Source organism: Nocardia abscessus (genome assembly GCF_015477775.1).
In the GTDB taxonomy this organism is placed as follows: domain Bacteria; phylum Actinomycetota; class Actinomycetes; order Mycobacteriales; family Mycobacteriaceae; genus Nocardia; species Nocardia abscessus_A.
In genome coordinates, this window is the sequence record NZ_JADLQO010000008.1 from 1 (window position 1) to 57,671 (window position 57,671).

Sequence of the window (57,671 nt, forward strand, 5' to 3'; positions counted from 1 at the left end):
GCTCCCCCTCCCCGTACACCCCCTCCAACTGCTTCAACACATCCATCGCCCGCGCCGCCTCCGGCGACATCCCCGCCGCACCATCGCTACCGGCGCCCGCCGCCACCGGCGCCGAACCCCCACCGTTGCCGCCACCACCACCCAACCCCGCCAACGCCGAGGCGATCATCGGCAACATCCCCATCGCCATCATCCCCGCCATCGGCAGCACACCCGCCACCAACGCCGGATCCACCAACGGCTCCGGCTCCTCCTCCTCCTGACCCCCACCCCGCCCTGGCGCCGACTCCACCCGCGGAGCCACCACACCACCCGGCTCACCAGGCACACCCTGACCCGGCACCGGCTGACCCGGCACACCAGATTGGCCAGGCACCGGCTGACCAGGCACACCAGACTGACCAGGCGCCGGTTGACCCGGGACAGGCGGCGAACCCGAAACACCCGGCGGACCAGCCGAGTTCGACTGTCCGGCGCCATTGGATTGACCGGGTGCCGGAGCGCCCGGCTGACCTGGCGCAGGGGAAACGTTCGGTTGTCCCGGTATGGCCGCACCCGGCCGCGGCCGTTGCTGATCCGGCCGGCTCGACCACGGCGTCACCGGCGCGGTCTGCTGTTCTGCCGTCGCTTCCGGATCTTTCGCTTCGACCTCGACGCCCGCGGGCCAGATTTCAGCAGAGGTCATGATCTTCCCCCGGTTGTCGGTGCCTACGGCAGGTGGAGGATGCCCGAGCGGTAGGTTCGAGCAGCGGGTGGCGAAGGTTCATCCAACCCTTCCTCATAGGTTGCTGTGAACTAAATGGCAGCCTGGACAATTCGCGCATGTCAGTGTAGGTGGAACCGGACCCGCTCCCCGGTTCTGCCAGCGCCGTGCTTCCCGACGCTGGGAAGCCTCGACAATGGAGACGTCGAAAGTAGGTCTCCTCATGGTCGATCGTCGCGTACGCCGCTGGGTTCGACGATGAGGAACTCGATCGAGAGGCGGACTTTGCCGTGGTGAGGCACGAGACTCGCGAGCCTCTGACCCAGAAGGTGTCGGCCGCAATGGGCGCAAGTGACGACCAATCGACCGCCGTGCACCGGCGCTCCGCCTAGCATCCGGGAGGTAATCTCATGGCTGACTTCTTGGGCGTGTCTTGGGGGGATGTCGGTAAGTTCGCGTTGACCACCGGTCTCACCGTTGCCGGTGGCGCGCTCGGGTCCGTTGTTCCAGGGGTTGGCACGGCGATCGGCGTAGCGGCCGGCAGTGCTCTGGGCGGTTTTCTGGCGGAGACGACCTGGGATCTAGCCGAAGGCCAGAGTGTGGGGGACGCATTGAGTAATGGCGCTGAAACCGCCTTTTTTTCAGCGCTGGGAGGCGGGGCCGGTGGTGCCGCCCGGGGTGCGTTCGCGACGCTGGGTGGGCGCAATCTGGCGAGGCGGATGCTCGACGGTGCAATCCACCCGGCTGTCCGCAACCCGGCCGCGAATATCGGAGCCGCGTGGACTGCACGAGGAGCGTCCTTGAATGCGGCCCGCGGTTGGTTGACCGGTGCCGGCGTGGGTGCGGGTCTTTCCGGCGTCGGCCGTTCAGAGGGGCCGGGCTCGGCTCCGGGGCAAGGGCAGTCATATCCGGCGACGCTGCCGACCAAGCCACTCAATGCATCGACAACATTCAGCCCTAGCTGAGGGGCAGTTCCATGACGGACAACATGCACCCGATGCTGATGCCCGACCGGAAGAAGATCCAGGAGGGAAATTACCCGGCTGAATGGGTCTTCTCGGTCTTCACCGATTCCTGCTTCAAAACCCTGTATCAAAACTTCGACAAGATCTGGCAGAGTCTCGGAAAAGATTCCAAGGATGATCCCCCCAAAGCGCCCGAGGTGCCACAGGTCCCCCCGGCGTCTGTCGGCAGTTTCACGAACTACGCGGAAGTGGCGGTGAAACTCCAGCGGTCGTATACCGACCTGAACGGCAACGTCACCGAGCTGGTGAACGCGATCCGCGAATCCGGGAAGTGGTCCGAGGCAGGGCAAAAGGCGACCAACAAGGTAATCGATGAAAAAGTCGTGGCGATGGCGCCTACCGCCCCACCTCAAGGCATACAAATCGACAACTACATCTTGACTTGGGTCACCGACGCCAACGATTCCCTTGCCAGCGAGATCGATACCGTCAAGCAGGGGCAGAGCGGCGTGGCCAAGGACATCGATGATCAGACGAAGATGATCAAGGAACTGCAAGATCAGATAAAGAAGCTGGAGGCGGCGGCGAGCAACCCGGCGGGCACTCCGCCTCCCGTCGACACATCGAACTGGCCGACGACCCCCGGTGTCACCGACCCGACGGTCCCCCCGGCCGTGGACAACAGTGGCTTCCCGCCCGGCCTGGACGGTCTCGACGATCCGACCAGCCCCAGCACGACGCTGCCTGATCTGGACACCCCCGGTAGCCCCGGCTCGCCCGGCCAGACGCCCAGCAGCCTCGACCCCAGCGGGACCACGCCGGGCGTGACGACACCCACCACGCCGAGCGTGCCGCAGACCCCCGTCTCGTCGCCGATGGGCTCCGGCATGGATCTGATGAGCTCCATGCTGCCGATGATGATGCAGCAGGCGATGATGCGAAACATGGCCGATCAGGACTTGAACAGCCGCCGGGAGGAACTGGATCCGCGCCGCTACGACGACGAGCTCGATGCGGTGGCCCCGCCGCCGGTCGCGCCGCCGGTCACGGCGCAGCCCGCGACCGTGCAGACCGCCACGACGGCTCCCCCGACACAGCACAGCGGGACGCCCGCAGGCACACCGTCTTCCACGCAGCCCACGGTGGCGCCCGGCCGTACACCGGGGGCGGACGGCAGCGTGATCTACACCTTCCCCGACGGACGTACACAGAAGGTGTCCGCGATGGTCGCCCAAGCGCTCGACGGGGCGTTCGGCAACGCCAGCGGCACCGACGCGCAGAAGGCATACGAGAAGACGCCGGCGAAGTGGTCGGACAAGAAGCAGATCGGCGACCGCGTCGATCCCTACCAGCTGATGACCGGAGACGTCGCCACGTGGGACAAGCGCACCGCGATCCTCGTGGTGTTCGGCTCCGACGAGGGTGGCACGCTGGAGGCCGTCGTCAACGGCGAGCTGAAACCGTTCACTCCGGAGATGTCCGACAGCGCTGGAGAATTCGGTCAGTTCGCCGGATTCGTCCATCCGAAGGGCATCGAGTTGACCGCGCCGGCAGAAGGGGGCGCGCCCCCGGCGACGCCGGGCTCGGCCGATCAGTCCGCGAACGCGGCAATGCCGGTTGTCGCGGCACCCGCGGGCTGATCGCGCGAGCAAGTGCGGCAGCGGCAGATGAGGAGAGGAGGTCGCGATGGCGCTGAAGGTGGATCCGCAAGAACTCGTCGCTGCGGCGTCGAGGCTCGCCGCGATGGCGCGCGACACCGGGGCGGCGCTGCCCGGTGGATGGGTCGTGCCCGCGGGAGCTGACCCGATCTCGGCCGCCGCGGTGCCCCAGCTCAACGCGCAGGCCGCGTCGTTGTTCAACGGAATGGCCGGTGTACTCACCGACATCCAGCGCACCGCCTACAACATCGGCGCGGCCGCCGCCGACTACACCGAGGCCGACGACCGCAACGCTCGCACCGTCAACGGCAGCGGCGGCGATCTCCTCGCCAATCCGGTCGGTGAAGTCCAGGAGATCGGACAGCGCCGCCCGCCCGCGCTCCGGTTCCCCGTCGCGGGCGGCGCGGTCGATCCGCTGACCTTCGCTCAGCAGTTGCACTCGGGCCCCGGCCCAGGCGCGGCGAAGGGATTCGCGGACGCGCTGCGCCGGTTCGCCGGCGGCCCGCATCTGGCGGCCATCGACGGCGTGGACTCCGCGGCGAAGACGATGCAGCACTGGGAGCCGGTCGGGGCCGCGGCGTCGACGGAACTCGGTCAGCGTCGCCAGTGGCTGGACCAACTCGGTACCGGGCTCGGGCTGCTCGCCGATGGAATCGACACCTACAGCAACGCGTTCCGGACGGCGAAGGCGAAACATCCGACGCCGGAGGAGATCATCGCCGCCCGCAAAGAGCTGATCGCGGCGATGCGCTCCAAGAACGAACTCGGCATCCAGGCCGCCTTGGCGAAATTCAATGAACAGAACGCTCGTTCGGCGGAGACGATCACCGGATACACCACCGAGGTGGGTTCGAAGGTCGGTGCGGGCGAGGGCGCAAGTGAGGGCACCGGCAAGGGCAACAGCGGTGACAGCAGCGCGTTGAACCAGATGTTGCCGGCCCTGATGAGCGCGATGGCCTCGGCCGGAATGCCGTTGAGCCAGCTCGCGCAGTCGGATTCGGCGGAGATCGCCGATGACTACGGCCTCGATGAGTACGGCTACGACGACCTGGGGATCCCCAGCGGCCTGGGCACGGGCAGCCCGAGCGGGATGCCCGTCGGCAGCCCCGGGGTGGGTATCCCGGATGTCGACGCCGAAATTGCCCAGGTGAGCGCGTTGCCGGTGGCTGCGACGGCCAGCCTGGGGTCGGGCATGCCGCGCACATCGGTGATCGAACCGCTCGGTGCGTCGTCGGCCGCCAACGCCGCCGCCGCTCGCGGTGGATCGCCGATGATGCCGTACATGCCGATGGCGCCCGGCATGGGCAACGGGGGTGGCAACAACAACGAACGCAATCGGGTTGTGGCGTGGCATCCCGACCGCTTGATGTACGTCGACGACACACCGCACACCGAAGCGGTGATCGGTGAGCGGCCCACCATCGCGCCCACCGTGACCCCGCCGACACCGGCGCCGAGCAACCAGACACCGACCCAACCCGGAGGTAACGCATGAGTGAGCGCAGCGAGGTGGAGTCGTGAGTGCCATCCACCCGGATGTGCAGGCGGCCCTGGATGCCGCGCGCGATCTGCGGCATCGGATCGCCGAGATGCGGGAGAAGATCGACAACATCCGCGCCCGCAGGCCCTCGCCGAGCGGCGCGGTCATCCCGGAGGTCGACGCCATGGGCAGGCTGACCGATCTGTATCTGGCGCCGGGTACCGTCGCCCGGCTCACCTGCCCCGAACTGGTCGCCGAGATCATGTCCGCGATCCGGGAAAGCACCGCCGACGCCGCGCGGCAGTACCAGAGCGTCATGGAGACACCCGTCGAGGAAGCCCAGCAGGCCGCCACCGCTTCGGGGCAGGCCGGATGACCGAGCCCGCCCCGGAGGTCACCGTCGCGGATACGGTGCGGTGGCTGCACGACGAGGGGCTGGTCCGTCTGGCGGGGGTGGCGGACGGCATCTCGGAGACGATCGTCGCGTACACGATCGACGTCGCCACCGGAACCGTGTCCGCGCACCCCGCGACCGGTGGCGGAGTCGGTGCGGACGTGGTGTCCCTGGCCGCGGACGACCTGCCCTACCCGGTGGGCACCGCCAGGCGACTCGTGATCGTCGGTGTCACGACCGCCGATACGGTCCTCGTGATCGACTTGGCCGCGACGCTCACGATCGCGATCAATGCCGACCGTCCCGCGCATGCGGCCCGCTCCTGGGTGCTGCAACTGCTGCTGAATCCCGAGGTCACCATCACCACCAACAGCGCCGACGTCGCGATCGGCACCAGTTCGCGGCTGCGGCAGAGCTTCATTCCGGGCGGCGGCGCGACCCTGGTCAACGTCGACGACACCCGACCGCCGGTCACGGCGGTGACTTTGAACGCGACCACCGAGGGTCCCGATCATCTGGACGTCGCCCCGGACGGGACCGGCGAGATGTATCTCGGCGCTCGGTTCTGGCAGTTGCGCCAAGTCATGCGCATCGAGGACGCCGCCTGGTCCGTGCTGGCAGCGCGCCTGGAATCCGCGGCCGACGAGCTCGACCACCCCTTCAATTCCCCATCCGGCGACCAATTCTCGGAGAGCAGCCGATGACCGACACGCACTCGATCGATGTGGACGACTTCGACGACGAGCAACTCGACACCACCCCGCCGGACTGGCGGAACCTGACCTACGAGGTGTTCAACCCCGATCACACCGTCGGGGTCGGGTGCGACCGGGACGGGGAGATCATCGGTCTGTACATCACCGACGAAGCCCGCGACAACGGCGACGAGTGGCTGGCTTCCCAGATCGTGCGGCTCGCGCGGCTGGCACACGCGAAATCGCGCGTGGGTCTGCGGGCCGAGATGGAGCACAAAGGCACCCGTCCCTACACGATCGACTCGTTCGATCTTCCGACCGAGGCGTCGTATCGCGCCATGGAGGAATCCGAGTTCCGACGAGACACCTGAGTTCGGACCGCCGCACCGGCGAGAGAGGACAGCCACATGACCGACAAGTTCGATACGGACGACCCGCACGAGGTGGTCGCCTCCATCGCCCGGTGGGGAACATCGGCGACCGCGTCCGGTGGACAGACCAAGGGGATCATCGACGGCTTCGAGGCGCCGCGCCGCCCGGAATCAGAGCTGGACCGCCAACTGGTGGCGAAGACGCGGTGGATGAAGACCACTTTCGAGCGCGCCGTACGGAGGAACGGCCGTCGGGTGAACGCGACGACGCAGTTCACGACCCAGGCTTCCTACACCCACGGCGACGCCGATCGCGCCGGCGCCGCCGCGGTGCGGCGTCCCAGCGGATCCGTCTGATTCTCCGATGGAACCGGAGCGCAACAGTCCGTACTGGGACGCGATCGTCGGCGACAACTGGCCGGCGATCTCGCCGGGGGACTGGAGTGCGCTGGAACGTCTCGCACGGGACGGCGCGGCGGCGTTGGACCTGCTCGACATCGAAAGCAGACGCCGCGACTTCGACGAACGGGTGCGCTCCAGCGCCGGCCTGCAACTGGTCAAGGACGACCTGCTGCGCCAGAGCAGGAACCCGCAGGCGTTCGCCGACGCGCTTGAAGCCGCCGCGGACACCTTCCGGGACTTCTCCGATCTGGTGTATCGGACCCGCAACAAGATTCTGGACATCGTCGAAAACACCACCGCGCGGGCCGACGCGGCCAAACGCGCGGCCGCGGCGGAGGACGACGAATCCGACGCGCAGGCCATCCGCAACCGGATCCCCGGTATGGTCGCGGCTGCCAGGGACGAGGTGGAGGATGTCGTCCGGGCCGCGCTGAACTCGATCAGTCCGCAGGGCCTGCCCAGTCTGGGGCTGATCGCCGACGCGCTGGGGCAGCCGGGACCGTGGGGCCCGGGCCACAACGGCGGCCCGGACGACTACCGAGAGCACCGGCCCGCGACAGACCACTCCGGCCATCCGCGTCAGGACGGACCGAAGCAGACCCATCGACCGCAGGACCATTCCCCGCTCCCGTTGCCGCCACAGGTCGGAGCCGACGAGCCCGCCGTCGATCCGATCGGGCCGCTGCTGCCCGGTGAGGATTTCGGTGAGCGACCGGATTCCGTTCCCACGCAGGACACGTCGTCCGGTCCGCCGTCGACGAATCCCGATGGCGACCAGTACACCCCTGGTGGGACGACGAGCCTCCCCATCAGCAATACGCCCGGCGTAGTGCCCCACGACGGACCCGGCATGCCCTCGGTGGGCGGCGCGCCGCGCGGGCCGGTGACCGACAGCGGGCCCGTCGCTCCGGACCGCGGTGTGCAAGCGGACAGCGACGATCATCAGGAAGCGTCCGGTCCGGAGGGAAGGCAACCGGGGGGGAGGGACCCGGAGGAGCGGGACACGGAAGCCTCGGTCGATCGAGCCGAGCCCGTGAGCCGGGATCGTCCGACGACCGCTTCGGCGACGGAATCGAACGAAGCGACCGGGCCCGAACGATATGCCACCTCCGCGGCGCCCGCGGCCGACCAGACCGCCTCGGTACCACCGCCTTTCGTTCTTCCGCCGCCTGTCGTGACGCCTCCTCCCGCTGTCGCGTCGCAGGCGCCGGCCGCATCGGTCAATCCGGCCGGACCGGCGGTCTCCGCCCCTGCGGCACAGGCGGGCTCCGGCCCGCCGCAGGTGCAGGCCAAACAGACGGCTGCCCCGGCCGAATCACGCGGACCCGCCGTCGCGTCCAAGGTCACCGCAGGTAGCTCGGGGCCGCCGCCTGGCTCCGTCGGAGCGGTCAAGGCGCAGGCGCCGGAGCGGAGCGAGCAGCGGACCGACGGGGAGAAGGGAGAGGCCGAGGGCGGCGACGATTCGATCCGCAACGTGGTCGGCGCGGCCATGACTTCGGCCGCCGCCCCGGCGTTCGTCTTGGGTGAGCGGGTCGACGGCGACTTGGTGCTGGCCAGGACACTGCTGAGCGGCGTCCTGGCCGCCGGTGGCGACGCGGTGCTCGGGCTCGGCTGGGCGGTTTCGGTGATGCGCCATCAGAGCGGGATCAGCGCGTTCGTCACCTCGAACGAGGGCCGCGGCTGGATGCCCGCGGGGATGTACCTGCCGCGTGAGATGTCCACGCCCTGGGTCTGGGATGTCTCCGAGGCCACGTGGGAGGGCGTCGCCGACCCCGCGCGGGTGCTGGCGGAGTTCGCCATCGCCTGGGGGCGTAAGTCCGGTGCGCGGCTGACCGCCGTCGTCTCGTCGGAAGAGATCGACGCCGAGTTGCGACGACAGTTGGGCGAGGTACCGACCGAGGGCGCGGTGGGCGCCGCCTCGGCGATGGACTTCAGCGCACCGAGGCCGAGCCTGGTCGATCGCCTGGAACTGATCGGTGCTCCCGCGCTGGTGCGGCGGGCCGTGACCGCACCGGAAGCGGAGATCGGTCCGCGCCGCTGGGAACTGGCCTCGGACGCGCACGTCCGGGTCCATCAGGCCGGTCTCGGCTCTCCTGCCGCACTGGGGGCGCCCGCGGCGCGCGAGCGGATCCTTACGGCCTTGCGACAGCGCCGCGAGGTGCCGCTGGAGTGGTGGGAGGAACTCAGGGACGCCGACGACCTGCTCACCGCGACGATGCTGTCGCGGCGCGCCGATGTGTCCAGGGTCGCGCTGGGCGACTTGCGCGCCGACCAGTCCGACGGCCGGTACGCGTCGGAGATGAACGCGCTGCGTGCCATGGTTTTCGAGCGGCGCTGCGATGAACTCGTGCTGCTGCTGGCCGAGGACGCCACACGCCAGAGCTTGCGCGACGCGATGTATGCGCACGCGCAGATCGTGGGCCACCCCGCCTTCGTCGCACCGGCTCCCGCTCAGGCCGTCGATCCGCCCCGCCGTCCGACCATCACGGCGGGTCCAGGTCGTTGAGCGGAACGGAATCGAGCGTCGCCGAAATCGAAAAATGAAGTGGCGCAACGGCAGTCGAACGACTCGCGCGACCAGGGACGGCAATGCGCTCCCCATTCCTGGGAAGGATCGACAATAGGGGGACGTGTGGTGGGAAAGGATCTGATCGAGCATGCCGAACAGCATGGAAATCGACCCTGCGGTTTTGCGTCAGCTGGCCGACCAACACGACCGGGTCGCGCGCGACACCAGGGAATGGGCCAAACCCCCGGCGGATTGGCTCGCGAACTTCCTGCCCACCTACGGCAAGATCGCCTATCCGGTGTACGAAGCGCTGGAGCGGTACTACGACGCCCGGCAGCGTGCGGGTGAGGCGCTGGCCTACGAACACGAGCGCACCCGGGACTCGTTGCGTGCGTCCGCGGACGCCTACGAGCAGTCCGACGAGGATTTCGCCTCGCACATCCGGCAGGTGGGCGGCGTCACCGATCAACCGTCCCCGACGATGCCCGTCGGAAACTCGACCGATCCGTTCGGCTCGAACGGTCCGACGTCACCGGTCACTGCCGGGCCCGGCGACGCTCCGGTGCCGACCGCTCCTACGTCTGCCGGACCTGCGCCTACCTCGGTCGGCCCCGACAGCACCCAGAACAACCCGCTCGGCGCGTCGCCCGGCGGTCCGAACGGGGCGTCGCCCGCAGGCACCGGCGTGCCCGGCGCCACCGCCGGGCCCACGGACGCGGTGGGCACCAATGGCACCGGCACGCCGAACGCGGCCGGAACGACCACACCGGGTGCGCCGTCGAGCACCGGCGTGACAGCGCCGGCCTCGTCGGCAGGCATGCCGCCCACCGGGGTCGGACCGCTCAACGCGGGCCCGGACGACCGAGGCGCCACGCAGCCGCCCAGCGGCGCGTCCGGCCGGGCGGACCTGCCGCCCATGCCGGTGCCGGTCGCGAGTCCGTTCGCCGCCGCCGTCGCCTCGGCGAAGGACAAGGAGGCCGAACCCGCGTACGTGGTGGGCAACCAGGTGAACGACGACCTGGTCCTGGCCAGGACGCTGCTCGGCAGCGTGCTCGCCGCCGTGGATTCTCCGGTGGGTATGGCCTGGTCGGTGGCGGTGATGCGCGGTCAAGGGGGAACGGGCGTCTTCATCACGTCGAACGAAGGCCGGGGTTGGTTGCCCGCGGGGCTGTTCCTGCCACGTGAGGTTTCCACCCCGTGGAATTGGGACGAGTTGCTCGCCGCAGACGACGGCAGCGGATCGCCGTGGGAGGGAGTCACGGATCCGGCCCGAGTATTGGCGGAATTCGGTCTGGCTTGGGGCGCGAAGGCGAATGCGCAATTGTCGGCCCTCGTGTCGTCCGGACCGATCGACCCCGGTTTGCGGTCCCGATTCGGTGAGGCGGCGATGGAGGGGCTCGTCGGTCCGTCCTACGACGTCGACCTGCGCGAGTTCACCCCGGACACCGCCGACCGACTCGGTCTGACCGGTTCGATCGCGGGCCTGGAACATGTTTCGTCGGTACCCGACGCACAGGTCCTGTCCCGCTGTGTGGAGCTCGCCGCGGACGCCCACGGCCAGGTCGGCCGTTCCGGATCGGTACCCGGCGAAGCCGCCGCCTCGCGCCGGGTCCGGGAACGGATTCTCGCCGAGGTCCAGGCCGGAAAGCCGGTGTCGCGCGAACTGTGGGACGAACTGCGCGACGCCGATGATCTGCTGGCGGCCTCGATGCTCGGGCAGCGGGTCGACGTGGGCCGGGTGGAGATCGGGCAGTTGCGGTTGGACGCCGGAGTCTCCCCGTTGCGCAGCATGGTCTTCGAGCGCCGCTGCAACGAGTTGGTGCTGCTGCTGGCGAACGAGCCGAGCAGGCAGACGCTGCGCGACGCCGTCTACGCGCACGAACAGATCACGCTGCATCCGCAGTTCGTCTCGACACCGGCGCCCGTGTCCGCCGCCGTGCAGCCCGAGCGGGTCGCCCGGCCCGCGACGGCTCCGGCCGTCGCCGCACCGGAGGTCGCCGGAGGGCCGCCGCCCAGTGTCGTGGTCACGCCCTCGACGCCGCCGCCGGTGGCGCCGCCGGAGCGGTCGTGAAAACCTCGCATCCATAAGGTATTCCGGCGATCCGGGCCGCGGTGCGGTGGATTTCTTCCGCCCCGCCGCGTCCCGGATGCTGTGTCTTCATCGGTGTGAATGCTCCACGAGAGTTCGGCTGCGGCCTCCCCAGGTGACGGCAGGGCACGCTTCCTGAGTTGACCGACAAGCGAGTCGACTGGCAAGCGCGGACGGAAGACGGCAGCGGCTGCCCGGCGAGTAGCAACGCGGAACAAGGGATCCGACCATGTACGGCTGCCGCTGGCACCGGCGTCGTGCAAGCAGACCACACCGCTGTGCACATGGTGATAGACACGGCTCGGCAGCGATGGCCGAGCGTGCGATTCGAGCAGTCCCGCGCCGAATCTCTACTGGGCTTACGCCCGCCGCGCTACGCGTTCGCCCGCTGACGAGGACGAACCTGAAACGCAGGTAGTTTCTCTCGGCACCGGCCCGAAAGGCCGATCGGCGCGACTACGCCTCGATGACGGGGCTCGCGTCCTGATCCGCTTCGTCCTCGGCCGCCGCATCCTGTGTGGTCCCGCTGCCCGGCCGGTCGGCCGAGGACGCGTCCCTGGTCCGCCGAACCGGGATGACGCCGGGCGCCACGGTGGTGGCCGGAGCCCCGTTCTGCTCGGCGGGCGGCGCGGTATTCGCCGCCGGGGCCGCGGTGACGCCGCCGGGCTGCGCGGTGGTGGCCGGTTGCGCGTTCGGATCGCCCGGTGGCGGCGCGGCCGCGGCCACGGGCTGATCGCCCGGTGGCGGCGCCTGACCCGGTTGCCCGGGAGCGCCGTTCGTTTGGTTCTGCGCGGCCTTCTCCGCCTTTTCCGCCTTGTCCTCTTCGGCCTTCTGCAGCATTTCGGGTATCTGCGAGACCAGCGGCATAGCCGCCATCGGCAGCATCGCGAGCATCGGCAGCAGCGACGACAGTCCGCCGTCACCGCCGCCACTTCCGCTGCCGCCCGACGCGCCGCCCGCGCCGCCCTGGCCGTTGCCGCCCGAGTTGCCCTTTCCGCTGCCGTTGGCCATGTCCTCGTTGAGGTCGGCGATCGCGGTGACCTTGTCGTACACCGCCTCCACGGCGGCGGCGACCGCTTTGAGTAGCGGAAGCTCCTGCGCGGGCTTGAGTTTGGCGCTGCCCGCGGCCTTCAACTTGGTATTGAGCTCGGCCACGATGGTCTTGATCGATCGCAGGGCCTGGACCTGTTCGGCGGCCACGGTGACGGACGTCTTGACCACCTTGTCGTCCATTTGCAGCAACTTCAGTTGCCGGGCCTCGACTTTGTCGATGGTCTTGCGGTATTCGTCGTCCGCCTCGCCTTTGCCGAGGGTTTCGTAGACCGCGGGTTTGAGCAGGTCGGCGACTTTCGGCGGGGGCGTGGTCATACCGCGGCCGAGCAGGTCGACGGCGGTCTGAATGGCGGTGTCCGCCAGCGCGATGAAGGCGCGCAGCCCTTCCGAGGCGCCGGGCGGGCAATGCAGGTCGACCAACCAGAAGTGCTTCGCCTCGGCAGCCATGCTCGCCAAGGGGGTGGACGTCGACGTCGTAGTTGCTTTCACGGTTTCCGCCGCCGTTATCGCCATACCGTCGCCACCGCCTCTCAGAAGTCACAACCATTGTCACGGCTTCCCGATTCTGGGAAGCGGCGCATAGTTCGATTACCCACCCATGAATGGGAATACGGCCGAATCGGTTCGGGCGACACAATAACTGGAAGAGTGTGAGAGGCGGTCGGTGATGAGCGATGGCGAGTCGGTCGAATGGCACCGGCACTGACGAACGACCTGGACGGAGTGCTCCGATCACTGCTCGCGCTGTACGGCGACGGCCAGCCCGCAGGCCAGGCCGCGACCGCGACCCAAGCGCTGGCCGCCGATCTGCGCGCCCATTCCGGGGCGGTGGCGCTGCGCTACGGCGAGGCCCAGGGGATGCAGCTGTCGGTCGCGGAATCGCATGCGGGCAAGGACAGCATCGTGCGCAAAGCCGTGGGCGAGTCCAGTGACGGAACGGTCAACGGCCGTGGCCGCCTGACCAACCACATCGCGGATTTCCAGGCACGGATGCAGGCCCTCGCCTCGGTGGGCGATACCCGCTTCAGCGGTCCCGCGCTGCTGAACGCCGCGCAGACCACCATCTCCAATGCCACGAAGCAGGTCGATGCCGACGTCGCCGCCGCACGCCAGCAGGCGGCGCAGATCATGCCGCCCGCGACGCCGCCCACCAGGCAGGCCCGGCACGGCACCGCGCCGCGGCGACGGCGTCGAACGCGCTCCAGGTCCAGCTCCGCTTCCCGGCTGCGCCGCAAAGGCATGGTGCGCTCGGACGGGTCGACGGGCAGTAACGCGGTGCTGGCCGCCAGCAACTGGCTCGGCACGCCTTATGTGTGGGGCGGGGGCGGTGCGGGCGGGCCCAGCGGCGGCGGATTCGACTGCTCTGGCCTCACGCAGTACGCCATCGCCCAGGCCAGCAACGGCGAAGTGGTGCTGCCCCGCACCACCTACGAGCAGATCTACAGCGGCACCCGGGTGCACCCCGACGACGTGCGTCCCGGTGATCTGGTGTTCCCCGCCGGATCGTTCAGTGCGCGCGGGCCGGAGCACGTGCAGCTCGCGGCGGGCAACGGCATGGTGATCGAGGCGCCCTACACCGGTTCGACGGTGAAGTGGTCCCGCATGCCGAGCGAGGCCGTCGTCGTGCGGGTGCTCTGACGCGGTGGCGGGGCAGAGGATCACAGCGTGGCCGTAGACATTCCCAGCGAGGTCGCGCTCTTCCTCAACCTCTGCGGCATTCCCTACCCGGACATCAACGAGGACGATGTGCGCGCCCTCGCCGGACATGTGCGCACTTTCGCCGCCCAGGTGCAGGACACGCACGATTCGGCGACCGGCGCGATAGATCAGCTGGGCGCCTTCTACTCGGGTGAGTCCTACCAGCAGCTGGTGGCCACCTGGGCGAGAATGAGCTCCACCCACATGCGGCAGCTCGAGAGCGCGTGCGAGATCGTGGGGCAGGCACTCGAGGTGGCGGCCACGGTGATCACCATGGTGAAGGTCGCCGTGCTGGCCGAACTCGCCGCGCTGGCCTCGTCCTACACCGCGATCATGCTGACGCCGCCGCTCGCGCCCTCCGCGCCCTTGGTGGCGGCCGCGGCGCGGCGGCTGTGCGAGCAGATGTTGCAATACCTGGTCGGCTACATCGTCGCCGAAGTCATCGGCAAGGCGATCGAGCCGCTCGAACAGGCCATCGCAGACATGGTCGACGGAATCGTCTACGACGCCGCCCGCGACGCGCTCGACGTTCCGCCGTCGAGCGGAACCCGGGCCTTGCACATCGACTCGAACGAGGTGCAGCGCTTCGCGAAGGTGCTCGATGATCACGCCGACGACATCATGCAGCACGCGGCGAACTTCGCCGAGAACGTCGCGAAACTCGATTTCACGACAGCATCGCGATTCGACGACACCTACCCCGCCGCGGCCGACACCACCGCGACGGGCGTCCGGCCGCCTGTCGGTCCCGCCGCGCCGACGGCGGAGTCCTCGTTGCGGCCCCCTGGGACTTCCGAGTCACGCTTCGGTCCGAACGTGCCGATGGGGCCGAGTGGCATTGCCGGAGACAGCACCCACGATGCCCGCGTCCCGGTGAGGGCGAACGCAGTCGATACCGGCGAAAAGCAGGCCGATCGAAGCGGAAACGCAGCCGACTCGAGTGCGCGGGGCGGCATCGCGGAACCGTCGGTTCCGCAGGTCGGGGCGGAACACCGGAGTTCGATCTCGGAGCCGGCGAGGAGCGCTCCGCTCTCGGGGGCGGTCCCCAACAGCCCGGACCTGGGTGCGGCAGAACGATCCGCGGGACTCGGGACTCCGCGTCCGGTGTCCGCGCATGCCGCGTCCGAGGCAGGAACCGTGGCGGCGCGGGATGCGGCGGTCACCGCTTCGGTGGGGCCGGCGTATGACGCCGAGGCGCACCGGACGGGCTCGGCGCTCGATTCGCCCTCGGCCGCAGGCCATCTGCCGGTCGACGGTTCGGTTTCAGGCGCTCCATCGGGCGTCGCGCCTCTGGCCCAGCAGAGCCCCGGAGCGGCGGGCACCCCTTGGGGACGCGTCGGCGGGCAACCGGCTCCACGGAGTCCGCTGCCGCTCGAGGCCGCCGAACGTCCGGCGAAGAACCCTCCGAAAGTGCCTCGGCCCGCGGTCACGCCGTGGAGCAAGGCCCGCCGCACCCGGGACGTTCCCGCCGCGGTGCACGCTCCCTCCGCCGGTCGGCCGCCAGTGCACGTGATCCCGGAGAAAGAGGCCGAAGCGGGCGGCGCCGAGAACGCCGGGCTGGCCGACGCGAAGGCACCGTCCGGGGTTACTGCCCCGCCATCCGATCGCATGCACCCGCCCGGGGCGCGCGGCTGATCGAGCGGTGCGCAGTAGGGAAGCGCAAAAAGACCCATTCCCAATGACGGGGAATGGGTCGCTGAGTCGATGTGGCAACAGTGGTAGACGTAATCACACTACGGTGGCTGCTTGAATGCCTAGGGTTTCGTACCCCCACAACGGCCGGTGGCCTGCCGGTGCCACCGGCCGTTGCTTTATTGGGTTCAGATCGTCGGGATGAGGGACCGGCGATCTGTGTTCAGACAGTACCCTCTTCTGTCGGAACGTTCAATAGTGTGCACCTAAATAGCGGCAAGAAATTTTCGGATGGGCTGTGACCTGCTGCGCGGCGGCTGGGGGACCGGATCGCGGCTGGCCAGCCGCCGCCGAAGGGGCCGTCTGCGGGCGGATGATTGCCGACCCCGAGGTAAACATACCGTTACATGACGGTACGTTCAAAATTGGTATGTGGAGTGGGCGGGGAGTGGGGAAGTCGGGTTGCGAGGATGAGCCGGTCGGTTGCCGGGGCCGGAGGGTGAAGCTCGCCCCTGGTGACGCTGTCTCGACTTCCCATTACTGGGAAGTATCCGTGTCCGTGGCGTGACCGACGGAATCTATCGTTCGAGCAGGCTAGTTCGGCGGAAGGGAAGTCCGAGTGTCAGCGGCCGAGGACGCGTTCTACACGGGTGTTCAGAATCTTGGGTTGGTCGCCGGTGGCGTGCGCAACGAGCAGCACGCGGCGGCGGCGTTTAGGGCCGCTACCGACCTCGACCCGGACATGTGTGATGCCTGGCTCGGGCGCGCCATGGCCGGAGAGGTCACCTCGGAGGTGATCTACGGCGCCTACCGCTCGGTGCACAACCTCTATCGCGACCAGCAGCGGGCCGGCCTGGTCGACCGCGCTCTGTGGTGCCAGGTCGAGATCGGCATGTACGGGTTGCGCGTCGCGATGGCCGATCGTGACCAGATCGCCATAGCTCAGGCCTGCTCGTACGCCGAAGGCGGCGAATGGCAAGAGGCCGCGGCCATTCTCGACGAGGTCCCCAGCGACGACGTCGCCGACTTCGTGCGCATGTCGCTGTTCTTCCGGACCAAGCAGTGGCCGGAGGTGCTCGCCGCGCGCAACGCCCGGCCGGTGCTGGAAGACGGGTTGCTGGACATCGCCGCCGAGCTGATGACCGCTCAGTCGCTGGCGCACCTGGGCCGTTTCGGCGAAGCCATGCCGCGCGCGCAGCGGATCGTCGAGGACAGCTCCTCGGGCAATCTGTCCTACATCTGGGCCGACGCGCACTTCCTGCTCGGCATGCTGATGCGGCACAACGGCGATTACGACGCCGCCGACAAGGTCCTCAACGGACTGCAGGGCTCCGCGCTGTGGCCCGACCGCGAGGAATGGCAGCGCGCGGTGCGGGACAAGTCCTACCGATTCGAGGTCGCCACCGCGGAGCTCATCGCGTCCCGCACGAACAAGTGGGATCCCAAGACCGGTGACGATCCGCGTGAGGCGGCCGCCACCGCGGCCCGCGCGGAACGCGAGAGCCTGCTTTCGGAGGCTTCGGACCTGCTGCAGGCGCAGATCGGCATGGACTCGGTCAAGGAACAGGTCGACCGGCTCAAATCCGGTGTGCTGATGGACCAGGTGCGCGCCAAGCGCGGGCTCGCCGTGGATTCGCGTTCACAGCACCTGATCTTCTCCGGTCCGCCCGGTACCGGTAAGACGACCATCGCGCGCGTGATCGCCAAGATCTTCGCCGGCCTGGGTGTCGTGGAGAACGCGGAGGTCATCGAGGTTTCCCGCAACGACATGGTCGGCACCCACCTGGGCCACACGGCCCCGAAGACGAACGCGCTGATCGACTCGGCGCTGGGCGGGGTGCTGTTCATCGATGAGGCGTACACGCTGATCCAGGAAGGGCTTTCCGGCGGCGACGCGTTCGGTAAAGAGGCGGTCGACACGCTGCTGGCCCGGATGGAGAACGACCGCGACAAGCTCGTCGTGATCATCGCGGGATACGAGGACCAGATCGACCGGTTCCTGGCCTCCAACGACGGCCTCGCCTCCCGGTTCACCAAGCGCATCCGTTTCGCCAGCTACGACGCCGACGAACTGGTGCAGATCGCCGATCACATCGCGCGCAAGAAGGATTCGATCCTGTCCGAGCAGGCGCGCGAGGTGCTGCGCCTGCGCTGCGAGGAGCTGGCCGGTCAGAGCAAGAACGGCCGACGCCTGATCGACCTGGCAGGCAACGGCCGTTTCGTGCGAAACGTGGTCGAGGCCGCGGAGGCCGAGCGTGACTACCGCTTCACCAGGGAGAACGCGGACATCGCCGCGATGAGCGACGAGGAGCTCATGACCATCGACGCGTTCGACGTGACCGCGGCGCTGGAGGGTTTGGCGCCGTCGGCGCGGGTGTGAGCGTCCCCTGACCCAGCATTCCCCGTACTGGGAACCAGGGTCTTATTCATGCCGTAACCGGTGGTTACGGTGTGGCGGCAGGGCGGCGGAAGGAACGAGAACCGGTGGCGCGCTTCCGGGTTGTGACCAAACACCAGATCTCTGGTTGGCGTTTTCTGCTGCGCCGGATCGAGCATGCGCTGGTCCGTCGAGACGCGTCGATGATCGATGACCCGCAGCGTGGTCGTTCCACGGCGCTGTCCATCGGCATCGCGCTCGCGTGCGTGATCATCGCGGGCGCCGCAGTGCTGGCGTTCTTCAAACCGGCCAAGAAGGTCGGGGAGTCGAAGATCGTGGCGGAGAAGGACACCGGCGCGTTGTTCGTGCGGCTGAACAATCGGCTGTTCCCGGCGTTGAACCTGACCTCCGCTCGATTGATCGTCGGATCTCCCGACAACCCGGTGCAGGTGTCCCGGGACGAGTTGTCGAAATATCCACGCGGGCCGTGGGTCGGCATCCCCGGTGCGCCCGGCAGCATCGTCGACACCGGCGAGCGGGACTCCTCGTGGACGGTGTGCGACACGGCGCGAACTGGTGCGGCGGCGCCGGTGAACCCCGCCACCGGACTGCCGACGGTGAGTCGCTCCGCGGTGCGGACGACGGCGATCGGCGGTCCGCTCACCGTCGACGGCGACGCCATCCGCCAACTGGGCGACGGCGAGGCCCGTCTGCTGCGCGACGAGTCCACGACCTGGCTGGTGTACGCCGACGCGGAGAAAGGCGTGGTGCGTGCCGCGATCGACCTCGCGAGCACCGCGGTGGCGATGGCGCTCGGCATCGATTCGACCGCTCCGGTGATGGCGGCATCCAAGGGCCTGGTCAACGCGATTCCCGAGGCGCCACCGCTGCGGGTGCCCGACGTACCCGGCGCGGGCGAGTCGATCACCTTGAACAACGGATTCACCACGCCGGTCGGGTCGGTGCTGACCGTCTCGACGCCGGATCAGGGCGTCTCGTACTACCTCGTCTCGCAGACGGGCCTGGTCCGGATCAGCTCCGTCCTGGCGGCGATGGTTCGCAACGCGAACTCCCAAGGCGCGGTGTCCACCCGCACTGTCGGACCCGACGTGATCGCGGCCAATCTGCGCCCAGGGCAGTGGCCGGGCACCGCGACCTATCCCACCCGTCCCATCCGGCTGGTCGACCCCGAACGGTCCGGCGTGACCTGCTATCACTGGTCGCGCTCCGGAAACGACCCGAACGCCGCCACCGAACTGCTGGTGGGCAGGCAATTGCCGCTGACACAGGAGGAGCAGGGCCGGACGGTGGACCTGGTGACCTCGGCCGCTTCGCGCGGCACCACCGCGGACGCGGCCTATCTGCCGCGTGACACCGGCCGTTTCGTGCAGGTGACCGGCGCCGAACCGGGGTCACCGCTGCGGGAAGCGTTCTACTGGGTCTCCGACAGCGGTGTCCGCTACGGCGTCATCACCGATCCCACCGGCACCACCGGCGATCCCACCTTGACCTCGCTCGGGATGCGGACCCCGGTCCCGGCGCCGTGGAACATCATCTCGCTGTTCGCGGTCGGTCCCGCTCTGTCCCAGAAGGAAGCTCGCATTCAGCACGACGGCATCCCGAACAACAAGATCGTCGCCGGGCTCGGTGGTTCGTAGTGACCACCACTCGTCGATTCGTCCGACCCGCTCGGACGGTGCGCGGTCCCAAAGCCCCCGCCGTGACCGAGCTGCGGCTGCAACCGCCGACCGAGCTGCCCAAGCCGGTCCCGGCGTCACGGCTGCGCATGATCATGCCCGTGGTCATGGTGGCGGCCATGTGCGGAATGATGGTCATGATGTTCCGCGGCGGCGGAGCCATGAACCCGATGATGCTGATGTTCCCCGCCATGATGCTGGTGTCGATGTTCGGCATGATGGGCGGCGCGTTCGCGGGCAACTCCGGCGGCGGCGCGGCGAGCCTGAACGAGGAACGCAAGGACTACTTGCGCAGTATCACCGACAACCGCAAGACGGTGCACGGAGCGGAAGCGGAACTGTATGCCTTCCTGCGCTATACCCATCCCGGCCCCGAGGAGATCGCCCGGCTGATCGGCGGCAAGCGGATGTGGGAAGTGCAGGTCGCGAGTCCGCAGTTCCTGCGGGTACGGGTCGGACGGGGCCGCATCGCCAATCAGGTGCGCGTGATCGTCCCGGAAGCGGCGCCCACGTCGGATCTGGACCCGGTCGGCGTCGTCGAGCTGACCCGGTTCGCCAAGGCATATTCCACGGTCGGCGGCATGCCGGTCGCGATCAATCTGCTGTCGGCGCCGCAGGTCGGCATCGACGGTGAAGCGCAACTGGTGGCGGGGCTGGTCCGCGCGATGATCGCCGAGGTAGCGGTGCTGCATGGTCCGGACCAGGTGGCGGTCGCCGCGGTGCTGTCCGATCCGGACGCGCCGGAGTGGTCCTGGTTGAAATGGCTGCCGCACACCCAGCATCCCAACGAGACCGACGCGATCGGTTCCAGCCGGATGGTCTATCGCACCGTCGCCGAGCTGCGCACCAAGGTGCTCGCCGGGCTCAATCGCGGTCCGTTCTCGGCGAATTCGCAGCCCACCTTGGATCGGACGCACTACCTGCTGATCGTCGACATCGGCGGGCCCGCGAGCGACCGCGACATCTCCGGCATCGATGGCTGCACCTGGTTGCGGCTGGGCGCCACCGAGCAGAACCTGCCCCGTGCGCTGCGCTTCACCGTGACCGAGGACCGGTCGCTGAACGAGGTGACCCCGCGCGGTCTGCGTCGCGTCGGTGTCGCCGACACGCTGTCCACGGCGGCGATGACGGCGATGGCGCGCAGTCTGTCGCCGTATCGGCTGTCCACGGTGGTGGAGGCGGTGGCCGCCGAGCAGGCCAGTGGCGGCACGTCGTGGGAGGAGATGGTCGGCATCGCCGACCCCGGCGCGATCCGGGTCGAGCAGGCGTGGATCCGGCGGCGCGACGAGGATCGGGCACGACTGAACATCCCGTTCGGTCATGATCCGGCCGGTAGCGTCACCTACCTCGACATCAAGGAATCGGCCGAAGAAGGCATGGGCCCGCACGGCATGTGCATCGGCGCCACCGGATCGGGCAAGTCGGAATTCCTGCGGACCCTGGTGCTTTCGGCGGTGACCACACACTCCCCGGACGTGCTGAATCTGCTGCTCGTCGACTTCAAAGGTGGCGCGACATTCCTCGGGTTCGACCGGCTGTCGCACGTGACCGCCGTGGTGACGAACATGGAGGAAGAAGCCGACCTCGTCACCCGTATGGAAGACGTCATCAACGGTGAAATGGCGCGGCGGCAACGGATCCTGCGCGACGCGGGCAATTTCGCCAGCGTGGCCGACTACGAGCGCGCCAGGGAGCAGGGCGCGGATCTGCGACCGCTGCCCACCCTCCTGATCATTCTCGACGAGTTCGCCGAACTGCTCGAGCAGTACCCGAACTTCTCGAAACTCTTCGTGGCCATCGGCCGATTGGGCCGATCGCTGCGCATTCACTTGCTGCTCGCGTCGCAGAAAGTGCCGGCCAACCGGATGGGCGAGCTGGAAGCGCACCTTTCCTATCGGATCGCGTTGCGTACCAACCAGACCAGTGACTCGCGCGACGCGATCGGCACCGCGGACGCCTACCACCTGCCCAAGAAGCCAGGGTCGGGATACCTGCGGGTCGGCTCCGGTGATCTCCAGCGGTTCCAGGCCGCGTACGTGGGTGAGAAGTACTCGCCCCCGGCGCAAGTGTCCGCGGCCTCCGCACAGCGCGCCCGACGGCCGGGCGGGGGATATCGGCCGCCGCAGCGCTTCACCACCGGCCATATCGTCGACACCCGGCCCGTGGTGGTCGAGCCGGTGGCGGTCCAGGCGACGCCCGAGGCCGCCGAGGGCGATTCGATCACCGTGATGGAAGCGGTGTTGCAGCAGTTGGCCCGGCACGGGCAGCCCGCGCACAAGATGTGGCTTCCGCCGCTGGTCACGCCGCCCACACTGGAGCGGATGATCCGCGCGGTGCCGCAGGGGGCGTTGCAGATGCCGTTGGCACTGGTCGACAAGCCTCGTCAGCAGCGTCAGGACGTGTGGTCGGTCGACATGTCCGGCGCGGGTGGGCACATGGCCATCGTCGGCGGTACCCAGTCCGGTAAATCGACCGCGCTGCAATCGTTCATCCTGTCCGCGGCGCTGACCCACACCCCGGAGCAGGTGCAGTTCTACTGCCTGGACTTCTCCGGCGGCGGGTTGTCGGCGTTGGCGAACCTGCCGCACGTGGGCTCGGTTGCCGCGGCCCGCGACGGCGACCGCATCCGGCGCACCATCGCGTTGATCACGAACCTGCTCGAGAGCAGACAGTCGATGTTCGCCGAGTTCGGGATCGACTCGATCCGGAAGTTCCGCACGCTGCGCGAGGCCCCGGGCGGGCCGCCTTGGCTGGACCGCGATCCCTACGGCGACGTCTTCTTGGTCATCGACGGATGGGACGTGGGGTTCGGCACGAACGGCCCGTACTACGACGAGTACACCCCCGTGATGGAATCCATCGCGCTGCAGGGCCTGAACTACGGCATCCACTTGGTGGTAGCCAGTTCACGCTGGATCGCCATCCGTCCCGCGATCAAGGACCTGATGCAGACTCGCATCGAGATGCGTCTGGGCGACCTGGCCGACACGACCTTCAACGTCCACCGCAATGTGGTCGCGGCGATCCCAGCCAATCGGCCCGGTCGCTGCATCTCGACCGACGGCCTGCATATGCTCACGGCGTTGCCGCGCATCGACGGGGTGGGCGAGGCGGATTCGGCCCCGGAAGGCCTCGCCGCGGCGAGCGCCGAAGTCGCACAACGCTATCCCGGCAGACGCGCGCCGCAGGTGAAACTGTTGCCTCCGCAAGTGGGCATCGACGAGGTGCGCGCCGGTTGGCCCGCGGCACAAACGCTCGCTCAGCGTCTCGTCGTGCCGTTCGGTCTCCGGGAATCCGATTTGAGCCCGGCGACGATCGATTTCAGTGTGTCGACGCACTTCATCGTGCTCGGCTCGACCGGGTCGGGGAAGTCCACCACCTTGGCCGCGCTGCTGGAGTCGATTCGACGCCAGTACGACCCCTCGCAGGCGCGCGTGCTGCTGATCGACTACCGACGCAGGCATTTGGAGACCGTGCCGCCGGAGATGCTCATCGGGCATGTGACCAACGAGCGGGATGTGCGCGACGCCTTGCCGCCGCTGGTGGAGAAGATGCGCTCGCGGCGCCCACCGGAGAACGTGACCACCCGGCAGCTCGCGGAGCGGTCCTGGTGGTCCGGGCCGGAGGTCTTCGTCGTGATCGATGACTATCACATGATCGCGCAGCGTGGCGCGCTGAACCCGCTGGAGCCGCTGAAGGAAATTCTCGTCGACGGTCGCGATACCGGCTTGCACGTCATCGCGGCGCGCAACATCGCGCAAGCGGATACCGCGTTGTACGACAACGTGATCGGCCAGATGAAGAACCTCAATTCCTCGGGTCTGATCATGGACGGCTCGAAGCTCGACGGCGTGTTGATCAGCGACGTGCGCGCCACCAAGCAGCCGCCGGGGCGGGGAATCTACGTGGAGCCCATGAGTTCCCGTCGGGACCTCGTCCAGGTGGCCTGGGTGCCCCAGCAGATGTGACTTCGGTGTCCGTCCCAAGGTTGGGAATAAATTACCGTTTTCCTTAGCAGCCGCTCGATCCGAGCTGGTAGTCACGCTCGATTGGAGTCTCATCATGGCACTCCCGGATATCGGCAACACGCCGCCGGTTGTGCGGGAGGCCGTGACCGACCCTTTCTGGACACCTCTGGAAGATGGTGGGGGGCACTGCGATTCCGCTGGGCACAGCTCGGCCGGCGCGATGCCGTTGCACCTGAGACGGGACGCCACCGGAACGACGGGATATCCGAGATTCGGCGGCGGCATTCGTTCCCGGAGAAAGCCAGGAGGTGCCGGTACTGGAGAAATCCCCTGTAATCGGTGTGGTCGAGGACGTCGATGGCCCGAGTCGCGCATCGACGATTCCGACGCACACGCTGTCAACGTCCTCGGCGAACCCGTCCGAGGCCAGGTAAACGCCTTATAGGATAGGAACAGATATGCCCATCGGCTACACCGGCGACCCGTCCGATATCAACTCCGCCGCCAAGAAGTTCTTCATGCACGCCGACACCTTCAAGAACCACCTGGGTATTCTCGAGGGCGTCAAGATGGAGTACGCGCCCGCTGTCCAGGGCGCGACCGGAACCGCCATCCAGCAGGCGATGCAGGGAGCTCTCGACAAGGGCGGAAAGCTGCACGCGACCTTCATGGAGATCGTCGACGCGCTGAACAATTCCGGCGCGAGCTTCGACAGCCAGGACCAGGACAACGCGGCGCAGGTCAACAAGTACAACCTCAACTTCTGAGCCGGGTCTGCACCGGAAAAACAACGGAAAAGGTTTCGGAAAATGTCTTTGAAGAACGATTACGATGCCGTCGAGGGTTTGGTCATTCGCACCGACAAGGTGCTCAGTGACATGACCGTGGACAAGGAGGAGCGGAATACGCTGGCCCAGCTGCTGAAGACGTATTTCCAGGGTGACGCCGGTTCGGAGAACGGTAACCTGCAGGATCGCATCGATAAGCAGATCACCGAGTACAACGAGGCGCTGATGGCGCTGAAGGCGGCCACCAAGGGCGTGTCCGGCATCGACGGCCAGTTCCGCGTGGTGGACCAGGGTCAGGCCATGCGGTTCTCGCAGATCGGGCTCTAGCGACTCCGTGGTTCGAATCGCCATCCCGGTCCCGGCCGATCGTCCGGTGTGACACGAGCCGGTCCGGCGATGGTCGATTCGAACGCTGTCGCGGCGCTCGGATCGCTGCCGAGCTCCTGAGAAATACCCGCTGTCGCCCTCGACGAGTTCGTTCACACGGACATCGTCGAGGGCGATCGCATGTCATGGATGCTGTTTCGGTGAGGGCGTGAGACGTGCTGGGGACTCGTGTCACGTGACGCACCACTCGTATGGGGCGGGAATCTGCGGGCGACGACGATGCGGCCCGCAGGGTGAATGCGAGTTCGACTCGACATTCCCAATGATGGGAATAGCTTAACGTTCTGATTGCACCGCTCGATGTCGAAGTACTACTCGCCAAGAGTGGGTACCGGTTGTTAGGAGACGTCCATGCATCTCGCTGTCGATTGGGATCATCTCCCCGTTATCGCTTCCCAGCTCGGCGTCAGCGCGGAGGATCTGATGCTGATGCTCGGAGCGGCCGCTCCCCTCGCTGTCCCGGCCCCGCCGGGTCTCGATGACGTGAGCGCGCTCATTCCCACCGCGTGCGCCAAGCAAGCGGGGTTGTTCTTCCCCACCACGGCAAAGGGAGTCGCCGTGGGATGCGATGGCGCGGTCGCCCTACCAGAGGTAGGCGCCGCCTTCGCGGTCGGCGACGTGGCCGGCGGCGGTCAGGTGCTCAGCAGAGTAGCCGCGTTCTAGCCGCGGGCAGCGCGAGCGAAAGCTGACAAGATGCTTGCTGTGGTACTCGGCGCGCTGGGGCCGGAGGGGATCATCGCCCCCGTGCTCGCCGGCGATGGGGTCGCCACGACGCGGGCGACCGCGAAGGCTTATTCGGCTATGGCCATGCGGTTGAATGCCGCCGCGGCCAACACCGACAGTTCGATGCTCCAGATGAGCGGGACGTTCCAAGCGCTTACCGCGGACCAGGCGCAGGCGGCCTTCCGTAAACACTCGGCGTGGTTGCGTGAACAGGCGGCGGTGGCCGAGGCAACCGGCCAGTTGCTGGACCGAGCGGCTGACATCTCCACCGCGGCGAAGGCCGCCATGGGGGTCCTCGCCGCCAAGGCAGCCCAGGTCCGGATACAGGAGGCTATCGCGCTCGGCGGCGGCTTCGGCCCGTTGAGCGGGGCGGCGTTCTTGGAAGCCGAAGCCGAATTGATGGCGCTGCGGGGGGCCGCCCTCGGGGTGATGGCCGGTTATGCGGGGGCGCTGGTGCCCACACTGGCCGCACTGCCACCACCGATCGAGGCGCCGCCGATCGTGACCGGCGGCCCAGGGCCGGGCCCGCAGACGGAATACGTGTCCTACGACAACCCGACCGACTACAACGGTAGCGACTTCACCCAGACCGATATCTCATCCAAGTCGACGGGCGACGGGCCGACCGGATCGGACAACAGCACCGGATCGAGCGGGGATCAGAACCCCACTGATACAACTCAACCCACCGATCCGACTCAGCCGACGGATCCGACTCAGCCTGCGGACCCGACTCAGCCTGCGGATCCCTTGGACCCCGCCACCAATCCCGAGCAATTGTCGCCGGACCCGAACGCCAATAGCTGGTCCGGAGATTCGGGAATGAACGGCTCGGGAGACGGAGACTTGGGCCAGTCCTGGTTCTATGACACGTCGCAGAACTCGCCGACGTTGGCCGCGTTGAGCGGTGGGGCCGGAAGCTTGGTCGCGCTGAACATGGCCCGTGGCGGTCTCGGATCGATGCCGGGCGCTGCGACCGGATTCCGGATGCCCGCCAGCTGGAATCCCGGAGCCGGACGGGCATTCGGCGCCATGCCGCAACAAGCGACGTCCGGACCGATGGCCCGGAAGGGCCCGCCGCGTGGTGCGCTCGCGCCCAAGGCGCGAATGCGACGACGCCGCGACGACGAGAAGAGGTCGTCGAAGGTATTCGTACCGGGCGAGCCCCAGGATGTTCCGGTACTCGAGCAACCTCCTGTCATCGGGGTCATCGAGTACGAGGACCGGGACAGCCGAGACGAGCCGATGCTCGAATCGGTACTGGCGGTGGGCGTTATCGAGCGAAACGACAACGAAGACGAAGCGGTGCTCGCCTCCGTAGAACGTCCTCGGTGAAGCGGGCCGAGGTCGAGATCCAGGTCGAAGGAGATGATCACGATGCATTCGAGGAAGGTGTGGAAGACGATCCGGTCGCAATCGACCTGAATGTCGACGCCGCCCTGCTGTTACAGCATCTGGTCGGCATCGAGTCCTATCCGCCGGTATTGGCGCTGCTGCCGAACATCTACCGCATCGAGGATCGGGATCGGGTACATGCCGTAGTCGCCGCGCAGCTCACCGAAGTGGGCGTGCTCCAGGACGGGCGCGTGCACCCGGTCGTCGAGCATTGGCTGCGGTGCCTCTACCGGCCGGATGTGGAAATGGCGGTTCGGATCCTGGACACCGGTTTGGATGGCGAGCGGAAAGGAATGCTGCGGATGTCGCTGGTGCGCGCGGGCGAGACCCATGTGCTCGCGGTGCGCTCCGACGACCATGTCGTCATCCAGTCGGTGTTCCAGCAGGACGACCAGCTCGACACCTTGCCGGCCGCCGTTCTGGCCGCGCTCGGTCCGGCACCGGTGTTGCAGTTCGAGCCGATCGCCGCGACGGTAGAGCAATTCGGTGAGATTCCCGACGACCAGGACGAACGGCGGCGTGCCCTGGTGGAACTCGGTGCGGAACCGCACGCCGCCGCGGTGCTGAGCCGAGTGCTGGACGAGGTGGTCCGACGGGCGGAGGTGGTGATCATCGAGCACCATGACGGCAGTTCGGCGCAGCCGGTATTCAGCGTGAACGTGGTGGATACGCTGTCGGGGCGGATCATCGTGACTCCGAGCGTCGCGATGGACGGACGGAAGTGGGTGAGATATGCGCCCGGCGATGACGCGGCCTTGCGGTCCGGCATCGGGGCGCTGGTCGACCTGCTGCCCGGTCGAAGTTGGTTCGACACCAGCAGAGTGAACTGAACGTCGGACCGTGGTTGTGGAGAGGACGACGGAAATGAACCGAGCACCGAGCAAAAACGGTCATTCGGCCGACGCCGCGCGGGCGCACGGCGGCTACGACGCGTTCTTCGCACCTACCGGCGAAATGGCGGACGCGGCCGTCGCGCAGGGGCCCGCCGCCGAAACGCGCCAGGATGCCGACACGTTCACCCCCGTCGAACCGCCGCGTGAGCCGCAGTCGCAGGCCGTGGCGGAATCCGAGCACCCGTCACCGGGCGTGGTCACGCCGCCGCTCACCGCGAGTGTGCCCCCGCCGCAAGTGAATCCCCGCCCGCCACAGGCCGGTACGCCGCCGCCCCCGGCGAGTGTCCCGCCGCCGCAGGCGAACACGCAGCGGAATTTCTCCGCTGCCCCGCCGACCGCGGCGCAACCGCAGGCGGCCCAGCACCATTCGGTCCAGCAGCAGGTCGCCGAGCAGTACGCGGCCGAACGTGCCGCCGAGCCCTCGCAGGCGATCGCCCGCAACGAGGCCGCGTCCGCGAACCAGGACTGGGCGTCGGGAGCGGCGACGCCGTGGGTCCCCGAGCGTATCGACCGCTCGACCCATGAGCCGATGCCCCGGGTGGAGGTGCTACCGGCCGCGCTCAGCTCGATCGAACTGCTCGCCGACATCTCCGCCGTGAAGCGGGCGCAGCTGCGCTCCAACTCCGGTGTGCGGGGTGCGCTCAACAAAGTCGGGTTCAATCTTGGCCTTTCACCTGCGGAGCAGCGCGCCGAGGATCGCAAAACGCGAATCAGGCGCCAGCTCACCACGACCTATCAGATCGCGGTGATCAGCGTGAAGGGTGGCGTCGGCCGCACCACCACCGCGGCGACGCTCGGCTCGACCTTCGCCAGCCTGCGCCCGGACCGGGTGGTCGCGATCGACGCGAACCCGGACTTCGGCGATCTGTCGACGCGCACCTGCCGGCATCCGTACGGCCTGACGCTGCGGGACCTGGCGCAGTCGCAGAACCTGGACGCCTTCTCCGCGGTGCAGTCGTTCACCTCGATCAACTCGGCGGACCTCGCCGTGATCGCGTCGCCGTGGAGCACCGAGGCCACCGAGGCGCTGTCGGGCCGCGAGTACAGCACCGCCGTGGAAATCCTGCGCAAGCACTTCAATTTGTTGGTGGTCGACTGCGGGACCGGCGTGCTCGATTCGGCGACGGCGACGGTGCTGCAGACCAGTGACGCCGTCGTGGTCGTCACCCCGGCCACCGTCGGCGGTGTGACCGGCGCGGTGGCCACCCTGAACTGGCTGAGTACCCATGGCATGCAACATCTGATCGCCAAGTCGATCGTCGGCATCGTGCATCACCAGCCGCTGAAGCCGACCGTCGAGGTGGACGCGATCGAGAAGCTGTTCGAGACCGCGCAGCGCCCCACCTGTGTGCTGCCCTACGACGCGCATCTGGCCGAGGGCGGCGAGATCGACCTGCGGCTGCTGGAGAAGGAGACCTTGCTCGCGTTCGAGGAGCTGGCCGCATGGCTGGCCGATGGATTCCCCGGTTACCTTTCCGGCGCGGACAACTCCGGTGACCGCGGAGGGTGGCGATGAGCGAGCGTAGCGAGCGAACAATCGGTACAGCCACGCCAGTGGTCATGCCGGAGCCGAGCGTCAGCGAGGCGGAGGCATGAGCACTGCCGTCGCGCCCGCGCCCGCCGGGACGCAGCCGTCGGCGGAGGTCGCCCGGGCTCGGATCGCCGTGATGGTGTCCAGTTATCAGGTCGACGTGGTGGTGCCGACGAAGTTCACTATCGAGACGTTCATCGACGATCTGCTCGTCGTGCTGGCCTCGGCGATCGATGACGAGAGCGTCGATTTCACTCCGCCGCAAGGCCAATGGAGCCTGGCCCGCCCCGGCGAGGCGCCGATCCCGCGCTGGCGCAGCTTGGCCGACCACGACGTGGCCGACGGCACGGTGCTGATGCTGTCGGTCGTCGAATCGGCGGAGGTGTTCACGCCGCTGGTCGAGGACATCACCGACGCGCTCGCCCTGATCAACGAGCGTGAGTTCGCCGAATTCGACGCGAACACCGCTTCGATCGTCGGGCTGAGCGCGCTCGGCGTCGGCGCCTCGGCGGTGGCCGCGATGCTGGCTTGGTCGTGGACGATGACCGGTTCGGCCCTGTGGTGCGGGTTGCCCGCGTTGCTGCTCGGCGCGCTGTGCTGGGTGGCGGCCGCGCTGGCCCGGCGCCGCAATGCTCCGGCGAAGATCTGCCTCGGCCTGTCGCTGGCGGCGACGCCGCTGCTGTTCGCGGGCGGCGCGATGCTGGTGCCGCCGGCCTACGGCCAGCCCGGCCCGTTCGCGGCCGCCAACTTGGCGGCGGGAGCGGTGGTCGCGGCGGTGGCCGCCGCCACCATGATGCGGGTGAGCGGAATGGGCATCGCCACCTTGATGGCCGTGACCGTGCTCGGCGTCACGGTGACGCTGGCCGCCCTGCCGCTGACCTATGTGGACCTGTCCGTCGGACAGGTCGCGGGTGGCGTGGTGTTCGTCGGAATCGTGTTGCTCACCATGGCGCCACGCCTGGCCGTGGCCATCGCGCGGATCCGGCCGCCGGATCTGCCCGACCCGGGCAACGAGGTCTCCCCGACGACGCTCACCGACATCTTCGACGCGGAGACGGTGCGCGACGGAGACGAGCACCCCGTGGACAGCGAACAGCAGCGCCACAACGCCGAGGCCGGTATCGAGGGCCGCGCCCGGCTGGCGGTCACCAGCCTGCGCGGTCTGATCGCCGCGATCGCGACGGTGCTCGCGGTCTCCGCGGTGATCTCGGCCGCGGTCAGCCCCGGTGGCATCCGCGAGATCGTCATGGCCGCCGCCATCGCGGGCCTGCTCGCGATGCGCTCGCGCTGGCACCCGGATCGGGTGCAGGCGATCGCGCTGGTCGCGGGCTCCGCCGTCACCGTGTGCGGCGTGGGCTTCGTCCTGATCGGTGCCTACGAGACCCCGGTCGCGCGTCTCGTCGTCGGCCTGGTGGTGGCCGTGGCCGCGTGCGCGGCGTGCGTCGCCTCTCTCCAGTTGCCCGGCAAGCGCCTGTCCCCGGTGACCCGCCGTGTCATCGACCTGGTGGAATACGCGCTGATCCTGGTGGTTCCGGTGATCGCGTTCTGGATCATGGGCGTCTACACGGCGATGCGAGGAATCTGATGAAGGTCGGCAGTGCCGCGGTCGCGGTTCTCGCCGGGGTGATGCTGGCCGTCACCGCCGCCCCCGCCGTCGCCTTGGAGCCGCCGCAGGTCGTGGTCGGCGTGCCGCCCGTGGACGACCCGCCGGGACCCGAACAGCCGATGAAGCAGGAGAAAGGCTGTCTGGCCGCGGGTGTGCTCCCGGACAGCGACCTCACCCGCACTCCGCCGCCGGAACTGGCGCTGGATCTGCGCCGCGCCAGGGCACTGAGCCGGGGCGCCGGAGTGACCGTCGCGGTGATCGATACGGGCGTGCAGCCCCATCCGCGCCTGCCCAACCTCGTCGGCGGTGGCGACTATCTCGCGGCCGGTGGTGACGGGCTGTCCGACTGCGACGCGCACGGCACGCTGGTCGCGGGGATCATCGGCGCGACCCCCGATCCCACCGACGGATTCGCCGGTGTGGCCCCGGACGCGCGGATCATCTCCATCCGCACCCGTTCCGGCGCGTTCAGCCCCGAACGGCCGAGCTCGGATCAGAGCCAGCGAATGGCCATCGAAATCCGGACGCTGGCCCGGGCGATCACGCGCGCGGCGAACCAAGGCGCGGGGGTGATCACCGTGTCGCTGCCGATCTGCATGCCGGTGGACGCGCAGGTGGATCAGTCCATGCTGTCGGCCGCCATCGGCCATGCGGTGCACGTGCGCGGCGCGCTCATCGTCGCGGGCGCGGGCAACAGCGCGGGCGCCGCCAATTGCGCGCAGAATCCGGAGATCGACCCGACTCGCCCCGCCGACCGGCGCAACTGGCGCGACGTGAAGACCATTTCCACGCCGGGTTGGTTCGGCGCCGACGTGCTCACGGTGGGATTCACCACGGCGAGCGGCGCGCCCATGCCGGATTCGCTGACCGGGCCGTGGGTTTCGGTCGCGGCGCCGGGGACTGGCATCGAATCGCTCGGCCCCGGCGGCGGTGGCCTGATCAACGGCGTCGGTGAACCGGACAAACTCGTGCCGGTCGGCGGCGCGTCGTTCGCCGCGGCCTATGTCAGCGGGGTGGCCGCCCTGTTGCGGTCGCGCTTCCCCAACGAGACCCCGCGCGAGATCGCCGCGCGCCTGCAGGCCAGTGCGCACGCCCCGGCGCGCGGCATCGACAACATGGTCGGCGCGGGCATGATCGACCCGCTCGCCGCCCTGAGCTACCGCACGGCGCCGCAGCAGCCCGCCGGTCTGTTCCGGTCCGCGGAACTGCCCATCCCCCCCGCGCCGCGCGCGAAGGATCTGCGGCCCGCGATCACCGCGACCGTCGTCATCCTGGCGGCCGTGCTGCTCGGTCTCGCCGGTAGTCACCTGAACTCCGTGATGCGGAGGCGCCGGTGAGCTTTCCGAGCGTTCGGGTCGCCGGCGTCGAGCGTGGTCCGTTCGCCGCCTTCGTCGTCGTCGGCGGCCCGCTGCTGGCCGGGCTTTCGGCCAAGACGCCGTGGTGGGTGAGCGCGGTGGTGGTCACGGTCCTGGTGGTGACGGTGACCGTCCGCGTGAACGGACGGACCGGTGTTCGCTGGCTGCTCGACTGGGCGGCCTATCGCACCGGCCGGACCGCACGCGCGCAGGAACGGACGCAGCTCGCGCAGATCCGGGACGTGCAGGTCGCCGCAGGCGTGTGCGGCGTCAACGAGGTGGGCGACACCCTCATCGCGATGATCCAGCTCGCACCCAACCTGGATCTGCCGACCGTCATCTCCGAGCGCACCCTCTACACCGAGGACACCATCCCGGTCGATCTGCTGCTGCCGATGCTGGACCAGTTCGGCATCGCGGTGGACATCGACATCGTCACGACCGGTCAGCGCGTCCGCTCCTCCGGCAGCTACAGCATGCTCTACGACCAGCTGATCGGATCGCATCCGGTGGTCGGGGACCGGCTGACCTGGCTGGTGGTCCGGCTCGACCAGGAACGCAACCTTGCGGCGCTGAGCAAGCGCGGTGCGTGCGCGGTGGTCGCTCCCAAAGCGCTGGCCAGCGCCACGCACCGGATCGCGGGTCGCCTGCGCGAGCGTGGCATCGCCGCGCACGCCCTGCCCGCCGCCGCCCTACGGGACGCGACGCGCCTGCTGCACGCGGGCGTCGAACTCACCGATCTTCGGGAAACCTGGAGCAATCTGCAATCGTCGGTGCCCGGCCGGTGTGTGACCAGCTTCCTGATCGACTGGACCCGCCTGGGCGGGGTCGGCCTGGACGATTGCTGGACCTGGAACCGCGGCCGCACCACGCTCGTGGTGAGCTTGACCGCCGATACGGCCGGTCCGCGCGCACTCGTCCGGTTCATCGGCCCGGCGGTCACCACCGAACCGCCGGACTACCTGCGACTACTCGGCGGCGATCAGTCCACGGCCTTGCTGGCGTCGTTGCCGACCGGCGCTTCGGTGCGCGCCCTGCGCGGCTTCGAGTCGGGCGCCGACGTCGCACCCGACGAACTCGTCACCGATCTGGCCATCGCGATCGGCCCCAACGGCCAGATCCTGGGTGCGATCAGCGGTCAGCCGCGGCACACCTTGGCGCTGCCGCTGTTCGACCCGGCCCGGTTCAACCCGCGCAGGCGCACCATCGACGTGCAGGCCATGCTGCCGGTCGCCCAGCAGATCATCCTGCGGGCGATGGTGGTCGGCGCGGACGTCGAGATCCACTCGGCGCGACCGGACAGCTGGCGCCAACTGGTGACCGCGGTCGGCGACCAGCGCTCGATGCGCCTGGCCGATCCGGGTGCGGATCACCCGGGCGCCCAGGAGGCCGCGGACGCGGAGCCGGCCACCATCGCGGTCTTCGACCACCTTCCGCCGCGTGCGTCGAACGCGCACACGACGGTCACCATCAGCGAGCCCGGCGGTCCGCGCAGGCGTGCGGTCGATCTCGCGATCAAGCAGGTCAGCGCTACCGCGGTGGACGTGAGCATCCCGATGCGCACGGTGCGGGTCGACCTCATCGAGCCGAGAGGCGAAACACGTTATTTCGATTCCGTCGACGGACCGCCCGCGCCTGGTGCGGGGGCATCGGGACCCGTGGTTGCACCCCCGCAACCCGGTGGCCGTCGCGTGAGCTGATGGGAGTGGTCGGTTAATGTCTATCACCGTGGTAGCGGACACCCATTCCGATGGCGGCGATCTCCCTCATCCGGACGTCGGGGATGCGCTGACCCCGAGACAGGCCGCGGCGGCGATCTTCTCCAGCCGGTTGTCGGAGTTGATCGCTGAGTCCGTCGTCTCGACCGAGGACGGTTCGACGCGGTCGCTGACGCTTTACTCGCTGGCGCAGCACCTGGAATTGGCCTACCCGGACGTGCCGGTGTCGCAGTCCGGCCTCTACCGGCTGATCCACGGTGACGCGATCCCGCGCCTGGACTTGGTGATCGCCCTGGCGCGGGTGTTCGACGTGCCGCCGGAGTACTTCGTGACCGAGGAGAAGAAGCGCTGACCCGACGGGCCGGCTGTTCTCTCCAGCGGGAATAGCGTGGGCTCGGCGGGTGGCTCGGGGCGGATACGATCCGGACCATGCCCGCCGAGGACCCGGGAGACGTCTTTCTCCGTCATCGAGGTGCGGTCCTCGACGCATTGCTCTCCGATCCTTCGCTCGGGTCATCCGCCGCGCCGCTCGCCGACGGCGCGCCGCTCGGCGACACGGAGGATTTCGGCGCGGGCGCGGATTTCGGTACCACGTCGCTCGGGTTGCCCGACCTGGACTCGGAACCACAGGAGGTCGCCCCGCGACGGCGCACCGGTGACGGCCCGAAGGCGAGCGAGCGTATTCTCGCGCTGCTGAACGGGCAGGCGCAGGAGCCTGCTCCCGGGATGGAACTGCGCAACGACTACTCCGCGGTGGCCGCGCGATCGAACGCGCAGGCCGAACCGGAACCGGAGCCCGAACGCGCATCCGCCACACCGGCCGACCGGCTCGCGCCCGCGCAGCGGATGGCCAAGGACGTGCTCGTTCAGCTGCGCAAACCCAGGGTCGCGCTGATCGTCGCCGCGGTGGTCGCCGTGCTGCTGGTGCTGCTGCTGGTCACCACCGGGGGCCAGGAGAAGAACACGGCACAGGATCAACTTCTGGTCGTCACGCCGCCGCCGACCTCGGCGCCGCCCGCGACCTCGGCCGCACCGGCGGCGGGCTCGATCATCCAGCCGAAGTCCGCGGACTCGAAGTGCCCGCCCGGCAGTACGTCGGCGATGGACGCGTTCGGCGGGCAAACCGGCAAGGCGTGGTCGTGCGTGCGGGCCTACAAGGTCGACGGCCAGGTCATCACCATCGACCTGGGCAAGACGTATCAGATCGACTCCATCGGCATCGTGCCCGGCTGGGATCACATCAGCGCGGACGGCACCGATCAGTGGGCGAAATACCGCACCGCGAGCCGGGTTTCGTACCAGTTCGACGACGGCAACAAGACCGTCTACACGCAGCCGACCCTCGATCAGCGCACGCTGGTGGTGACCAAGATCGAGCCCGCGGTGAGCGCCGCGAAGATCGTGCTGACCGTGCTGGAGTCCAAAGGCGATCCGTCGATCAACACCTCCGCGATCTCCTCGATCGTCATCACGGGGCGCTGAGGTGTCCACGCTGCCCGAACTGGTCTGCCAGTACTGCTCGCACCGCAACACCGGTGCGGATTCCCGTTGCTCGCACTGCGGCGCCCCGCTGCGCGCGGCCGCGGACAAGGTGAAGTCCGCCGTGGAGAAGATGCCGGCTCAGGTCGCCGAAGCCGCCGAGAAGGTCGGCGCGGAGACGAAAAGGTTTGTGGACAAGACCTATCCGCGCTGGCAGTGGCAGGCGGTCGGGGTGGGCCTGCTGGTGATGGTCGTGGCCGCCGTCTTCGGTGTCCGGTCCTGTTCGCTGTCCCTGCCGTCGATTTCCGCGGCCACGACGCCCGTGCAGGCGATGCCGGGCACGTTGCGCTCGGCGGCCACCTGTCAGCGGCTCGACGCCGGTGGGCAGGGGGAGAAGTGCGTCGTCGCGGCCGGTCACCCGATGCTGTTCGGCGGCATCGCGGGCGGGCGGGACATGATCTTCTACGTCGAACTGGCGCAGCAGGATCGCTTGGCGGACAGCATTTCTCGATGGCGCAGTTCCGGCGGCGTCGCTCTCGTCGACGGTCCCGTCTATGCGGCGATCGGTCCCTCGGCAACCGTCTGGTACGCGGATACCCAGACGGGCCTGCGGTTGGAGACGGGCACCTTCGCCGGCCGGGCCGCCGCCCAGACCTTCATGTCGCGGGCGGGACTGGTCCGCTGACCTGACCGCGCCTGTTCCGCCGGACCGCAGAAAATCCCTGATCCGGACAGTCGTGATCCATGTCCGTGGCAGCGAATTATTGTTACACTGTTGATTGTGCCGTTATCCAGCGGTACGTTATTTGAAGTACGAAACACGTACGAGCGCAGTTCTCGGGAAGGCAACGGATCGATGGTGGCAACCACCCAGCAGACGATTTCACCGAAGCGGTTCCGCGATGATCCGACCGATCTGGAGGCGGCTTATTTCCGGTGGATCCAGCCGGGTTCCTCGGCGTCGGCGATCACGGATCGGGCCGAGCGGATCTTCCGCCAGCACCTGGAGCTCGCGGCCACCCGTGCGCCCGGCTCGGCGACCACCCGGGTCTACCGCCCGGACGACAGCGCCGGACTCGGCGCCGCGATCCAGATCGTCAACGACGACATGCCGTTGCTGGTCGACTCGGTCACCGCGGCGCTGCGCCGCCTCGGCGCGACGGTCACCGAGGTCGTACACCCGATTTTCGACGTCTCCCGTGACGCTGAGGGCCGCGTCCTTTCCATCGCGCCCCGTGACGGCGAGGCCGAACCGGCCGGGGAGGCCGACGGACAGACGCTGCGCGAGTCGTGGATCCACGTGCAGCTGGGCGCGGGCCTGTCCGACGAACTGGTGGACCGGATCGAGCGTGCGCTGCCACCGCTGCTGGCCGACCTGCGCCAGGTCGCCGACGACACGCCGACCATGGTCGAGGTGCTGAACACGGTCGCCGACCAGCTCGACCAAGCCGCACAGTGGGCGGGTGACGCGGAGATCCCGCAGACCGCCGGGCTGTTGCGCTGGCTGTCGGACGGGCACTTCACGCCGCTCGGATACGGCTACTACCACTTCCGCCGCTCCGCGCCGAGCGCGAACGCCGACTTCGAGCCGTGGCAGCTGCCCGGCACCGGGCTCGGTGTCCTCGGCAACGGCGCGACCGCGGACATCAGCGTGCCGGTGGTCGGCGCGAAGCGCACGGTCCTGCGCATGGCCAACGGCTCGGTGGACTCACTGCTGCCGGGATCCCGGGACCTGTATTTCATCAGCGTGGCCGACTACGGCGCGAGCGACCCGAGCGGCCGCGCGTCCTGGGGCGACACCGTCAAGATGGTCAAGGGCGAACACGTCTTCGTCGGCACTTTCACCGTCGCGGGCCTGCACGAGAACATCCTCGACATCCCGATCATCTCGCGGCGCGTGCTCCAGGTCATCGAATGGGCGGGCTTCGGCCTCGATTCGTTCTCCGGTCAGGCGATGCTGGAGATGATGCAGTCGTTCCCGCGAGTGGAGCTGTTCTCCACCGACGCGCGCAGGCTGTTCGAAACCGTCTCCGCCGTCATGAATCTGGGCCTGCGGAGGCAGGTGCGGTTGTTCATCCGGCGTGATTCGCGCGGCGACACCATCTACTGCCTGGTCTACATGCCGCGCGATCGCTACTCCACCGAGGTGCGCCTGCGCATGGGCGAGATCCTGCGCGAGCAGTTCGACGCCGAGCAGATCGCCTACTCGGCGCGGGCCACCGAATCGGAGCTGGCCGTCGTCTACTTCACGGTGCACCGCAAGCCGGGCGCGGAGGCCGCCGACATCTCCGAGGACAATCGCGAGCGCATCCAGGAACTGCTGCTGGCGACGACCTGGACCTGGAGCGACCGACTGGTCGCCGAGGCGGCGGGCGTGTCCGATGTGCCGCAAGCGCTGGTCACCGACTACGCGGCGGCCTTCCCGGCGAGTTACCAGCAGGAGCACGAGCCCGCGCACGCGCTCACCGACCTGCGGCGCCTCGAGCGGCTGGCCGACGGCGCGATCGACACCGATCTCTACCGCCAGGGCGAGTCCGGCTCCGCGGAGTGGCGATTCACGCTCTACGTCGCGGGCGAGGGTGTCTCGCTGAGCCGGGTGCTGCCGGTTCTGCACAGTCTCGGTGTGGAGGTGGTCGACGAGCGGCCCTACCGCATCGCGCTGGCGGACCGACCGGACCGCTGGATCTACGACTTCGGGCTGCGCGTGCCCGCCGCGGCCCTGCGGGATGCGCTCGACAGCGAGCCGCTCGCGCAGGCCGGTCATTCCGTCGACGCGGCATCACTGCCGGAAACCAGTGTGCGACGGCGTTTCCCGGATGCGGTCACCGCGATGTGGTTCGGCCGCGCCGAAGTCGACGGACTGAACGAACTGGTGCTGCGCGCCGGCCTGCACTGGCGTGAGGTGGCCCTGCTCCGGGCCTACGCGAAGTATCTGCAGCAGGCCGGATTCGCCTACACCCTGGGCAACATCACGCGCGTCCTGCTCAACCATCCGGCGACGGCGCGGTCGTCCATCGACCTGTTCGCCGCGTACTTCGACCCGGACGGCGTCGGCGCGGAAGCGGCCGACCGGGCCACGGAGATCGCGCAGCGGGTGCAGGCCGAGATCGACGCCGTGGTCAGCCTGGACACCGATCGCATCCTGCGGGCGTTGTTCGGCTTGATCGAGGCGACGCTGCGCACCAACTACTACCGGCGCGACGAGGCGGGCGCCGCGCTGGACTACCTCTCGGTCAAGCTGAATCCACACGCGATCGCCGAATTGCCGAAACCGCGGCCGCAGTTCGAGATCTTCGTCTACTCGCCGCGAGTGGAAGGCGTGCACCTGCGCTTCGGATCGGTGGCGCGCGGTGGTTTGCGGTGGTCGGATCGTTTGGAGGATTTCCGCACCGAGATCCTGGGTTTGGTGAAGGCGCAGGCGGTGAAGAATGCCGTGATCGTGCCGGTGGGCGCGAAGGGCGGGTTCGTGGTCAAGCAACCGCCCACGGCCACCGGTGATCCCGTCGCGGACCGGCAGGCGTTGGGCGCGGAAGGCGTCGCCTGCTACCGCACCTTCATTTCGGGCTTGCTGGACATCACCGACAACGTCGACCGCGCGACCGGCGAAGTGCTTCCGCCCGCGCAGGTGGTGCGCCGCGACGGTGACGACACCTACCTGGTCGTGGCGGCCGACAAGGGCACCGCGACGTTCTCCGATATCGCCAATGATGTGGCGCAGAGTTATGGTTTCTGGCTCGGTGACGCGTTCGCTTCCGGTGGTTCCGCGGGTTACGACCACAAGGCGATGGGCATCACCGCCAAGGGCGCCTGGGAAAGCGTCAAGCGGCACTTCCGCGAAATGGAAATCGACACCCAGACCCAGGACTTCACTGTGGTGGGTGTCGGTGACATGAGTGGTGACGTGTTCGGTAACGGCATGTTGCTGTCGGAGCACATCCGCTTGGTGGCCGCTTTCGACCACCGCCACATCTTCCTCGACCCGATCCCCGACACCGCCCGCTCCTACCGGGAGCGGCAGCGGATGTTCGCGTTGCCGAGGTCGTCGTGGGCGGACTACGACAAGTCGCTGATCAGCTCCGGCGGCGGTATCTACGACCGTTCCGCGAAGGCGATCCCGGTGACCCCGGAGGTGCGCGCGGCACTCGACCTTCCCGCGAGCGTGACCACGTTGTCCCCGCCGGAAATGATCAAAGCCATTCTCCTGGCCCCCGTGGATCTGCTGTGGAACGGCGGCATCGGCACCTACATCAAGGCCAGCGGCGAGACCAACGCCGACGTGGGCGACAAGTCCAACGACGCGGTGCGGGTGAACGCCGACCAGCTGCGGGTGAAGGTGATCGGTGAAGGCGGCAACTTGGGCGCTACGGCGCTGGGGCGGATCGAGTTCTGCCGCAACGGCGGACGCATGAACACCGACGCGCTGGACAACTCGGCGGGTGTGGACTGCTCCGACCACGAGGTCAACATCAAGATCCTGCTCGACGCCGTGGTCTCCAGCGGCGAGCTCGCCGTCGCGGAGCGCAATCCGCTGCTGGCCTCGATGACCGACGAGGTCTCCGAACTCGTGCTGCGGGACAACATCTCGCAGAACTTCCGGCTGGGGATGTCTCGGGCCGACGCGGCGGGCATGTCCGGCGTGCACGGCAGGCTGATCAACGACCTCGAACAGCGCCGCGGTCTGGACCGCGAGCTGGAGGCTTTGCCCACCGAGGCGGAGCTGGCCCGCCGCGCGGCCGAAGGGACCGGCCTCACCTCGCCCGAGCTGGCGAATCTCATGGCGCACGTGAAGCTGTCGCTCAAGGCCGACCTGCTCGCCGGCGACCTGCTCGACAGCGCGGCGTTCGCCTCGGTGCTGCCGGCCTACTTCCCGGCGCCGCTGCGCGAACGGTTCGCCGCGGCGATCGGCAGGCACCCGCTGCGGCGCGAGATCGTGGCCACCGTCGTGGTCAACGATATGGTCGACTACGGGGGGATCACCTACGCCTTCCGGCTCGCGGAAGAGGCGGGGGCGACGACCGACGACGCGGTGCGCGCGTACAAGGCGGCGGTGGAGATCTTCGATCTGCACTCCCTGTGGGAGCGGATCAGGCAGACGCCGATGTCCACGGCGGCGCGCAACGAACTGGAGCTGGAAACCAAGCGCACCCTCGACCGGGCGTCCCGCTGGCTGCTGTCCAACCGGCCGCAGCCGATCGCGATCGGCGCGGACATCGCCCGGTACCGCGAGGGCGTGCGCGCCCTGGCCGGCCAGGTGCCCGCCTGGCTGACCGGCGAGCTCACCGACGATCTCGCCGAGCGTTCGCGGCGGTCGATCTCTCGTGGCGCGCCGCGGGAGCTGGCCGAGGAGGCGTTCGGGCTGATCCACCTGTTCCCGCTGCTGGACGTGCTCGATCTGGCCGACATCGCCGAGCGCGACGCGGCGGAGGTCGCGGTGCTGTACTACGCGCTCAACGAGCACTTCCAGATCGAACGGCTGCTGAACGCGGTGAGCAAGCTGGAGCGTGGTGGGCGCTGGCGGGCGCTGGCGCGCCTCGCGGTCCGCGAGGATCTCTACGATTCGCTGCGGTCGCTGACCCTCGACGTGCTCACCGCGACCGAACCGCAGGACAGCACCGCCGAGAAGATCGCGTACTGGGAGTCGACCAACCGGTCGCGGCTGGCCCGTGCCGGTGCGTCGCTGGCGCAGATCTTCGCCGCCGAAACGCACGACCTCGCCGCGCTCTCGGTGGCGGCGCGGCAGGTCCGCGGCATGGTGACCGGCAGTGAGTCGACGGCCGTGTCACCAACGGTCGCGGGCTGATCGACCGCACGATGCCCGGAGGCAGGCGCGCTCGGCGTCAGCCTCCGGGCATCGGCGTTCCGCAGTCGCCGCAGAACTTGGCGTTGGGACTCGATTCCGCGCCGCAGCTCGGGCAGTGCCGCGGCTGCGGCGTGAGACGCGCTCCGCAGTTCATGCAGAACTTCGCGCCCGCCGGATTGGCGGCCTGGCAAGCGGCGCAAGCCGTCTGGCCGGTTTCCGCTGCGGTGGCAGGCGGCGGCGCGGGGGAGGGGCCGCCGACGTGCTGGCCGATGGCATTCAAACTCAGTGCCGCACCGAGAAACCCGCCTTCGGCGCCGTGGTGGTGACCGTGCGCGAAACCTTGGCTCGCACCGAGCGCTAGCTCGCCCGCGGCGTAGCGTTGGAAATCTCCGGTGAGCCGGATGTACTTGACGTCTTTGGCAAGCCGCTTCAGCCGGTCGGCGTCTTCCGGCGCCAGACTGATGTCGAAGTTGCCCAGCCGCGGGATCCGCAGCCCGTATTCGTACAGAGCGGTGTTGGTCTGGCGCAGGACCGCGCTCTCGATCGGCTGCAACTGCGCCGAGAGGCCGAGCACCTGCCAGTCGCCGCGCGAGATACCTTGCGTAACGGCAATTTTCATCGACTTGAGGAGCAGGTCGGCGCACCAGCTCTGTACGCGGTCCTGATCGGTGAGATCCGCGGTGCCCGCCAGCGCGGTGATCAGCTCGGCCGGATCGCGGACGGTGAGCGCGAACTCGCCGAAGACCCGCAGCGTCACAACCTGCTCGCTGACCGGGTCGAGGATGTCGGCCAGGCGCCCGCCGAAGCGGATCCCGGGAAACTCTCTCGTGGAGACGAAATACAGTTCGGCCCGGTAGTAGTTGCCGCCGGTGACGGTGTCGACGAGCGCGCCGAGCACCGGCAGCTCGTCGGCGTCGATGCGGTGGCGTCCCGGGCCCATGGCGCCGACCACTTGCCCGGACTTGACGAAGAGGGCGAGCTGATCCGCGTTGACCATCGCGCGGGTGTAGCGGCGGATGTTGACATCCGGCCACTTGTAGACCAGCTGATTCTTGCGGTCCTCCGGGACCGCGACGAACTCCCGCTCGAACCAGGCCATCCTGCGCTCCCTCATCCGGTTTATCACATCGAGCGTACCGATAACCGGTGGTACGTTCAACGAATCACTGCGGGATCGCCGCTGCTCGGGCGCCCTTTTGTCAAAATCTTTGATGTCCAGCGTGTTACAAGGTGCGAATCGCTATTGAACGTGCCGCTATCTAACGGTACATTGAGCGAAGTTATGATCGCCGTCACCTGAAAGGCCATCGACATGACCACAGTTCGACCACCCGCGGACGCGCCCGCGCAGGCTGCCGCGCTCGAAGACGAGGACTCGGGCTACCACAAGTCGCTGCGCCCGCGTCAGCTGCAGATGATCGCGATCGGTGGTGCGATCGGCACCGGGTTGTTCCTCGGTGCGGGTGGCCGGCTGGCCAGTGCGGGACCTGGGCTCTTCCTCGTGTACGCCATCTGCGGCGTGTTCGTGTTCTTCATCCTGCGGGCGCTCGGTGAGCTGGTGCTGCATCGCCCCTCCTCGGGATCGTTCGTCTCCTACGCCCGCGAGTTCTACGGCGAGAAGCTGGCATTCGCCGTAGGGTGGATGTACTTCTTCCACTGGTGCATGACCGGGATCGTAGACATCACCGCCATCGCGACATATGTCCATTACTGGGGAGCGTTCGAGGCGATACCACAGTGGCTGATCGCCCTGGTCTCCCTGGCCGTCGTGGTGAGCATCAACCTCGTCTCGGTCAAGTGGTTCGGTGAACTCGAGTTCTGGGCCGCGCTGATCAAGGTGATCGCGCTGGTCACCTTCCTGATCATCGGCACGGTGTTCCTCGCGGGCCGCTTCAAGGTCGACGGGCAGGTCACCGGCCCCAGTGTCATCTCGGACAACGGCGGGCTGTTCCCGTCCGGACTCCTTCCACTGGTCCTGGTCACCACCGGCGTCGTATTCGCCTACGCCGCCGTGGAGCTGGTCGGCACCGCGGCCGGTGAGGCGGAGAACCCGGAGAAGATCATGCCGCGTGCGATCAACTCCGTGATCGCCCGGATCGCGCTGTTCTACGTGGGTTCGCTGGTCCTGCTCGCGCTGCTGCTGCCCTACACCGCGTTCAAGAACGGTGAGAGCCCCTTCGTCACCTTCTTCTCGCGCCTCGGTGTGGACGGCGCCGGTTCGGTGATGAACCTCGTGGTGCTGACCGCGGCGTTCTCCAGCCTGAACGCGGGCCTCTACTCGACCGGCCGCATCCTGCGCTCGATGTCGATGAACGGCAGCGCGCCCACCATCGCGGCGCGGATGTCCGGCGGCGGCGTGCCCTACGTCGGCATCCTGGCCACCGGTGCGGTCGCGCTGATCGGCGTGGGCCTGAACGCGGTGGTGCCGGAGCAGGCCTTCGAGATCGTGCTGAACATGTCCGCGCTGGGCACCATCTTCGCGTGGACCGCGATCGTGGTCTGCCAACTCCAGCTGTGGCGCTGGTCGCGCACCGGCCGCGTGGAACGGCCGTCGTTCCGGCTGATCGGCGCTCCGTACACGAGCTTCGCCACGCTGGTGTTCCTGGCGACCGTGGTCGTGCTGATGGCGTTCAGCGACGACCACGTGCAGCGCGGTGCGGTGATCGCGATGATCGTCATCATGGTTCCCGCGCTCGTGGGCGGCTGGTTCCTCGCCCGCAAGCGAGTGCTGCAGATCGCGGAGATCCGCCAGGGCATCACCGGCCAGTTCCCGGTCCTGGCCGAGCGGCCCCAGCGCCGCGCGACGGGCGGCGACAACACCGTCGTGATCCTCGACAAGCCCGACGACGAAGAGTGAAGCAGTATCCGCCCCGGGCCGTGCGCCCGGGGCGGATCTATTCCCAATGTCGGGAACAATACTCGCGCGCATCGACAGGCGGCGGACCAGAATGAAACCGCGATTCAACGGCGGGTCTGAGAGGTTCGTATGCCGGAGCACCCCAGCGCATCCGACCGTCCACTTGCGCATCCATGGGCGAATCGGCGAATGCGCGGCACGGACGTGCCTCGGCGAACTTCCCACCCCTGGGCAACTCGGCACCTGCTCAAAACCGAGGTGCCCCCGCGACTACCCAATCCGTGGTCGACACCGCAGTACGTCGAGAAGCAACGTGCCGTGGCCGTCGACTCGGCTGCGAGCGACGTCGAACCGGCGACCGGCCCGGACCTCGCCGGTGAGCACACCATCGGCACCGCCGAGCTGCTGCTCGGCCAACTCGAGTCCGAACCCGGTTCCGGGCGCAGCGCGCGCTCGCGGCCGAGCGTGCGAAGACTGGGCGGTGGTCTGGTGTCCATGCCCAAGGTGAGCCCGCTCGATCCGCGCACCGCGGTCATGCAGAACCCGGAAGTGCCCGAGCACAAACGGTTCTGCTGGAAATGTCAGCAGCCGGTCGGCCGCACCACCGACGCGGGGCCCGGCGCCGTGGAGGGCGAGTGCGGCCGATGCGCCTCGCCGTTCAACTTCCGGCCCTCGCTCCAGCCGGGGGAGATGGTCGCCGACCAGTACGAAGTCCAGGGCTGTCTGGCCCACGGCGGGCTCGGATGGATCTACCTCGCGGTCGACCGCAATGTGAGCGACCGCTGGGTGGTGCTGAAAGGGTTGCAGAACCCGCTGGACTTCGAGGCGCACGTGGTCGCCCTCGCCGAACGCCAATTCCTCTCCGAGGTGGCCTATCCCGGCATCGTCAAGATCCACAACTTCGTCAAGCACCGTTCCGGGCGCGACGTGGCCGACGGCTACATCGTCATGGAGTACGTCGGTGGACGCTCGCTGAAGAAGATGCTGGATCTGCGTGCACCGGACCGCATTCCGGTCTCCGAGGCGATCGCCTTCATGATGGAGATCCTGCCCGCGCTGGACTATCTGCACTCGTTCGGCCTGGCCTACAACGACCTCAAGCCCGACAACATCATGGTCAGCGAGGACGAGGTCAAGCTGATCGACCTCGGCGCGGTCGCCGCCATGGAGTCCTACGGCAGCATCTACGGCACTCCGGGTTTCCAAGCGCCCGAGATCACCGAGACCGGCCCGACGGTCGCTTCGGACATCTACACCGTCGGACGGACGCTGGCCGCCTTGGTGCTGGACATGCCCAAGAACGCCAACGGGCACCAGTTGCCCGGCATCCCCTCGCCGGAGGACCAGCCACTGCTGCGGGACTATCCGGCGTTGCACCGGCTGCTGCGCCGCGCGACCGATCCGGATCCGCGGCGCCGCTTCCCGACCGCCTACGCGATGTACGGCCAGCTCGCCGGCGTCCTGCGCATGGTGCTCGCCTACGACACCGGTAAGGAACATCCGCAGTCGTCGCTCGAGTTCGGCGCCATGCGCGGCGATTTCGGCATCGAGACCTTGATCGGGCAGACCGACGGCATGACCGACGGACGGCATCGCCTGCCCGCCCTCGACGCGCCCAGCGTGGTGGCGGCCCTGCCGGTTCCGCTGATCGACAGCGAAGACCCGAGCGCCGACCTGCTCTCCACGCTGCTGCACGGCGATCCCAGGCACGCACTGGACGCGCTGCGCCGTACCGCCGACCGGATCGTCTCGGGGACGATCCCGGAGCCGGAGACGTTCGAGCTGGAGGGCACGCTGACCGCGGTGCGCGCGCACCTCGACCTTGGCGAAGTGGTCCCCGCCTGCGATCGGCTCGCCGATCTGCGGCCCGACTACGCGACGGACTGGCGCCTGGAGTGGTATTCCGCCGTCGCCGCGCTGCTGGACGGACAGTACGAGCGCGCCTACGAGTACTTCGATCTGGTGCACAGCATGCTGCCCGGCGAGATCGCCCCGGCGCTCGCCCTGGCGGCCACCGCGGAACTCACCCTCCAGCATCTCGGGGATGGCGCGGGCGACCACTGGAACCAGCTTGCCGAGGAGTACTACCGCACGGTCTGGCGGACCAACCACGGCATGGTGAGCGCGGCCTTCGGCTTGGCCCGCAGGCTCGCCGCCGACGGTGGGTTGCTGGAGGCCGTCGAGGTCCTGGATCAGGTGCCGGAGGCGTCGCGGTATCAGAGCGTGGCGCGGATGACCGGATGTCTGCTGCTGGTCTCACAACCGATTCCGGAGACCACCGAAGCCGACCTGCTCGAGGCGGCGGCGCGACTGGACGCGGCGCCGGACGAACCGCGGGCGCTGCAACTGCAGGTCATCGTGGTGGGCGCGGCGCTGGAGTGGGTACGCGCGGGCGGTCAGGCGGCCGAGCCGGAGGCGACCCTGCTCGGCTTCCCGTTCACGACCATGGGTCTGCAGCGCGGGCTCGAGTCCAGCCTGCGGGCGCTCGCGCGGATCGCCCCCCCATCGTCTGCACCGCTACCGGCTGGTCGACCTGGCCAACTACGTGCGGCCGAAGTCGAGGTGGTGACCGGCTTCAGGTGGTGCGCGCGGTCAGCATGAAAAGCGCCGGCGCGGCCAGGATCACCAGCAGCCACAGCCAGTTGCCGGTGGTCACCGCGAGCACGACGGAGAAGACGACCGCCGCGCCGGCCAGGACGACCAGACGGGGCAGGGGGTTGACCGGGATGACCTCGGGTGCGGGCGGGGTGCTGCCCGGGAGGTCGGCGAACAGCTCGGCCAGCTGACTCTTGCTGGTCGCGGCGGCGACGGCCGCGCTGAGTTCGTCGAACTCGGTCAGGGTCAGTCGGCCCGCGCCCAGGTGGTGGGTCAGCTCGCGCATCGCGCGCTCGCGGTCGGCGAGACTGGCCGGGGGGCCCGCGGATTCACCCATGCGGGAAGGATAGGCGCAGCGCCGAAGCGGGGCATCGGGTGGATTTCCAGCGGCGGGAAGGGCCGCCGGCGAGCGCGCCTCGCAGGACGGATCGCCCCCGCCCCGACGATGTTAGCCAATTTGTTGCCAGAGACCGGTCGGTCGCCCGGACAATGGCCGTGCACCGGCGGTCGCCCCGTGTTGCGATGTGGTTTCCTTGAGGTATGACTGCGGGTGTGGAATACACGATCGATGAGCTGGCGCGGGAGGCCGGTACGACCGTGCGCAGCCTGCGCGTTTACCACGAACGCGGTGTGCTGCCGCCCCCGCAGGTCAAGGGGCGTACCGGGTTCTACGGGGCCGACCATCTCAACCGGGTGCGGACCATCAGCAGATTGCTCGATCGTGGGATCAAGCTCAACGGCATCAAGGAATTGCTCAACGCCTGGGACCGGGGTGACGACCTGGGCGACATTCTCGGTGTGGTCGAGCCCGGCGCCGAGGAGATGGTCGCCGCCGACTCCGGTGACACGATCGCGGCGACCGAACTCGCCGAGCGCTATCGCGACGTGCCCAACGGTCTGGCGCGGGTCGTCACCGCGGGTCTGTACGAACCCGTCGACGCGGCGAACTATCGGATCGCCGATCGCAGGCTGGCACACAGCCTCGATCGCATGGCGGCCGCGGGCATCCCGGCCGACGAGGCGCTGGGCGAGCTGGAGAAGCTGCGCGCCGACGCGGACCGGATCGCCCGCCGCTTTGTGGACCTGTTCCGGCGGACCGCGTGGGCGTCGTTCCAGGATTCCGATCGCGGCCCGGCGCAGGTCGACGAACTCGCGCAGCGACTGGAGGAAACCAGGACGATCCCGGCCGACTCCGCGGCGGAACTGGTAAACCAGCTGGTCGCAAGGTATCTCGGTCAAGATGCCGAGCTCTCGGAGACTTTGCCGCAGCCCTGATCGGCCGGCGCCGTGCGTTCATGGCGACCGGAAGTAGCTCTGTTTCAGATTCCCATTGTTGGAGATACGTAACAGTAACGTGCCGTTGATCAGCGGTATATTGGGCGTTGTCCGCCGCGCACTCGCAGTTCGGCGAAGGTACCTACGGTCGTCTACTTAAGTATGTCTCGCGGCCACCTACCGATGCGCCGAAGTGTCGCCCTCCCCGACAATCTGACTGTCGCACAAGGGCAGCAGATGGGTGTGGGCACATGGGAACCGTGACACTGTGGATGCAGATGTCGCTCGACGGCTTCGCGGAGGGGCCGGATCAGGAAGTTCACTGGCCGGTGGTGGACGAGGAACTGTGCGAGTCGTTCCTGGACGAATTACGCTCGGCCGACCTGTTCCTCTACGGCCGCAAGACCTACGAGATCATGGCGTCGTTCTGGCCGACCGCGGACGTGGACCCGGCGATCTCGGAGTTCTACGTCGATTTCGCGCGGTGCTGGAAACAGACGCCCAAACTGGTCTTCTCCCGCACGCTGGCCACCGCGGGCTGGAACACCCGCGTGGTAAGGGACGATCTCGTCGAGGAGATCACGGCGTTGCGCGCGCAGCCGGGCTGCGACATGGTCCTGTTCGGCGGCGCGGAGACGGCGTCGGCGTTCATGAAGCACGACCTGATCGATGAGTACCGGTTGTTCGTGCATCCCATCCTGCTCGGCGGCGGGATTCCACTGTTCCCGACGCCCGCGGTGGTGTCGGGGCTGCAACTGGTCGACGTGATGACCTTCGACAGCGCGGTGGTCCAGATGCATTACCAGCAGATGGCCTCCGCCGGGTAGCTACCCACGCGAAAAGGGGCGGGCTGCCCGCAAAAGCAGGGGCTTGACCTCGATGTAACCTCTGATTGCCGAGCGCGTTGCCGCGTCGTCGGCTAACTTTCGTTTTATGTCCCTGGTTCAGGCACGTGGCGACGTGCTGCCTGCATCCACCAGTGAATTCATCGGCCGGGAAACCGAATTGGACCGGCTGGGCGCGCTGCTGGACGGCGACGCCCGCCTGATCACCCTGGTCGGCCCGGGCGGGATCGGCAAGACGCGATTAGCCGCCGAGGCGCTGCGCCGCGGCGCGCCGGCCAGGCGCAGGCCGGTGTACTGGGCGCGGCTGGCCGCGCTGGAATCCGACAGTGCCGCCACCGCGCAGGACGTGATGCAGTCGGCCGTGCGCACCGACCCGAGTTCGCCACCGACCCGCGCCGCACTGGTGCGCACCTTCACCAGCGGTGACCGTTCCGCCGAGCGAGCGGTCCTGGTGCTGGACAACTGCGAACACCTACTCGGCGCGGTCGCGGCGATGATCGCCGAGTTGCTCGAGGCCGCACCCGGGCTGACCATCCTGGCCACCAGCCGCGAACCGATCGGCTGGGTCGACGAATACATCCTTGCCGTCCCCCCGCTCTCGCCGCGGCAGTCGCTCGAGTTGTTCCGGCAGCGCGCCGAACTCATCGGACGGGCGATCCCGGACGCGCGCGAGCAGACCGCCGTCGCCGCGCGGATCTGCCGCCGGGTCGACCACAATCCGCTGTTCATCCGGCTGGCCGCGGCACGCCTGCGGCATCAGCCACCGGTCATGGTGCTGCGCGAGCTCACCGGCGACGCCGACGACAAACGCCTGCACTGGACACACGGGGCCCGCGCGGGCGCCGATCAGCGCCACCGCGGTGTCTATGACGTGATCGCCTGGTCTTTCGCGCTGTGCAGCCCGTCCGAGCAACTGCTGCTGGAGCGGCTGTCGGTTTTCGCCGCCGGATACGAGACCGACGACGAGTCGCTGCACGGCGCCATCGAACTCGATGCCGCGATCGCGGTGTGCGCCGACGACACCCTGCCCGCGCGTGAGATCGAACACCTGCTGGAGCGGCTCACCGAACAGTCGCTGCTATCGGCGCATCTCACCGCGACCACGGTCAGCTGGTATCTGGTGGAAAGCGTCCGGGTGTTCGCCCGCGACCGGCTGCGCCGTCGTGACCGCGCGGAGTTCGACCGCCTGGCCGCCCGGCACCGCCGGTACTTCCGGGACAAGGTGGTCGCCGGACAGGCCATCTGGCTCGGCCCGCAGGACCAGGCCTGGCTGGCGTGGGCGCGGTCGGCCTGGAACGACATCGTGCTCGGCATCGAATCCGGCTTGGCCGACCCGGCGGAGGCCGTGGTGGCGCTGGAGACCGCCACCGTCCTGCTCTCGATGAAGGTGCCCTACGTCAAGTCCGGCGCGGGCGCGCTGACCCGCTTGACCGAACGCGCCCTGGAAGTCACCAGGGCGGCCGGACTCGGCCCGTCCGAACTCGCCGATCTGGCCACCGCACTGCTCGGCTGGATCTCGTTGTGGCAGGGCCGCACCGATCACATCCCGCAGCTGCTCGCGGACCGAGCCACCCTCCCGCCGGACCCGGGTCCGCGCTACACCGACATCGATTTCGGGCTGCCCGCCCCGGTGGAGTGGATGTGGGGACTCGAGCTGATGCTCGTGCGCGGCGACCCGCGCGCCATCACCGTCCTCGCCCGGGCCCGGCGCAAATTCGCCGAGCAGGGCGATCGCATCGGCGCCGAGCGCAGCGACGTGTTCGTGGCGTTCTGCTCCGCCCTCGTCGGCGACCGGCGGCAGGCGCTGGAGAACACCGCCCGATTCCTGGCGCGGTCGGTGTCGTCCGGATCGACATTGTCCAGAGCGTGGGCCGAGATCGCGCGCGCGGTGGCGCTGGCCAAGCACGGGTCCGCCGCCGAGGCGCTGACCCTGACCCAGGGCGTCCTCACCCGCCACCGCTGGGAGCAGGACACCTGGACGGCCAGCTGGGCGGTGGGCGCGCACATCGTCGCGCTGGCTCAGGTCGTCGTCGCCGAGCGGGCCGAGGGGGGTGATCGCACCGCGGCCGCCGACGCCGCGACGGAGATCGCTTACCTGATGGGCAGTTTCAAGACACGGCAGCGTTCGATGGGCATCGTCGTCGACCAGGTTCCGCTGGTCGCCGCCGAGATCCGCCGCGCCGTCGAAGTCTCCCGTACGGTGCTCGGCGATCGGGCCTACGCGTCCGCCGAACGCAGGACGCGGTTGCGTCCCGAGCTGGACGCGCTGTGGTGTCCCGCCGCGGATCCGGCGTCGGCCACCCGGCGACCGGACCGTCCGGTCGCTTCCCGGCCGGTGTCGCGGCGGCCCGGCTCGCGCTGGAGCGATCTGTCCGAGGCCGAGCGCGATGTCGCGGTCTTCGCGGCGGCGGGCTGGCCCAACAGCGCCATCGCAGGCGCTCGGCGCAGCTCCGTCCGGACCGTCGACGCCCAGGTCGCCGCCATCCGGCAGAAGCTCATGATCGCTTCCCGCGCCGACATCGCGGGCCACATTCCCGACGAACTCGCCGATCGGGTCCGGTACGAATCCGAGCGGCGGCCCAGCCGTCGCCGCCGAGGGGTGACCAGGGATCGGTAGACGGCTGCCCAACCATCGCCAGGCCCAGCACGGTACTTGCGAACCCTCGAGTCCGGCCGTGCCCATTAGGCTGCCCGAGCGGTGTTTTTCCGGATCGGTAGGTGTGTCGGCATGTCGGAGGTGAACAGTGGTGGCGGCAACGGCCCTACCGCGCCCGGTGAGTTCGTGGGAAGGCATGCCGAACTGCGGCAGATCGATGCCCTGCTGAATTCGTCGAGCGCCCGGCTGATCACCTTGGTCGGGCCCGGCGGCATCGGCAAGACGACGCTGGCGGTCGAAGCCGTGCGGCGGTATCGGGGCGCGGCACGGCACGCGGTTTACTGGACACGCCTGGCCCGGCTCGCGGCAGGCGTGGAGACCGGCGCGGTGGCCGAGGAGGTCCTGCTGTCGGTCGCGAAGAACGGCATCGCGGGCCGCTCCGCCTGGGACGGCTTGGTGGCGACCTTCGCCGAGGGAGCCACCGACGACGAGACCCACCGGACCATCCTGGTGCTGGACAACTGCGAACACGTGCTGGGCGGGGTGGGCCCGCTCATCGTCGGCCTGCTCCAGGCGGTGCCCGGGTTGACCATCGTCGCGACCAGCCGGGAGCCGGTCGGCTGGATCGACGAGCACCTGGTGGCCGTGCCGCCGCTGTCCAGCGTGCACGCCCTCGAACTGTTCCGGCGGCGCGCCGAGCGCACCGGCAGGCCGATTCCCGAGGACCCTGGGCAGCTCGCCATCGCCACGCGCATCTGCGGGCACGTCGACAACAACCCGCTGTTCATCCGCTTGGCCGCGGCGCGGCTGCTGCACCGGCCGCCCGCGATCGTGTTGCGCGAGCTCTCCGGCGACCTCGACGATCGCCGCCTGCAGTGGACGCACGGCGCCCGGGGCGGCGTCGGGGAACGGCACCGCAGCGTGCGCGACGTGATCGCCTGGTCCTACGGTCTGTGCACCGCGCCCGAACAACTGTTGCTGGACCGCTTGTCGGTGTTCGCCACCGGTTGCGATGCCGACGATGACGAAACCCCTTCCGGCGGAGCCGAACTCGATGCGATCGTGGCGGTCTGCGCGGACGCGGCGCTGCCCGCGGAGGAGATCGGCGGTCTGCTCGAGCGCCTGGTCGAACGCTCGCTGCTGTCGGCCCACATCACCGCCGCCACGGTCCGCTACTACCTGTTGGAGAGCGTCCGGGTGTTCGTGCGCGACCGCCTGTCCACGCGCGGCGACCACCTGGACCAGGCGCGCCTGCTCGCCCGGCATCGGCGGCACTACCGGGACCGGGTCGCCGCGGGTCCGGCCACCTGGTACGGCCCGCGCGAGCAGGAGTGGATCGCGTGGGCGCGGGCGGCATGGGACAACATCCTCATCGCCGTGGAGACAAGTCTCGCCGATCCCGAGGAGGCCGTGGTCGGCCTGGAGACGGCCGCGACGCTGATGGCGTTGCGTGTGCCGTTCATCACCGGATCCAACCGCGCGATCACCAGCCTGACCGAACAGGCTCTGGAAGTCACCGCGCAGGTCGAGCTGCCGCCCACCCGGTTGCGGATCAACGCGACCGCGCTGGTGGGATGGATCGCCATCTGGCAGGGCAGGCACGCTTACACCGCGCAACTACTGGACGAATGCGCCGCGGAGTGCCTGACCGACCCGGTCCTGCGCCGCGGCTGGCGCGACACGACGGCGACCGACATCGGCCTGCCCGCCGCGGTCGAGTTCACCTGGGGTCTGGAACTGCTGCTGATCCACCTCGACCTGCGCGCGGTCGACGTGCTGGCCAGGGCGCGCCGGAAATTCGCCGACTTGGGTGACCGGGCGGGAGAGCAGCGCAGTGAGCTGTTCGAGGCGCTCACCTACGCGAACCTCGGCACCGCGGACGTCGCGCTGGGGGCCGCGCGCAGGCATCTGGACCGGGCCGTCGCTTCCGACGCGGGCTGGGCGACCTCATGGGCGGAGCTGGCCTGGATGATCGCGGTATCCCGGCACGGCGATCCGCGGGAGGCGGTGCGACTCGGGCAGTCCACGCTGGAGCGCCTGCTGACCACCGGAGACACCTGGACGGCCGGCTGGGTGGCGCATTTCAGCATGATGGCGCTGACCTACCTGCTGACCGGCCGGATCGAAGCGGGTGACACCGACAGCGCCGAAGCATGCGCAGCCGCCACCGAGATCGCCACTCTGCAAGGCGGAATCGCGACACTGCACCGCTCGATGGGCATCGTCGCCGACCGCGTGACGCTGGTGGCCCGCGGCACTGCCCAGGCCGTCGCGGCGGTCACCGCGGTCATCGGCGCCGAAGCCCATGCGGCGGCGGTCCAGCGCGGCGCCCGCCTGCGTCCCGAACGCGACGAACTGCAATTGCTGCTACTGGGCAGGTTGCCCGCCGACCAGTTGCCGAGCCCCCGGCCGCAGGTCAGGTCGACGGCCTCGCGCTGGGGCGAATTGACGCCCGCCGAACGCGAGGTCGCCGTGCTGGCGGCGGCGGGCTGGGCCAACAGCGCGATCGCCGCGCGTAGGGGCAGTTCGATCCGGACGGTCGACGCCCAAGTCGCGTCCGTGCGCCGGAAGCTGATCGCGGCCACCAGGGCCGATATCAGCTGGCACGTACCGGATCATCTAGGCGAGCGGATCCGGCTGGAGTCCGAGCGAAGGCCGGCGCGAACGCGAACACGCCCGTGACCGTCGCGACGGTCACGGGCGTGTGAGAGCGGTGGATCGGTCAGGTCAGGGAGCCGTCGTAGCACAAGCTCGACGACCGCCAGGACCGCTCCGGCCCGGTGCCGGGATCGAAGGCCCACTGGTCGATCGATCCCGCGGCTTTCCACCACACGGACCCGCGTCCGTCCGAGACCACCTGGTAGACGTCCTCGGAGCCTTCGATGAGCTGGCTTCCGACGCAGTAGTCGTTGTATTCCGTGCCGTACTGGCGTGCGCCGGGGCTGAACAGGCCCGCGGGGTGGGCGTACGCGCCCGGGTTGGGCACGGTGCTGGCCTGCCGCACGGCGTGTCCGCGGTGCCAGTAGGGAGCGCCGATTCCGTCGGTTCCGCAGGCGAAGGTCCAGCCTCCCGCGACGACCGTGGTGCCCTGGCCGTAGGCGCCACCGGCCCAGAGGCAGGCAGCGCCCTGAGCCTCGGCGGTGCCCGCGCCGAGGCTCAGGCCGCCCGCCGCCACCGCTGCCGCCGCCAGCAGGGTGAGCGTCCGTGCCGTGCCGCCGCGCTTGTTACACGCAGTCGTCCGGCGAAGCCCGTTGATCTTGATCATGAGTGTTCTTCTTTCGTGCTATCCCGGCCGGAGTGGATTTCCGAGATGGTGATACTTCAAGTAATGTGCCAATAGGTAGCGGTACGGTCAGTCCAGAAGGACGTCACGGAAGGTTTCGGGTGCGAGGGAGCGTGCTGGGCCTGTGGTTACTGGCACCAGCTGGCCTGCGGGCGGCAGACGGTGTAGCCGCTGCCGTCCGGGCGGGCCACGCGCGACCAGCTCGAACCGTTGGGGTTGTCGTTCGCGGTGGTGCCCGGCGCGGCCTGGCTCTGCCGCTGGCGGTAGTCGCGGATGGCCTGGTCGGCCTCCTCGGCGTCCAGCCGATCGTTGTTGCGGTGGTGGTAACCCATGGGGTCGATGTGCCGCCAGCCGCTGGTGTCGCCGGTGCCGTTGCGCGGGTTCGAGGGACCCGAGTGCGACTCCGCACCCGCGATCCCCGCGGCGCCCGCGGTGAGCACGCCGACGATCGCGGCACAGGTGAGCAGTCGCCGAGCGACGTGGGGGGTGGTCTTGGCGGTCATCGTAAGTCTCCGTTCGGAATTCGCGCTGTGCGCGGCGGCACGGTTCGCGAGGCGGCGGTGCGGCGAACGTCGGTGGTCGGAGTTGCCGCGCAAGGTGGGGGCGGTGGAGGGATCGGGGCGGCATCCGTCGCGGGGGTGTCGTCCGCGGGGCGGTGTCGTTCGGCTCGGTCCCGGTCGTCGGGATGGGAGGAGCCCGGCCTGTCGTATCCGTGGCGGCCCGGGTCTGCGGGGCGCGGTGCCGCGACGCTCGCGTCGGGCCCGGCCAGCGCTTCGGTCGGCGCCGGGGTGTCCGGCGTGGCCGCAATCGCGCTCACGATCAGCGGGCGGACGAGCCAGGTCTGTGTCCGTCGCTGGTGCGGCGTGATGCCGGTCATCGTTCGCGTCCGTTCATCTCGCCACCTCGGGATCGGGGATCGGTCCGGTGTGGTCCGATCGGCGAGTCCCTATCTATCGTGCCGTTGGATAACGTCACATTAATCGACGGGTCGATATCTTGTCGAGCGCTTTCTCACCTCTGGGAACAATCGATGGTCTTCCGTCGTGGAGTCGACGTCCTGACCAGCGGCGACGTTCGCGACTCACCGCCTGCGGGGTGTAGAAAACTTTTCGGGCGAAGACTTTTCGGGCACGCGGATGCCACTGAGGGGCGAGGCCGACCGGGGTGCTTGTACGCGAAAAGGGCGCCCGCCGGATGGCGGACGCCCTCTTCTTGGATCACCGCTACGGTTCTGGCCGTAACGGCTGATGTCGTTGTCGGAACGCCCGCACGCCTTTACCGCGTGGCGGGCGTGCGGGATGGGTCGATCAGGCTTCGGTGACCGCCGCATAGGCGGGAGCCACCGGGTCCTTGGCCGCCGCGGTCGCGCGACTCGGCTTCGCGGCCGCGGGGTCGCGGAACGGGGCCTCGATCACCGCGCGCTCGCGCCACAGGTAGTACAGCGCGGCGGCGAAGATGGTCGTGCCGATCACGTTGGCCAGGAAGTGCCACCAGATGCGGTAGGTCGCCGCGCCTGCTCCGGGGTCGAGCAGGCCGAAGATGGTCGACAGGCCGATCGCCTTGGTGCCGAACGCGACCGTCAGCGTCAGCGCGAGATGTTCGAGTCCGTGGATGCCCTGCATCAGCACGCCCATCCGGCCCCACTTGCGTGCCTTGCTCTCCAAGGCGTGATGGGTGACCAGGGCGATGCCGACCAGTCCGGCGAGGAAGTGGAAGTTGCCCACCAGGTGCAGAAGTTCCATACCCAGCGCGGGCTTCATGTGGTTGACCTGAGCGAAACCGTTGGCCAAGCCGGTGCCCCACGGGGTCATCCACGCCGGTGAGTTCGGGTGCTGGATCCAGTACCCGACCTGTGCGACGTGCTCCTGGAAGTGGCCGACCTGGGCGATCACGCCCAGCGCGATCACACCGAGCGCGGTGCGGAACATCCACGGCCGCAACGGTCTACGCAAGGCGAAGACCAGGACTCCGACGGCGGCCCACATGACGACCATCCAGGCCACCATCAGGATCGCGCCTAGGATTTCCAACCCGGTTGCTTCGGCTGCATGGTTCATGGGGAACCGCCCTTCTGCGCGCCCTCCGGCAACGGCGACGGATGGGGAGTTGCTACGGAAACGCGTTGCACGCGTTGTCCGCAAGATACAAGGTGAGAGGGGAATTTGTCCGAAGGTTCCGAATATCCTGGGCTTCTCACGATTCGGTGCGCGTCGTACTCGACGCGTATGAGAGGTGCTCACGCCGGCGCGAGGAACCCCTCCACGATGCGGCGGGCGCGGTCGGCGGCCTCCGGATCGCCGAGTCGCAGAGCGGTATTGGTCGCGCAGAGCACCGCGTCGATCTGGAACGCGGCCAGATCGGCATCCAGCTCGGCGATCTCGCCCGCGGTCGCCGCCGTGCGCAACTCTCGCGCCAGCAGTCGCACCCAGTCGCGCTGATCCCGGAACAGGGCATCGTGGACCGGCCCCGGCTTGCTGTCGTACTCGGCCATGGTCGCGACACGGAAGCATCCACCCGCGAACAGCGGCGTCTCGGCGTAGACCATCCAGTGCTCGATCAGGGCGCGCAGCCGCGCCACCCCGTGCGGTTCGGACCGGGCCGGTTCCACCACGGCCGCCACGAACCGGTCGCGCGCGTGGTCGACAGCGGCCAGTTGCAGCGCTTCCTTCGTGCGGAAGAGAGTCTGGATCCCCGCCTTGCTCAACCCGGTGTCCGCGGCCAGTCGGCCGAAGCTGAGGCCCTCCAACCCGTCCAGCGAGGCGATGTCGACCGCTTGCCGCAGCACGGTGGCGCGAGTTCGCGCACCGCGCAGCAGCCGCTTGTCGGTGATCTCGGAGGTTTGCCGACCACCTTC

At 68.7% G+C, this 57,671-nt stretch carries 40 protein-coding genes and 1 pseudogene (1 of these 41 running past the window's edge); 34 read left to right on the forward strand and 7 right to left on the reverse strand.

Annotated elements, in window-relative coordinates:
- The 10 genes and pseudogenes from IU450_RS20660 to IU450_RS20705 all read left to right on the forward strand — a co-directional run.
- A pseudogene (locus IU450_RS20660) lies at positions 1-263 on the forward strand (hypothetical protein); the annotation flags it as partial.
- 850 nt (positions 264-1,113) lie between these two features.
- Positions 1,114-1,668 carry a hypothetical protein gene (locus IU450_RS20665; RefSeq protein WP_195151401.1) on the forward strand — a complete coding sequence of 185 codons (555 nt, stop codon included), beginning with the start codon at positions 1,114-1,116 and terminating at the stop codon, positions 1,666-1,668.
- An 11-nt stretch (positions 1,669-1,679) separates the two neighbouring features.
- Positions 1,680-3,308: a hypothetical protein gene (locus IU450_RS20670; RefSeq protein ID WP_195151402.1), complete on the forward strand. Its 1,629-nt coding sequence runs from the start codon at positions 1,680-1,682 to the stop codon at positions 3,306-3,308.
- A gap of 46 nt (positions 3,309-3,354) precedes the next feature.
- The gene (locus tag IU450_RS20675) at positions 3,355-4,821 is read left to right on the forward strand and encodes a PPE domain-containing protein (RefSeq protein ID WP_195151403.1); all 1,467 of its coding nucleotides are present in this window, start codon (positions 3,355-3,357) and stop codon (positions 4,819-4,821) included.
- 22 nt (positions 4,822-4,843) lie between these two features.
- Positions 4,844-5,182, forward strand: a complete 339-nt coding sequence (locus IU450_RS20680) for a YbaB/EbfC family nucleoid-associated protein (RefSeq protein WP_195151404.1) — start codon at positions 4,844-4,846, stop codon at positions 5,180-5,182.
- Positions 5,179-5,904, forward strand: coding sequence for a hypothetical protein (locus IU450_RS20685; protein ID WP_195151405.1), 726 nt, complete (start codon positions 5,179-5,181; stop codon positions 5,902-5,904). Before IU450_RS20680 ends, IU450_RS20685 begins: the two co-directional genes overlap by 4 nt.
- Positions 5,901-6,266, forward strand: a complete 366-nt coding sequence (locus IU450_RS20690; protein ID WP_228834889.1) for a hypothetical protein — start codon at positions 5,901-5,903, stop codon at positions 6,264-6,266. The genes IU450_RS20685 and IU450_RS20690 overlap by 4 nt, the downstream gene beginning before the upstream one ends.
- 36 nt (positions 6,267-6,302) lie before the next feature.
- Positions 6,303-6,623 carry a hypothetical protein gene (locus IU450_RS20695; RefSeq protein ID WP_195151406.1) on the forward strand — a complete coding sequence of 107 codons (321 nt, stop codon included), beginning with the start codon at positions 6,303-6,305 and terminating at the stop codon, positions 6,621-6,623.
- A 7-nt stretch (positions 6,624-6,630) separates the two neighbouring features.
- On the forward strand, positions 6,631-9,174 hold the full coding sequence (locus tag IU450_RS20700; protein WP_195151407.1) for a hypothetical protein: 2,544 nt from the start codon (positions 6,631-6,633) through the stop codon (positions 9,172-9,174).
- Positions 9,175-9,325: 151 nt separating this feature from the next.
- Positions 9,326-11,248, forward strand: a complete 1,923-nt coding sequence (locus IU450_RS20705) for a type VII secretion target (RefSeq protein WP_195151408.1) — start codon at positions 9,326-9,328, stop codon at positions 11,246-11,248.
- A 474-nt stretch (positions 11,249-11,722) separates the two neighbouring features.
- Here the strand turns inward: IU450_RS20705 and IU450_RS20710 are convergent, their stop codons facing one another.
- The gene (locus tag IU450_RS20710; protein WP_195151409.1) at positions 11,723-12,808 is read right to left on the reverse strand and encodes a hypothetical protein; all 1,086 of its coding nucleotides are present in this window, start codon (positions 12,806-12,808) and stop codon (positions 11,723-11,725) included.
- 201 nt (positions 12,809-13,009) lie between these two features.
- Here IU450_RS20710 and IU450_RS20715 point away from each other — a divergent pair, with 201 nt between their 5' ends.
- The 18 genes from IU450_RS20715 to IU450_RS20800 all read left to right on the forward strand — a co-directional run bounded on the left by IU450_RS20715 (position 13,010) and on the right by IU450_RS20800 (position 41,366).
- Positions 13,010-13,957: a C40 family peptidase gene (locus tag IU450_RS20715; RefSeq protein WP_195151410.1), complete on the forward strand. Its 948-nt coding sequence runs from the start codon at positions 13,010-13,012 to the stop codon at positions 13,955-13,957.
- Positions 13,958-13,984: 27 nt separating this feature from the next.
- Positions 13,985-15,652: a WXG100 family type VII secretion target gene (locus IU450_RS20720; RefSeq protein ID WP_195151411.1), complete on the forward strand. Its 1,668-nt coding sequence runs from the start codon at positions 13,985-13,987 to the stop codon at positions 15,650-15,652.
- 616 nt (positions 15,653-16,268) lie between these two features.
- A complete protein-coding gene (eccA, locus tag IU450_RS20725) occupies positions 16,269-18,029 on the forward strand; it encodes a type VII secretion AAA-ATPase EccA (protein WP_195151412.1) in 1,761 nt (586 codons plus the stop codon).
- A 104-nt stretch (positions 18,030-18,133) separates the two neighbouring features.
- The gene (eccB, locus tag IU450_RS20730) at positions 18,134-19,684 is read left to right on the forward strand and encodes a type VII secretion protein EccB (protein WP_195151413.1); all 1,551 of its coding nucleotides are present in this window, start codon (positions 18,134-18,136) and stop codon (positions 19,682-19,684) included.
- Between the two features lie 38 nt (positions 19,685-19,722).
- Complete coding sequence (eccCa, locus tag IU450_RS20735; protein ID WP_324197748.1) at positions 19,723-23,691, forward strand: type VII secretion protein EccCa; 3,969 nt, start codon at positions 19,723-19,725, stop codon at positions 23,689-23,691.
- 458 nt (positions 23,692-24,149) lie between these two features.
- Positions 24,150-24,458 (forward strand): WXG100 family type VII secretion target, encoded by a 309-nt coding sequence (locus IU450_RS20740; RefSeq protein ID WP_195151415.1) that lies wholly within the window; start codon positions 24,150-24,152, stop codon positions 24,456-24,458.
- A 42-nt stretch (positions 24,459-24,500) separates the two neighbouring features.
- On the forward strand, positions 24,501-24,806 hold the full coding sequence (locus IU450_RS20745; protein WP_195151416.1) for a hypothetical protein: 306 nt from the start codon (positions 24,501-24,503) through the stop codon (positions 24,804-24,806).
- Positions 24,807-25,217: 411 nt separating this feature from the next.
- Entirely contained in the window at positions 25,218-25,529 is a 312-nt protein-coding gene (locus IU450_RS20750; protein WP_195151417.1) for a hypothetical protein, read from the forward strand.
- 30 nt (positions 25,530-25,559) lie between these two features.
- On the forward strand, positions 25,560-26,924 hold the full coding sequence (locus IU450_RS20755) for a PPE domain-containing protein (RefSeq protein ID WP_195151418.1): 1,365 nt from the start codon (positions 25,560-25,562) through the stop codon (positions 26,922-26,924).
- Positions 26,921-27,814: an ESX secretion-associated protein EspG gene (locus IU450_RS20760; RefSeq protein ID WP_324197749.1), complete on the forward strand. Its 894-nt coding sequence runs from the start codon at positions 26,921-26,923 to the stop codon at positions 27,812-27,814. Before IU450_RS20755 ends, IU450_RS20760 begins: the two co-directional genes overlap by 4 nt.
- Before the next feature lie 34 nt (positions 27,815-27,848).
- On the forward strand, positions 27,849-29,393 hold the full coding sequence (locus tag IU450_RS39825; RefSeq protein WP_228834890.1) for a MinD/ParA family ATP-binding protein: 1,545 nt from the start codon (positions 27,849-27,851) through the stop codon (positions 29,391-29,393).
- 76 nt (positions 29,394-29,469) lie between these two features.
- Positions 29,470-30,993 (forward strand): type VII secretion integral membrane protein EccD, encoded by a 1,524-nt coding sequence (gene eccD, locus IU450_RS20770; RefSeq protein ID WP_195151419.1) that lies wholly within the window; start codon positions 29,470-29,472, stop codon positions 30,991-30,993.
- Complete coding sequence (gene mycP / locus IU450_RS20775) at positions 30,993-32,351, forward strand: type VII secretion-associated serine protease mycosin (RefSeq protein ID WP_195151420.1); 1,359 nt, start codon at positions 30,993-30,995, stop codon at positions 32,349-32,351. The genes eccD and mycP overlap by 1 nt, the downstream gene beginning before the upstream one ends.
- Positions 32,348-34,069 (forward strand): type VII secretion protein EccE, encoded by a 1,722-nt coding sequence (gene eccE, locus IU450_RS20780; protein WP_195151421.1) that lies wholly within the window; start codon positions 32,348-32,350, stop codon positions 34,067-34,069. Before mycP ends, eccE begins: the two co-directional genes overlap by 4 nt.
- Positions 34,070-34,085: 16 nt before the next feature.
- Complete coding sequence (locus IU450_RS20785; protein WP_228834891.1) at positions 34,086-34,439, forward strand: helix-turn-helix domain-containing protein; 354 nt, start codon at positions 34,086-34,088, stop codon at positions 34,437-34,439.
- 77 nt (positions 34,440-34,516) lie between these two features.
- Positions 34,517-35,569, forward strand: a complete 1,053-nt coding sequence (locus IU450_RS20790) for a discoidin domain-containing protein (RefSeq protein ID WP_195151422.1) — start codon at positions 34,517-34,519, stop codon at positions 35,567-35,569.
- Position 35,570: 1 nt separating this feature from the next.
- The gene (locus IU450_RS20795) at positions 35,571-36,251 is read left to right on the forward strand and encodes a hypothetical protein (protein WP_195151423.1); all 681 of its coding nucleotides are present in this window, start codon (positions 35,571-35,573) and stop codon (positions 36,249-36,251) included.
- A gap of 171 nt (positions 36,252-36,422) precedes the next feature.
- On the forward strand, positions 36,423-41,366 hold the full coding sequence (locus IU450_RS20800; RefSeq protein ID WP_195151424.1) for an NAD-glutamate dehydrogenase: 4,944 nt from the start codon (positions 36,423-36,425) through the stop codon (positions 41,364-41,366).
- Between the two features lie 37 nt (positions 41,367-41,403).
- Here IU450_RS20800 and IU450_RS20805 read toward each other — a convergent pair whose 3' ends face one another.
- Entirely contained in the window at positions 41,404-42,465 is a 1,062-nt protein-coding gene (locus IU450_RS20805) for an SPFH domain-containing protein (protein WP_195151425.1), read from the reverse strand.
- A gap of 213 nt (positions 42,466-42,678) precedes the next feature.
- Here IU450_RS20805 and IU450_RS20810 point away from each other — a divergent pair, with 213 nt between their 5' ends.
- Together IU450_RS20810 and IU450_RS20815 are read left to right on the forward strand one after the other, a co-directional pair.
- Positions 42,679-44,223: an amino acid permease gene (locus IU450_RS20810; protein ID WP_195151426.1), complete on the forward strand. Its 1,545-nt coding sequence runs from the start codon at positions 42,679-42,681 to the stop codon at positions 44,221-44,223.
- A gap of 318 nt (positions 44,224-44,541) precedes the next feature.
- On the forward strand, positions 44,542-46,824 hold the full coding sequence (locus IU450_RS20815; protein ID WP_324197750.1) for a serine/threonine-protein kinase: 2,283 nt from the start codon (positions 44,542-44,544) through the stop codon (positions 46,822-46,824).
- Here IU450_RS20815 and IU450_RS20820 read toward each other — a convergent pair.
- On the reverse strand, positions 46,799-47,155 hold the full coding sequence (locus IU450_RS20820; protein ID WP_195151427.1) for a DUF1707 SHOCT-like domain-containing protein: 357 nt from the start codon (positions 47,153-47,155) through the stop codon (positions 46,799-46,801). The two genes, IU450_RS20815 and IU450_RS20820, sit on opposite strands and share 26 nt — an antisense overlap.
- 203 nt (positions 47,156-47,358) lie before the next feature.
- Here IU450_RS20820 and IU450_RS20825 point away from each other — a divergent pair, with 203 nt between their 5' ends.
- The 4 genes from IU450_RS20825 to IU450_RS20840 all read left to right on the forward strand — a co-directional run bounded on the left by IU450_RS20825 (position 47,359) and on the right by IU450_RS20840 (position 54,216).
- Entirely contained in the window at positions 47,359-48,093 is a 735-nt protein-coding gene (locus tag IU450_RS20825) for a MerR family transcriptional regulator (RefSeq protein ID WP_195151428.1), read from the forward strand.
- Positions 48,094-48,344: 251 nt separating this feature from the next.
- Entirely contained in the window at positions 48,345-48,920 is a 576-nt protein-coding gene (locus IU450_RS20830) for a dihydrofolate reductase family protein (protein WP_228834892.1), read from the forward strand.
- Positions 48,921-49,026: 106 nt separating this feature from the next.
- Positions 49,027-51,555, forward strand: a complete 2,529-nt coding sequence (locus IU450_RS20835) for an ATP-binding protein (protein ID WP_195151429.1) — start codon at positions 49,027-49,029, stop codon at positions 51,553-51,555.
- Between the two features lie 111 nt (positions 51,556-51,666).
- Positions 51,667-54,216 (forward strand): ATP-binding protein, encoded by a 2,550-nt coding sequence (locus IU450_RS20840; protein ID WP_195151430.1) that lies wholly within the window; start codon positions 51,667-51,669, stop codon positions 54,214-54,216.
- A gap of 40 nt (positions 54,217-54,256) precedes the next feature.
- On the opposite strand, the gene IU450_RS20845 is transcribed toward IU450_RS20840, so the two are convergent.
- From IU450_RS20845 to IU450_RS20860, 4 genes are all read right to left on the reverse strand, one after another.
- The gene (locus IU450_RS20845) at positions 54,257-54,799 is read right to left on the reverse strand and encodes a hypothetical protein (RefSeq protein ID WP_195151431.1); all 543 of its coding nucleotides are present in this window, start codon (positions 54,797-54,799) and stop codon (positions 54,257-54,259) included.
- Between the two features lie 146 nt (positions 54,800-54,945).
- Complete coding sequence (locus IU450_RS20850) at positions 54,946-55,320, reverse strand: hypothetical protein (protein ID WP_195151432.1); 375 nt, start codon at positions 55,318-55,320, stop codon at positions 54,946-54,948.
- Between the two features lie 804 nt (positions 55,321-56,124).
- On the reverse strand, positions 56,125-56,874 hold the full coding sequence (locus IU450_RS20855) for a DUF6008 family protein (protein WP_195151433.1): 750 nt from the start codon (positions 56,872-56,874) through the stop codon (positions 56,125-56,127).
- Positions 56,875-57,053: 179 nt separating this feature from the next.
- Positions 57,054-57,671, reverse strand: the 3' portion of a protein-coding gene (locus tag IU450_RS20860; protein ID WP_195151434.1) for a TetR/AcrR family transcriptional regulator. Its footprint extends 3 nt past the window's final position; the window shows 618 of its 621 coding nt (coding positions 4-621); its start codon lies beyond the right edge, outside the window — the gene reads right to left on this strand; the stop codon is at positions 57,054-57,056.

Bases quoted from the DNA above. Each gene is read 5' to 3' on its own strand.
- IU450_RS20685 (WP_195151405.1), top strand. From the start codon at position 5,179: ATGACCGAGCCCGCCCCGGAGGTCACCGTCGCGGATACGGTGCGGTGG.
- IU450_RS20800 (WP_195151424.1), top strand. From the start codon at position 36,423: ATGGTGGCAACCACCCAGCAGACGATTTCACCGAAGCGGTTCCGCGAT.
- IU450_RS20700 (WP_195151407.1), top strand. From the start codon at position 6,631: ATGGAACCGGAGCGCAACAGTCCGTACTGGGACGCGATCGTCGGCGAC.
- IU450_RS20850 (WP_195151432.1), bottom strand. From the start codon at position 55,320: ATGACCGCCAAGACCACCCCCCACGTCGCTCGGCGACTGCTCACCTGT.
- mycP (WP_195151420.1), top strand. From the start codon at position 30,993: ATGAAGGTCGGCAGTGCCGCGGTCGCGGTTCTCGCCGGGGTGATGCTG.
- IU450_RS20825 (WP_195151428.1), top strand. From the start codon at position 47,359: ATGACTGCGGGTGTGGAATACACGATCGATGAGCTGGCGCGGGAGGCC.
- IU450_RS20785 (WP_228834891.1), top strand. From the start codon at position 34,086: ATGTCTATCACCGTGGTAGCGGACACCCATTCCGATGGCGGCGATCTC.
- IU450_RS20855 (WP_195151433.1), bottom strand. From the start codon at position 56,874: ATGAACCATGCAGCCGAAGCAACCGGGTTGGAAATCCTAGGCGCGATC.
- IU450_RS20840 (WP_195151430.1), top strand. From the start codon at position 51,667: ATGTCGGAGGTGAACAGTGGTGGCGGCAACGGCCCTACCGCGCCCGGT.
- IU450_RS20690 (WP_228834889.1), top strand. From the start codon at position 5,901: ATGACCGACACGCACTCGATCGATGTGGACGACTTCGACGACGAGCAA.
- IU450_RS20830 (WP_228834892.1), top strand. From the start codon at position 48,345: ATGGGAACCGTGACACTGTGGATGCAGATGTCGCTCGACGGCTTCGCG.
- IU450_RS20715 (WP_195151410.1), top strand. From the start codon at position 13,010: ATGGCACCGGCACTGACGAACGACCTGGACGGAGTGCTCCGATCACTG.
- IU450_RS20755 (WP_195151418.1), top strand. From the start codon at position 25,560: ATGCTTGCTGTGGTACTCGGCGCGCTGGGGCCGGAGGGGATCATCGCC.
- IU450_RS20820 (WP_195151427.1), bottom strand. From the start codon at position 47,155: ATGGGTGAATCCGCGGGCCCCCCGGCCAGTCTCGCCGACCGCGAGCGC.
- IU450_RS20810 (WP_195151426.1), top strand. From the start codon at position 42,679: ATGACCACAGTTCGACCACCCGCGGACGCGCCCGCGCAGGCTGCCGCG.
- IU450_RS20740 (WP_195151415.1), top strand. From the start codon at position 24,150: ATGCCCATCGGCTACACCGGCGACCCGTCCGATATCAACTCCGCCGCC.
- IU450_RS20745 (WP_195151416.1), top strand. From the start codon at position 24,501: ATGTCTTTGAAGAACGATTACGATGCCGTCGAGGGTTTGGTCATTCGC.
- IU450_RS20790 (WP_195151422.1), top strand. From the start codon at position 34,517: ATGCCCGCCGAGGACCCGGGAGACGTCTTTCTCCGTCATCGAGGTGCG.
- eccD (WP_195151419.1), top strand. From the start codon at position 29,470: ATGAGCACTGCCGTCGCGCCCGCGCCCGCCGGGACGCAGCCGTCGGCG.
- IU450_RS20835 (WP_195151429.1), top strand. From the start codon at position 49,027: ATGTCCCTGGTTCAGGCACGTGGCGACGTGCTGCCTGCATCCACCAGT.
- IU450_RS20665 (WP_195151401.1), top strand. From the start codon at position 1,114: ATGGCTGACTTCTTGGGCGTGTCTTGGGGGGATGTCGGTAAGTTCGCG.
- IU450_RS20675 (WP_195151403.1), top strand. From the start codon at position 3,355: ATGGCGCTGAAGGTGGATCCGCAAGAACTCGTCGCTGCGGCGTCGAGG.
- IU450_RS20750 (WP_195151417.1), top strand. From the start codon at position 25,218: ATGCATCTCGCTGTCGATTGGGATCATCTCCCCGTTATCGCTTCCCAG.
- IU450_RS39825 (WP_228834890.1), top strand. From the start codon at position 27,849: ATGAACCGAGCACCGAGCAAAAACGGTCATTCGGCCGACGCCGCGCGG.
- IU450_RS20845 (WP_195151431.1), bottom strand. From the start codon at position 54,799: ATGATCAAGATCAACGGGCTTCGCCGGACGACTGCGTGTAACAAGCGC.
- IU450_RS20705 (WP_195151408.1), top strand. From the start codon at position 9,326: ATGCCGAACAGCATGGAAATCGACCCTGCGGTTTTGCGTCAGCTGGCC.
- IU450_RS20670 (WP_195151402.1), top strand. From the start codon at position 1,680: ATGACGGACAACATGCACCCGATGCTGATGCCCGACCGGAAGAAGATC.
- IU450_RS20695 (WP_195151406.1), top strand. From the start codon at position 6,303: ATGACCGACAAGTTCGATACGGACGACCCGCACGAGGTGGTCGCCTCC.
- IU450_RS20805 (WP_195151425.1), bottom strand. From the start codon at position 42,465: ATGGCCTGGTTCGAGCGGGAGTTCGTCGCGGTCCCGGAGGACCGCAAG.